Here is a 57,044-nt window from a genome sequence, read left to right as displayed (position 1 = left end):
AGCAGCGCGGCCACCGCGACGGCGGCGATGTCGGCCTCGTGGACGAGCATCGTCGGCTCGTCGGCGAACGGATAGCGCACCACCCGCTCAGCTCGGACGGAGGGCGCCCAGATCTGCAGCGTGTTCACCATGAACCCGCACGGCCGCACGTGCGTCCACTCCATCCCCGACTCCTCGACCGCCTCCTCCACCGGGTTGGTGTGCAGGCCCGCGGTCACCGACGCCGCCGACAGGTCCACCACCCGCCGTACTCCGGCCCGCTCGGCCATCGCCACGACCTCCCGTGCGGTCTCGTCCACCGGGAACAAGTACATCCGGTCGATCCCGTCGAACACGGGCGCGACGCTCCCGGGCTCGGCCAGGTCGCCCCGCACCACCTCCACCTGCGGCGGTAGTCCGGCGGCCGCCGGGTTCCTGGTCAGCGCCCGCACCTCGGTGCCCGCCCGGACCAACCGGTCCACCACGTTGCGGCCGACGAAGCCCGTCGCCCCGGTCACCAGGATCCTCATGTGCGTTCCTTTCGCCGTTCCGACCACGAGGGCAACGCTAGAGTCCATTCCGGCCACTTCCTGACCGGAATGGACGGGATCCTGAAGTCATGGCGAACACGAGTGCACGCACGCTGCGCCTGCTGTCCCTGCTGCAGACCCATCGCCACTGGCCGGGCGGAGAGCTGGCCGGCCGGCTCGGGGTGAGCGAGCGCACCCTGCGCCGTGACATCGACCGGCTGCGCGAACTGGGTTATCCCGTCCACTCGGGTCGCGGCCTGGCCGGCGGCTACCGGCTCCGCTCGGGTACGGCGATGCCGCCGCTGCTGCTCGACGACGACGAGGCCGTGGCGATCGCGGTGGGCCTGCGCACCGCCGCCGACGGTACCGTCGAGGGCATCGAGGAGACCTCGCTGCAGGCTCTGGCCAAGGTGATCCAGGTGATGCCGCCCCGCCTGCGCCGCCGGGTCGACGCGCTGCGCGCCTCCACCGTCGTCTCACCGCTGGACGGCCCCCGGACCGACGCGACCACGCTGACCGTGATCGCCCAGGCGTGCCGCGACGACGAACGGCTCACCTTCACCTACACACCCTCGTCGGGTGAGCCGGCCGGCCGACGGGTCGAGCCGTACCGGCTCGTCATGCTCCGGCGGCGCTGGTACCTGGTCGCCTGGGACCTCGATCGAGCCGACTGGCGCGTCTTCCGGCTGGACCGTCTCACCGGTGCCGCCGCCACCGGGGCCCGGTTCCGCCGGCGTGAACCACCGGCCGCCGACGCCGCGGTCTTCGTCCAGGACCGGATCGGCTCCCGTCCCGCGCGGTGGGACGTCACCGTGCGCGTGCACGCTGCGGCCGCCGTCGTCGAAGCGATCACAGCCGCCGCTGGAGGCCGGGTGGAGCCGGGCGACGACGGCTCGTGCCTGCTGCGGCTGCAGGTGGACGACTTCGACTGGCCGGTGCTGATCCTGGCCGCCACCAGGGCGGACTTCGACGTCGTCCATCCGCCGGAGTTCCACCGGTACCTGCGTGAACTGGGTGAACGCCTCCTCCGGGCCGGGAGTGCCTAGCCGGGCGGGTCCGGACCCGTCCGGAGGGCCGCTTCTGCGCCCCGGTTCGCGGACGACGTGCGGACGACCGATGACGGACCCCTCCGCGCGCGGAAATCCCGCGCCAGGCGGACGGAACCCGCGCTGAGCGGATGGCCCGGACCGCGGCGCCCGCCGTACCGTTCTTCTCAGGCGCCGATCGACCATCCACCGGAAAACCCTGGAGAAGGGACACCTCACCATGCGCAGGATCCTCATCGTCGGCGCCGGGCAGGCGGGCCTCCACCTCGCCCTCGGCCTGCTCCGCAACGGCTACGACGTCACCGTCGTCTCCAACCGGACCCCGGAGGAGATCCGGGACGGCCGGGTCATGTCCGGCCAGGCCATGTTCGGCACGGCCCTCGGCCACGAGCGCGACCTCGGGCTGGACCTGTGGGCGGGCGAGTGCCCGCCGATCGAAGGGATGCAGGTCACCGTGGCCGGCCCCGGCGGCGGCCGGGCGATCGACTGGGCGGCCCGGCTCGACACGCCCGCCCGCTCGGTCGACCAGCGGCTGAAGATGCCCGCCTGGATGGCCGAGGTCGAGCGGCTCGGCGGCAAGCTCGTCATCCACGACGCCGGGGTCGGCGACCTGGAGGAGTACGCCGCAGAGTACGACCTCGTCATGGTCGCCGCGGGCAAGGGGCCGATCGCCTCGCTGTTCGAGCGGGACGCCGCCCGCTCGCCGTACGACGTCCCGCAGCGGGCCCTGGCCGTGACCTACGTCACCGGGCTGACGCCGAGGCCGGAGCACTCCGCGGTCTGCTTCAACCTGATCCCGGGCGTCGGCGAGTACTTCGTCTTCCCGGCCCTCACCGCCACCGGTCCCTGCGAGATCATGGTCTTCGAGGGGGTGCCCGGCGGGCCGATGGACTGCTGGGGCGACGTGCGCACCCCCGCCGAGCACCTGGCCAGGAGCCGGCGGATCCTGGAGACCTTCCTGCCGTGGGAGGCCGAGCGCTGCGCCGGCGTCGAGCTCACCGACTCCGGCGGCGTGCTGACCGGCCGCTTCGCCCCGACCGTGCGCCGCCCGGTCGCGACGCTGCCCTCGGGCGCGCCGGTCCTGGGGGTCGCCGACGTCGTCGTGCTCAACGACCCGATCACCGGGCAGGGGTCCAACAACGCCGCCAAGTGCGCCGCCTCCTACCTGGCGGACATCCTGGAGCGCGGCGGGCGGCCGTTCGACGCGGCCTGGATGGAGGAGACCTTCGAGCGCTACTGGCGGGTCGCCCGGCACGTCACCGCCTGGACGAACGCGCTTCTCGCGCCCCCGCCGCCGCACGTCCTGGAGATCCTGCAGGCCGCGGGCCGGGTGCCGGAGGTGGCCTCGCGCTTCGTCAACGGCTTCGACGACCCGGCGGACTTCTCCGAGTGGTTCATGGACCCCGTCTCGGCGGGCGGCTACCTGGCGCGCACCGGCGCCCGAGGGGAGTGAGCGGCCGTGCGATCCCTGCGCGAGGCCCTCGGGCAGTACGCGACCGGGGTGGCGGTGGTCACCGCCGCCGCCCCGGGCGGGGACCGGGCCGGGGTCACCGTCAACTCCTTCACCTCGGTCTCGCTCGACCCGCCCCTGGTGCTGTGGTGCCTGACCCGGAACTCGCCCAGCGTGCCCGTCTTCCTGCGGGCCGGGCGGTTCGCGGTCAACGTCCTGGCCGAGGACCAGGACCACCTGTCCCGGCGGTTCGCCACCCCGCTGCCCGACAAGTTCGCCGGGGTAGAGACGCTGCCCGGCCCCGGCGGCGCGCCGCTGCTCGCCGGGACCCTGGCGTACTTCGCCTGCCGTACGGCGACCGTCCACGAGGCCGGCGACCACCTCATCCTCATCGGGGAGGTCGAGCGCTTCCACCGCGCGGAGGGCGAGCCGCTGGTCTTCCACGCCGGCCGCTACCGCTCCGCGGCGCCGCTCGGCGCCGTCCCGGTCCCGGCGCGCTGCGCTTGACGCGCTCCGCTCCCCGGCCCGAAGGCCGGAGCGGCGGCTCGCGGCCCGGCGGCGACCGGCGGTCGCCGCCGGTCCGTCCCGTCGACCGGACCCGTCGGCCCGCACCGGCGGGCGGTTCACCAGCCCGCTCCGGCGGCCCGTGCGGGGGCGCCGGAGCGGGGCCCCCAGATCGCGGGGTAGTCCGGATAGCCGTAACCGACGACCTCGCCCTTGGACCGGATGCGCCGCTCGACCCGGCCGTTGTCGGTGTTGCCCTCGATCGTGGTGATCGTGCCGTCGCCGTTGTCCTGCTTCACCAGGCCCATGTGGTCGATCCGGTAGACGCCCTCGCCGCCGTCCCCGTCGATGTCGAAGTAGACGACGGCGCCGGGGACGGCGGTGTTGCCCCAGCGCCCGTCGAGCTGGAACCGCCTGGCCCAGGTGACGACGTAGACGTCCGAGCCGACCGTGGACCGGAGCCCCGCCTGCTCGCCGACCCAGGAGACGAACATCGCGCACCAGGGGGCGTTGGCGTAGGCCCGGATGCTGTGGCCGTCGCGGGCCGCGGTCTCCCAGGCCCGGGAGGTCTCCATGTACCAGGAGTGGAACTTGGTGCCGCCCCCGTCGGCGTCCTCCCGGATCCCGACCTGCTGCTCGGCCACGCTCAGCATCCGCGCCACCGCCGCCTGCGGCGCCCGCCCCGCGGGCCAGTACGGCACGGCCTGGGCGGGCGGGCCGGTCCGGGAGCCAGGCGGGACGCCGGACATCAGGGCCGGGACGCCGACGAGGGCCGTCCCCACGACAAGAACCGCGCTGAGGGCCAGCCGGGGAAGGCTGGAGGGGGGGAGGGAACGGGGAACGCGATCATTGATCATCCCGGGTTCACTCCTTGTCTCCGAGCCGCCTGCCGGGCCGGCCGGCGGATGAGAGAATTCGTCGAGAACTCCGAGGTCAGTCTAACATCCGCCCGCTTCGATGATCATCGAGCGGCCCGGGGGCGGCTCGGCGTCGTGCGGAGGCCCGGCCCCGTTCGGAGGTTCAGCACGGCGAGGAGGCCCGGCTCTGTCCGATGGTTCAGCGCCGTGCGGAGACCCAGCCGCGTCCGGCGGCCAGGCAGCCGGCCTGGAACCGGCTCCGGGCGTCCAGGCGCTCCATCAGCTCGGCGGTGACGCGGCGCAGGGTCCGCACGGAGACGTCGAGCTTGCGGGCGACGGCCTCGTCGGTGAGGCCCATCGACAGCAGGCGCAGGACCTCGCGTTCCTGGCTGCTCAGTCCCCGCTCGTCGCGGTGGGGCTCGTCGCCGAACGCGTCGGCCCGCTCCCAGACCCCCTCGAACAGCGCGGTCAGCGCGGTGATGACGCCCGCGCCGCGGAGCAGGACCGCGCCGACGCTGCTGTCGTCCGGATCGATCGGGAGCAGCGCCGCCTCCCGATCGAAGATGATCATCCGGGTCGGCAGGGAGGGGATCGTGCGCACCCGTCCGCCGAGCTCGGCCAGCCAGGTCGCGTAGGCGGCGGTGTGCTGGTCGTTGCGGACGCTGTCGAGGTAGACGATGCGGATCCGCACGCCGTTCTCCAGCAGCGCCCGGTCGAGCGGCCTGCTGGCGTCGATGTTCGCCAGGGTCTGGGCGCCCTGGGGCTCGAACCCGCGCAGCTCGTGCCGGCAGCGCAGGGCCAGTTCCTCGATGCGCGTGCGGACGGTGTCGATGCCGAGCAGCGTCTCTGCGCCGTCGCTGGGCTGGGCGGGGTTCAGGTCCGCGTAGGCCGCGATCATCTGGGCGACGGCCGTCCGGCCCCGCTCGATCTCCTGCTGGCGGCTGAGCAGCGCCGCCTCCTCCCGGGCGAGCAGCGCGGACAGGCCGACCTCGGGACGCACCAGGCGCAGCACGCCCGGCTCCTCCCAGGAGGGCCGGAGCAGCGACAGCCGGGCCAGCTCGTCGAGCGCGTCACGGATCCGGGGGACCGGCCAGCCCAGTTTCTCGCTCAGTTCGGACACCCCGTGGGAGGGGTTCTCCAGGATGGCGCGGTAGACGGTCTCCTCGGCGGACCCGAGGCCAAGCAGTGAGAGCACGACCCCTCCCGGTGACGGACGCGAGCACGGCGCGACCGGTCGGGGACCGACCTTCCGGCGGTCGCAGTGTGAAACTAGGGCGAAGGGGTCATGCCAGGGTTATGCGCCACCGGATAACCCCGTGTTAACCACCCGCCCGGAAGGTCCTCGGCGGAGACGTCTCCCCTGGCAGCCTCCTGCACGGCAGGTGCCTGCCAGGCCGGATCCCTGGCGGATCCGGCGGCCGGTGGAGACCGTCGAGCCATGTACCTCATCAACGCCCGCCTGCGGGCCCCCGAGGAGGACGGCTCCCGCCCGCCGCCCCCGCCGCGGATGCCGGTCCGCGAGCTCCGCGACCTCGTCCTCGCCCTGGCCGATCCCGCCGACCGGATCGAGCACGTCTACGGCGCGGTGAGCGCCGCCGGCGCCGATCTCGGCCTCTTCGTCCTGCAGCCCACCCTCGAAGCCGCCGAGACCGCCGCGGAGCGGTTGTGCCGGCGCTGCCTCGCGACGTCCCCCCGGCTCGCCGGCTGGTCCCTGGACGGCTGCGCCGCGGGCCTGGTCCCCTGCCTGGCCGAGGCCCTGCTGCTCGGCGGCGGGCCTGGCAGCGTCCTGCCATTGCAGGGCGCTGACAGGCGCCGGGGCTTATCCCGGAACTGATTCGAGGCAAGAATCCGAAGGGCCGGAGAAAGCGCGGTTGATCTCCGGTGGAAATGCCAGCGGCCGCATCGGTGAATTCAGCCGGCACGACCGGCGGAAAGGAAGAGAAGACGATGAAGGAAATCGGCCGCCCCGCCGCCGCGCTCGGCGCCCTGTCCCTCGCGGCCGCGTTCGCCTTCGCGGTCCCGTCCCCGGTGCCCCCGGCGTCCGCGGTGCCCGCGGTGTCGCCGGCGGCCCCGGTCCACCTCGCGGCGGACGGTCCGGCGGGCTCCGCGCCCGGCGCCGGGCCGGCCCCCGCGCTCGGCGCCGGCTGGCAGTGACCGGCCGGCGAAGCACCTGGTCCGGGCGGCAGCCCGGCGAGTCGTCTGGGAGGCGACCACAGTGAACCATCAGGAAGTCGAAGTACTGGCGATCGGAGCAGGCCCCTCCAACCTCGCCCTCGCGGTGGCGCTGGAGGAGCTCTCGCCCGAGCTGGCGAGCAGGACCCTGCTCCTCGAACAGCACCAGGACGTGTCCTGGCAGCGCGGCATGCTGCTGCCCTGGGCGCAGAGTCAGGTGTCCTTTCTGAAAGACCTCGTGACGCTGCGGAATCCGCGGAGCAGATTCTCATTCGTCAATTATCTGCACTCGGCCGGAAGGCTCAATGAATTCGTCAACCTGGGCAGCTTCACCCCCTACCGGAGTGAGATATCGGAATATCTCCTGTGGGTGGCGCAGTCATTGTCCCGGGTGCGGATCGAGTACGGCCGGCGGTGCGTCAGGATCGAGCCGGTCCTGCTGCCCGGCGGCGAGGTGGAGGAGTGGCGCGCCGAGCTCGGCGACGGCTCCACCATCACCGCCCGCACCCTCGTGGTCGGCGCCGGCCGCGACCCGCACATCCCCGAGGTGTTCGGCGCGCTGCCGCGGGAGCGGATCATCCACAGCACCGAGTACACGCGGGGGATCAGCCGGTTCGACCACGGTGCGCCGCACCGGGTCGCGGTGATCGGCGGAGCGCAGAGCGCGGCCGAGATGCTCTGGGCCACCCACCAGAGCATGCCCGAGGCCCAGTGCACCATGATCATGCGTTCCATCGGCCTCAACGGCTACGAGAGCAGCAGGTTCACCAACGAGCTCTTCTACTCCTCGTTCATCGACGAGTTCTACGGCGCGAAGCCGGAGGCGCGCCGCCAGCTCCTGTCCGAGATGCACCGCAGCAACTACGCGGGCCTCTCGCCCGGCCTGCTGGACACCCTGTACCGGCAGATCTACCTCGAGCGGCTCAACGGCGCGGAACGGCTCAAGATGATCACAATGGCGGAGATCACCGCCGCCGGGCTCGACGGGGACGAGATCGTGCTGACCCTGACCGACCGCAAGAGCGGCGACCGCACCGAGCTGCCCTGCGACATCCTGCTGCTGGGCACCGGCTTCGACCGCCGGATGCCCTGGCTGGTCCGCGACCTGGCGGCCCGGGCGGGCCTGGGGGAGATCGCCGTCGACCGGGTCTACCGGCTCGGCCTGCCTCCGGGGTCCGGCGCCGCCTGCTACCTGCAGGGCGTCAACGAGGACACGCACGGCATCGCCGACTCGCTGCTCAGCGTGCTCGCCACCCGTGCCGAGGAGATCGTCGGGGACATCCAGGACCGCCTGGCCGCCACCGAGCTGCTCGCGCCGTTCGCCCTGCCCGTCGCCTCCTGACCGCACCCTCCGGCCCGCGGGCGCCCGGCCCTCGGCCCCCAACCCCGCCACCGCCTCCGGCCCCCGCCACCGCGCTCCGACCGCGCTCCCACCGCGCCTTCCGGCCCGTGCGGCGACCCCGCCGCGGCCCCCGTCCGATCCGAGGAGCCCTCCATGGACCTCAGTACCTTCGACCCCGACCAGCTCAGGCCCGACAACGGCCTGCTCGCCAAACGGCTGCTGCCCTGGACCACGCTGAACGCCCCCTTCGAGGGCGCCTGGTGCGTGGTCCGGCCCGGCACGGCCTCCACCCGGCACGCCCACCACGAGTACGAGATCTTCATCGCCGTGTCCGGCGAGGCGGTCCTGGAGAGCGAGGGCGAGCGAGCCGCCTTCGCCGCCGGGGACGTCGCCTACTTCCCGCCCGGCACCGACCACCGGGTCGTCAACGACGGCGCCGCCGACTTCGAGATGTACGGCATCTGGTGGGACGCCGACATGACCGGTGCCTTCACCGCCCGCCACGAGCAGAACCACGAGCGCGACGCCCAGGAGGAGAGATGACCCGGACGATCGTCATCGCCGCCACCCCCACGCCCAACGGGGACCTGCACGTCGGGCACATGGCGGGGCCGTACCTCGCCGGCGACGTGTACGCCCGCTACCTGCGCGCCGACGGCCGGCCGGTGACCTACGCGACCTGCACCGACGACAGCCAGTCCTACATGGTCTCGACCGCGCGGGCACGCGGCACGACCCCCGGAGAGCTCTGCCGGACCTCCACCGGGCAGATCGGCCGGTCGGTGGAGGCCATGGGCATCTCCCTGGCGCAGCTGCCGCCCGTCGACGACGTCTACCGCCGGACGGTGCTCGACTTCGTGACCGCCCTGCACCGGCAGGGGCGCTTCGAGACCCGGACCGTGCGCATGCCGTACGCGGAGAACGCCGGGACCTACCTGTTCGACGGCCTGGTCAAGGGCGAGTGCCCGTCCTGCCTGGCCGAGAGCTGCGGCGGGTCCTGCGAGGGCTGCGGCCGCCCCAACCACTTCGACGACCTGATCGGCCCCCGCTCGGTCCTCGACCCCGCGGACCCGGTGACCTCGCGGGAGGCGACCGTCCTGGTCCTGCCCATGGAGAACTACCGGGAGGAGCTCACCGCCTACTACGAGGCCCGCCGGGACGTCTGGCGGCGGCACGGCGCGCAGCTCGTCCGGGAGATCCTGGCCGGGCCGCTCCCCGAGATCCCGATCACGGTGCCGTCGCCGGGCTGGGGGATCGACGCCCCGTTCGCCGAGACCCCCGGCCAGATCCTCTACCCGTGGATCGAGGCCATGCCCGCCTCCGTCTACGCCACCTGGAGGGCGGCCGGCGAGCCGGAGGGCCCGGTCGACGCGCTCTGGCGGGCCGGGAGCGGCAACCGCCTCGTCTACTTCCACGGTTTCGACAACGTCTACTTCTGGGGGATGCTCGACCTGGTGATGCTGCTCGCCCACGGCGACCGCTACATCACCCCGGACGCCAACGTCTGCAACGAGTTCTACGAGCTGGAGAACGAGAAGTTCTCCACCAGCCGGGGCCACCTCATCCGCGGCGCCGACCTCGTCGCGGAGGTCCCGCGCGACCTGGTCCGGTTCTACCTCGCCCTGACCTGCCCCGAGGACCAGCGGGCCAACTTCACCAGGGAGGGACTCGACAAGGTGGCCGAGCGGCGCCTGCGCGCGCCGTGGAACGCGCTGGCCGACCGGATCGACGCCCTCGTCACCGACCCCGGCGAGGAGCTCCCCGTCACCGGCGAGGGCCGCCGCCGGGCGGCCGTCATGGTGGAGCGGTTCCGCCTCTGCTACGACCTGCCGTCCTTCAGCCTGACCCGGGCGGCGGACGGGATCGTCACCCAGCTCGGCCGGCTGCTGGAGGCCGAGCGCGCCGAGACCGGCGACCTGCTGCTGGAGGTGCGCACCCTGCTGGCCTGCGCGGCCCCCATCCTGATCGACGTCGCGGCCGAGGCCGAGACGCGCGGGGTGAAGCTCACCCTGGAGACCGGCGCCGAGACGGTCACCTCCTTCCTGCTGCCACGACTGCCCGGGAGCGCCCGATGAGACTGCTCGCCCTGGAGGCACGCCAGAACGCCTCCTACTACCAGTCCCGTTACCGCCAGGTCGCCGACCTCGGCGCCGAGCTGTACGTGCTGAACGGGATCGGCACGCCGGACTTCTGGCCGCAGGACCGCTACCGCGTCGCCGGCTCCCAGCGGATCGACGACCTCATCACCGAGGCGAAGGCCTGGCACGAGCAGGAGCGCTTCGACGGGGTCATCACCTTCTCCGAGTCGGCCGTGACCGCGGTCGCCGCGGTCGCCGAGGCGCTCGGCCTGCCGGGCGTCGGCGCGGAGGCGGCCAGGACCAGCCGGAACAAGCTGCTGATGCGCGAGGCGCACCGCAGGCACGGCGCCCCGCACCCCGGCTTCCGCCTGGTGGCCGACGTGGAGGAGGCGCGGCGGGCCGCAGAGGACTTCGGCTACCCGGTCATCCTCAAGCCGACGCTCGGCGCGGCCAGCAACTTCGTGTTCCGCATCGACGACGAGGAGGAGCTGCGGGAGACCTTTCCCCGGGCGGCCGAGGGCATCGCGGGCATGTCGTGGTACGCGATGGAGGCCGAGGGCCTCGACCTCGGCCCGCACGGACTGATGGTGGAGGCCTTCCTCGACGGGGAGGAGTTCCTGATCGAGGCCGTCGCCTGGGACGGCGAGGTCTACCTGGGCTCGATCGTGGACCGGATCACCGCCGAGGGCGGGACCTTCGACGACGACGTGCACCACGCGCCGACCTCGCTCGGCCCGGAGCAGGTGGCCGCGGTGCACCGGGTCGTCGCGGCGGGCGCCCGCGCCCAGGGGCTGGACCGCAGCGTGATGCACGCCGAGGTGCGCTTCCACCGCGGCGAGCCGTACCTGCTGGAGATCGCGATCCGCCCCGGCGGCGGAGGGCTGGACCTCATCGCCCGGATCACCGCCGACCACTGCCCGATCCGCGCCGTCATGGACGTGGCGCGCGGCGTGCGGCCCCGGGTCCGCCACTACGAGCCGACCGGCGTCCACGTCACCGCCATGTGCCTGCTCTGCGACGCGGGCCGGATCGAGCGGATCGACGTGCCCGCAGAGGTGAGCGAGTCCGACCGGGTCTTCTTCCTCAAGATCACCGCTCGGCCCGGGGACGTCGTCCGCCGCCCGCCGGAGGGCAACAGCATCCTCGGCTTCCTGGGCACCACCGGCGACTCGCTGGAGGACGCCCGGCAGACCATGAACGACCTCGCGGACCGGATCCGCGTCGAACTCTCCCCGATCGGAGACCGGTGATGACACAGCTGACCGTCGCCCCCGCCCAGACCTCCGCCCAGACCTCCGCCCCTGAGCGGCCGGCCGTCCCCGCGCAGGCCCCCGCGGCCCGCGCCGCGACCCCCGGCGGGCGGACCGCCCGGACCCGCCGCTACCTGATGTGCCCGCCCACCCACTTCGACGTCGTCTACTCCATCAACCCCTGGATGGACCCGGGCAAGCCGGTGGACGGCGCCCTGGCCCGGCTCCAGTGGGAGGGGCTGCTCCGCGCCTTCCAGGCCCTCGGCCACCGGGTGGAGCTCATCGAGCCGCTGCCCGGCTACCCCGACATGGTCTTCGCCGCCAACGGCGCCACGGTCATCGGCGGGAAGGTGCTCTCGGCGCGCTTCCGGCACGCCGAGCGGGCCGCGGAGGGCCCGGCCTACCTGGAGTGGTTCCGCGCCCGCGGCTACGAGACCCGCGAGGCCGTGCACGTCAACGAGGGGGAGGGCGACTACCTGGCGGCCGGCCGCTACCTGCTCGCCGGGACCGGCTTCCGCACCGACGTCCGCTCGCACCGCGAGGCCGAGAGGTTCTTCGGCCTCCCCGTCGCCGGGCTCCGGCTGGTGGACCCGCGCTTCTACCACCTCGACACGGCGCTGGCCGTACTCGACGACGAACTGATCATGTACTACCCGGGGGCGTTCTCCCGGGAGAGCCAGGGCGTGCTGCGCGTGCTCTACCCCGACGCGATCATCGCCACCGAGGCCGACGCCGAGGCCTTCGGCCTGAACGCCGTCTCCGACGGCCGCCACGTCCTGATGCCGCCCGCCGCCACCCACCTCATGGACGAGCTGCGCGAGCGCGGCTTCGAGCCGATCGGCGTGGAGCTGTCGGAGCTGCTCAAGTCGGGCGGCAGCGCCAAGTGCTGCACGCTGGAGCTGCGCGGGGGCCCCCGATGAGCATCCCGGAGAGGACCGCGGAGAACGGCTACGAGGGACGGCGCTTCACCTCCGGGGACGTGCCCGCCGGGGTGGAGTCGCCGACCGCGACCTACCGGCAGGACGGGGACCTGCTGTGGGGCGAGTTCGCCGGCGGCCACGCCCGGCGCGGCGCCCTCACCGGGGTCTGCGCCCCCGACGGCACCCTCGACTTCGCCTACTGCATGGTCCTGGACACCGGGGAGATCGTCTCGGGCCGCTGCCACAGCACCCCGGAGACGCTCGCCGACGGGCGCGTCCGGCTGCACGAGGAGTGGGAGCGGTACGGCGAGCACGCCGCCACCGGCGTCTCCCTGCTGGAGGAGCTCCCCACCGCCACCGCCACCGCCACCACTGCCACCGAGAACGAGCACGAGCACGAGGACGAGGACCGGACATGACCGCGACCATCGACACCGCGACCACCGACACGGCGGCCCCCGCGCGCCCGCGCGGCGAGACCCCCGCCAGGGGCGGGACCGTCACCTGGGCCTGCGCACCCGGCTTCCCGCCGTCGATCATCTTCCCGTTCACCCCGCCGGAGCGCTTCGGCACCCGCAACCTGCTGGAATTCCAGATCCTGATGTACCGGCCGCTGTACTTCTTCGGCACCCACGGCACACCCGAGGTCGACTACGACCTCAGCATCGGCGAGCCGCCGGAGTGGAGCGAGGACGGGCGGACGGTCACCGTCACGATCAAGCCCTGGAAGTGGTCCAACGGCGAGACCGTCTGCGCGGACAACGTCCTGTTCTGGGTCAACATGATGGCCGTCAAGGGCGAGCGCTACGGCGAGTACGTCCCCGGGTACTTCCCCGACAACCTGGTCTCCTACGGCAAGCTCGCCGAGGACAGGGTCTACTTCACCTTCGACAAGGCCTACTCCAAGCGCTGGGTGCTGATGAACCAGCTCAGCACCATCACCCCGATGCCCCGGGCCTGGGACCGCACCGCCGACGGGCCGGCCAACGCGTCGGAGGACCTCGCCGACGTCGAGGCCGTCTACGACTTCCTGATGGCCGAGAACGGCGGCGTGCTGGAGGAGGACAACTCCGACCGCGTGCACTGGGCCGACAGCCCCGTCTGGAGCGTGGTCAGCGGCCCGTGGCGGCTGAAGAGCTACACCATGGACGGTGTCGTCACCTTCGTGCCCAACGAGCACTACTCCGGCCCGAACAAGCCCCACCTCGACGAGTTCCGCCAGATCCCGTTCATGTCGGACGGCGAGGAGTACGAGCGGCTCCTGGCCGGACCGGACGGCCCGGACGGCGTCCAGGTCGGCTACCTGCCGCTCAGCTTCAGCACCGAGCCCACCGACGACCCCACCAAGGGCGGACCGAACCCGCTCGCCGAGAACTACACGCTGGTCCCGCAGGCCGCGTTCTGCATCCGCTACATCCCCCTCAACTACAACAACCCGACCGTGGCCGGGAAGATGCTCGCCCAGACCTACATCCGGCAGGCGATGCAGCACGCGCTCGACCAGGACCGGGCGGCCCGCGAGATCTACCACGGCTACGCCTACCGGCAGGACGGCCCGGTGCCCTGCCACCCCGCGAGCGACCTGGTCTCGCCCGCCCTGCGGGGCGCGCCGGTCCTGCCCTTCGACCCCGAGCGGGCCCGCGCGCTGCTGGCCGCCAACGGCTGGGATACGAGTGTCTTCCCCGCGGTGTGCACCGGCCCCGGCGAGGGCCCCGGCCAGGCCGGCGCGGGCATCCCGGCCGGCACGAAGCTCAGCTTCTCGCTCCGGTACGCCGAGGGACGCCCGGCGCTCACCCGGCTGATGGAGCAGTTCCGCGACGACGCGGCGCGCGCCGGCATCGAGCTGCGGCTGCAGGAGGTCTACGGCTCGGTCCTGGTCGCCGAGGACGCCCCGTGCGTCGCCGGGCCGGACAGCCCCTGCCTGTGGGAGCTGAGCACCTGGGGCGGCGGCTGGGTCTACCACTTCCCGAGCGGCGAGATCCTGTTCAAGACCGACGCCGGCGGAAACTTCGGCCACTACACCGACCCGAAGGCCGACGAGCTCATCGCGAAGTCGGTCACCACCGACGACCTGGGCGCGCTCTACGACTACCAGGACTACATCGCCGAGCAGGTCCCGGTCATCTTCATCCCGAACTTCTCGCTGCGGCTGTTCGAGGTCGCGAACGACCTGCGGGGCTTCGAGCCGATCAACCCCTTCGGCATGATCGCGCCGGAGAACTGGTACTACGTCGAGAGCGGGGAGTGACGCCGTGAGCTCCGCCGCGACCCTCGCCGCGTCCCTGAACACGTCCCTCAGCATGCCCCTCGCCGGGGCGCCCGTCGCCGTCATCCCCGCCCACCACCTGATGACCTTCCTCCTCCAGCTCGGCCTGCTCCTCGGCCTGGCGACCCTGCTCGGGCGGCTCTCCGCCCGGTTCGGACTGCCGGCGCTCCTCGGCGAGCTGTGCGCGGGCATCCTCATCGGGCCGTCGCTGCTGGCCAACGCCGCCCCGGACCTGTTCGCCTGGCTGCTGCCGCAGGACCCGGCCCGTTTCCACCTGATCGACGCCGTCGGCCAGCTCGGCGTCCTGCTTCTGGTCGGCATGACCGGCATGCACCTCGACACCGGCTTCCTGCGGCGCCAGGGCAGGTCGGCGGCCTGGATCAGCGGCACGGGGCTCCTGGTGCCCCTCGCCCTCGGCGTCGGGATCGGGTTCCTGGCCCCGCCGGAGATGATCGTCGGCGGCACCGACCCCATGGTGTTCGCCCTCTTCCTCGGCGTCGCGCTGTGCGTCAGCGCGATCCCCGTCATCGCCAAGATCCTCACCGAGATGCGCCTGCTCCACCGGGACATCGGCCAGCTCATCCTGAGCACCTCCGTGATCGACGACGTGGCAGGCTGGTTCCTGCTCTCCGTGGTCTCCGCGCTCGCCACCGCCGGAGCCCGCACCGGGCAGGCGGCGCTGACCGCGATCGCGCTGCTCGCGGTGTTCGTCCTGGCCTCCCTGCTGATCGGCCGCAGGGCGGTGGCGGCGGTGCTGCGGCTGGCCGACCGCGGCCAAGGGGACCGCACCCTGATCGCCGCGGTGACCGTGCTGTTCCTGCTCTTCGCGGCGGTGACCCACGCGCTGGGCTTCGAGGCCATCCTCGGCGCCTTCGTCTGCGGGGCGCTCATCGGCTCGTCCCCGGACCTGAAGGTCGCCCGGCTCGCCCCGCTGCAGACGTTCGTCGCCGCGGTGCTGGCGCCGATCTTCTTCGCCACGGCGGGCCTGCGGATGGACCTGACCGAGCTGGCGAACCCCGTCGTGCTCGGCGCGGGCCTGCTGGTCCTGGCCGTCGCCATCGCCGGCAAGTTCGCCGGGGCCTACCTCGGGGCGCGCATCGCGCGGCGCACCCGCTGGGAGGCGCTCGCCCTGGGCGCCGGCCTCAACTCCCGGGGCGTCATCGAGGTGATCGTCGCCATGGTCGGCCTCCGGCTCGGCGTGCTCACCACCGCGTCCTACACCGTGATCGTCCTCGTCGCGGTCGTGACCTCGATGATGGCGCCGCCCCTGCTCCGCTTCGCGGCCTCCCGCATCGCCCCCACCGAGGACGAGGTGGTCCGCGAGGAGTTCTTCGACGCCCTGGAGACCCCCGGGCAGACCCCCGACAAGCAGTTCGTGACGACCGCCAAGGAGGCGTGACATGACCGCAGACGACCGCCCGCTCGTCCTGCTGATCGCGACGGGGATGCGGCACTACCGCGAGTACCTGCTGCGCTCGATCGCGACCGGGTACCGGATCCACCTGTTCGCCACCGCCGAGCCCGGCTGGGAGCGCGAGTACGTCACCGGCTGGACCCTGGTGGACAGCACCGTGGACGGCCCCGGGATGGTCCCCGCCGCGCTCGACCTGGCCGCGCGCGAGCCCGTCCAGGGCGTGCTGTGCTGGGACGAGGCCAGGATCCTGGCCGCCGCCCACGTCGCGGAGGCCCTGGGCCTGCCCGGCGGCGACACCGCGATGGTGCGCCGCTGCCGCGACAAGCACCTCACCCGGGTCGCGCTCGACGCCCGCGGCGTGCCGCAGCCGCGCTCCCTGGCCGTCGGCACGCTGGAGGAGGCGCTGAAGGCCGCCGGCGAGACCGGCTACCCGGCCATCCTCAAACCGCGCGGCCTCGGCGGCAGCCTGGGCGTGATCCGGGTCGAGGACCCGGAGGAGCTCGCCGAGCGGTTCGCGTTCGTCCGCGACCTCACCGTCCCCGACGGCGCCACGTTCGACGTGCCCGTCCTGGTCGAGGAGTACGCCGACGGCCCCGAGGTGAGCGTGGACGCCGTCGTCCGGGACGGCGTGGTGACGCCGCTCTTCCTGGCCCGCAAGGTCCTCGGCTACGAGCCGTACTGCGAGGAGGTGGGCCACTACGTCGACGCCCGCGACGAGCTCCTGCACGACCCGGAGTTCCGCCGCGTCCTGCAGGACACCCACACCGCCCTCGGGTTCACCGACGGGTTCACCCACACGGAGATCAAGCTCTCCTCCCGGGGCCTGCGCGTCATCGAGGTCAACGGCCGCCTGGGTGGGGACATGATCCCCTACCTCGGGCTCCTCACCACCGGGATCGACCCCGGCCTGGCCGCGGCGGCGGTGGCCTGCGGGCGCGTGCCCGACGTGACGCCCCGGCACGAGCTGGCCGCCGGGGTCCGCTTCTTCTACGTCGCGGAGGACGACACGACGATCGGGTCGATCGCCTTCGACGAGGCGGGCCTGCCCGGGGCCGTCGACCGGGCGATCCCGGTCGTCGAACCCGGAGCGACCGTCTCACCCCCGCCCAAGGGCACCCTGTGGGGCCGCATCGCCTACGCGACCGCGGTCTCCGCCGACCTCGCCGAGTGCCGCGCCGCCCTGGACGCGGCCGAGGCCAACCTGGAAGTGAAGGCAGCAGCATGACCGCCGTCGTCGGGAACGAAGAGACCACCGGGCCCGAGAGGCCCGCAGACCCCACCGGAGCCGAGAGGCCCGCACAGCCCGGGACCGCCCCGCCGGCCCCGCCGGAAAAGGACGACGACGGAGTCATCGTCACCCTCCGGGAGACGTCCCGCGCGGCCAAGGCGCTGCTGCTCGGCGTGTTCGTCAACAAGCTGGCCGCGTTCATCCAGATCTACCTCGTGCTGTTCCTGACCAACCGCGGGTTCTCCCCGACCCAGGCGGGCCTCGCGCTCGGCGTCTACGGCGCGGGCGCGGTCGCGGGCTCGCTCATCGGCGGGTCGCTCTCCGACCGGATCGGGCCGCGCGCGGCCACGCTGGTCAGCATGACGGGATCGGCCGCACTGATCGTCTCCATCCTCTACCTGCCCACCTACCCGCTCCTGCTGGGCGCGATCTTCCTGGTCAGCACGGTCGGCCAGTTCTACCGGCCGGCGGCCCAGGTGCTGCTGACCGAGCTGACGCCCAAGCACCGCCTCGTGATGATCACCGCGGTGTACCGGCTCGGGCTCAACCTCGGCATGACCGCGGCCCCGCTGATCGGCGCGGCGCTGCTGTCGGTCTCCTACAACGCGCTCTTCTGGGGCGAGGCCGCCGCCGCGCTCACCTTCGCCGTCATCGCCTCGCTCGCGCTGCCCCGGCGCGTCTCCCGGCCCGCGGCCGGGCAGCGGGCCGCCGAGCCGGAGCCCGCGGGCCGGTCGGGCTACCGCGCGGTCCTCGCCGACCGGCGCTACAGCCTCTACCTGGTCGCGGTCCTGCTCACCTCCATCGTGTACTGCCAGTACACGGCCACGCTCCCGCTGGACGTCGCGGCGGCGGGGATCAGCCTGTGGTGGTACGGCGCCGCCGTCTCGCTCAACGGGTTCATCGTGATCACCTGCGAGCTGGCGATGACGAAGGTCGTGCAGCGGTGGCCGATCCGGCTCACCGCGCTGCTCGGGCTGGGCCTGGTCTCGGTCGGCTACGCGATCTACGCCATCTCCCCGCTCCCGGTCTGGTTCATGGTCGGCACCCTGGTCTGGACCCTCTCGGAGATCATCGGCGGGCCGACGGTCTTCGCCTACCCCGCCATGGCGGGCCCCGAACGGCTGCGCGGCCGCTACATCGGCGCCATGCAGAGCGTCTTCGGCCTCGGCACCGCACTCGGCCCGGTCCTCGGCACGCTGGTGTGGTTCCAGGTCGGCCGCTCGGTGTGGCTCTGGGCGGCCCTGGTCGCCGCCGTCGCGACCGTCGCCGGACTCCTCGGCATGCGCACCCCTGCGACCGGAGCCGAGGAGCCGCAGCCCGCGGCCGCCTCGGCCGGCTGAGCGGGGGTGCGGTGATGCCGAGGATCGCCGTCGTCGGAGGAGGGATCGCCGGAGTCACCCTGGCGTGGCGCCTGTGCGAGTCCATCCGGGGGACCGCCGTCCACCTCTACACCGGGGAGCCGTACCGCAGGGCCGACGCGAGCGCGGCCTCCGGCGGGCTGACCCGGGCCTTCGAACCCGACCCCGACCTGTGCATGGAGGCCGCCGCGAGCCTCGCCGAGCTCCAGTCGGACCCCGTGCTGCAGGCCTGGGCCTCCTACCGGGAGACCGGGTCGGTGTACCTGATGCCGGCCCTGGGCCGCGACACCGCCGAACTGGTGGACGCCGTACGGAGCCGCATCCCGGGCTCGGTCGAACTGCTCGACGCCGGGCGGCTCACCGCCCGGGGCGCCTTCCGCGACCTGCCGGAGGGGAGCGTCGCAGTGGTGGAGCGGCGGGCGGGCTACGTCTCGCCGAACGCGCTGCGCGACAAGCTCCTGGTGGAACTCGCCCGATCGGGGGTGTTCGTCGTCGACGGCCGGATCGAGACCGTCACCCGCGAGGGCGAGGTCCACCCCGTCGGCGGGCCCCCGGCGCGGTTCGACGTGGTCGTCGTGGCCGCGGGCGCGTGGACGCGGACGCTGCTGGCCCGCACGGGCCTGCCGGACGGCGGGCTGCGGACCAAGACCATCCAGTACGTGCTCACGCCGTCGGGCCCGGGAGGTCCGGGCGCGTTCGTCGACGAGACCACCGGCCTGTACGGCAGGCCGTACGCCGACGGGCGGATGCTGCTCGGCCTGCCCACCGACCGCTGGGACGTGCCGCCGGGCGCGGCGGTGGCCGACCCCGCGCTGACCACCCGGATCCTGGACACCGCTCGGGCCAGGATCGGCCACGGGCCGCCCGGCGGGAAGGGCGGCGGAGGCGCCGAGGTCACCGCGGTGGCCGCGGTCGAGTGCTATCACGCGACGGGCGCGCTCTCGCTCCGCCCGCTGGCACAGGGGATCTACACCTTCACCGGCGGGAGCGGCGGGGCGGGCAAGACGGTGCTGGCCGCCAGCAGGACGGCGGCGCGCAGCCTGGTCAGGACGCTGCGGTGACCGCGCCGGCCGGCCGCGCCGGCTCGCGGCGGGGCTCCGGCTCCGCCGCGGCCGGGGCGGGGGCCGGGGTCGCACGCGGAGTCTCCCGGGTGGGCGCCTCCCGCTCGGAGGACGCCTGCGCGGGGACGCCGTCCTCGATGCGCCGGACCATCCGCTCCAGCTCTTCGGCCGTGGCGGCCTCGGCGTGCGAGGCGCCGCTGCGCCCCTTGGCGCGGGAGAGGGCCCAGAAGCGGCGGGTGTGCTCGCCGTACCAGACCGTCCAGCCGGGCAGCCGCGCGGCCAGCGCCCGCGCCGCGGCGGCTCCTTCGGTGTGCTCTTTCGCCATCGTGACCCTCTTCCGTGGTGCGCTCCGTGATGCATCGGCCGGGACGGGTCCCTTACCCGGGAACACCCGTCCCATCCGCACCGGGGGTCGCCGCGGGCCGATTCTTTGCTGAAGCATTGCGCATCGGCGGGCGTCGGCGCGTCACAACACGCTGAAAGTCAGGTAGCAGTAGTCGTCGAGCATCTTCGTCAGCGGTCGGCCGGGCCGGCCGAGCTCCGCGGCCAGGGCCTCCTCGCCGAGTCCCGACTCCGCCAGCACGCCCAGTGCCCACTCCCGGCCCAGCCGCAGGTGGGCGGCGTAGGCCGCCGGGGTGCGGGCGCCGTGCAGGCGCTCGGCGATCGCCGCGTCCCAGGGCATCACGGCCCTGGGCCGCAGGGCGTGCAGGGCCTTGGAGGCGGCGGTGGAGCCGAGCGAGCGGGGGCGGGCCCCCGCGGTGGCGGGAGCCGCGGCGAGGTCGGCGTAGCACAGGCCGAGCCGGTCGATCCCGGCGTCCGTGAGCCGGGTCAGCGAGTCGTCCGGTCCGGGCAGGTGGGCGGCCCAGCGCGACCACCAGGCGGCCACCGACTCGCCGAAGACGTCCGGCTCGCCGGGGCGCGGGTTGCGCAGCCGGCAGCCCCAGGAGTTCAGCCAGGCCAGCAGCGCGCGCGGGTGGCCGGGGACCGAGAGGTCGAGCGCCGGAGCGGTCTCCCGGAGCAGGCGCTGCCAGGACCGTTCGGGGCCGGCGAAGCGGGCGAACTCCGTGACCGCCTCGCGCAGGGCCGCCAGGTCCGGGCCCGGCGCGTTCACAGCGGCACGCGGCCGGCGGCGCCGGACGCGGGGACGAGGGCGAGCGCGGGCCGGGTGCCGCGCCGTACGGCGAACCCGGCGACGGCCGCGACCAGGAACACCAGCACGCCGTACACCACGGCGGGGATCGCCATCCGGGGGTCGCCCAGCAGGGCGGGGCTCACGGCGACGGCGATGGCCAGGGTGCTGTTGTGGATGCCGATCTCCATGCACGAGGCGACGGCCTGCCGGGGGGCCACCCCCGCCAGGCGCGGCAGCCAGTAGCCGGCGGTCAGGCTCACGACGCTGAACAGCAGGCAGACCAGGCCGACGGCCCGGATGTCGGCGGCGAGCCCGTCCGCGGCGGAGACGACCGCGACCGCGATCACCGCCGCCAGCGTGACGACCGAGAGCACCTTGACCGGGCGGGCCATCCGGTCGGCGAACGCGGTCCTCGCGGCCCGGATCAGCATGCCGAGGGCGGCGGGGACCAGGACGACGGCGAAGACCTGGACGGTCTTGTCGAACTGCAGGCCCAGCGTGCCCGCGTCGGCGTAGAAGTACGCCAGGGAGAGGTTGGCGACGAGGGGGAGGGTGAAGACGGCGGTCAGGGAGTTGATCGCGGTCAGCGTGACGTTGAGCGCCACGTCCCCGCCGAACAGGTGGCTGTAGAGGTTGGCGGTCGGGCCCCCGGGCGAGGCGGCCAGCAGCATCATGCCGACCGCGAGGGAGGGCGGCAGGCCGAAGGCCAGGACGAGCCCGAAGCAGACTGCGGGCAGCAGGAGGGCCTGGCAGACGAGCGCGACGAGGACGGCCCGGGGGTGGACCGCGACGCGGCGGAAGTCGTCCGCGGTCAGGCTCAGGCCGAGACCGAACATGATCACGGCGAGGGCGGCGGGGAGCAGGACGCTGCTGACGGTGGGACTCATGGCGGTCCCTGCCTTTCGTGACGGGACATCATGGATCGTGACCGGACGCGGCCGCCGCACGTGACCGGACGCGACCGGGTACGGCGGGCGGGGTGGACCGAGCGGGGGTACGGCGGGCCGGCCGGGGGTGCGGCCGGCCCGCCGGCGAGCCGGGAGGAGCGGGGAGCGGTCAGGAGAGGTCGAGGCGGACGACCCAGCGGTGCCGGCGGTCGCTCTTGGCCTCGGTCTTGAGCAGCCGGCGGAACCCGGCCCGCTCGAACATGCCCATCGTCCCCACGTAGGCGAGGGAGGGGTTGACGCGTCCGCCCTCGGGATCGACGGGGTAGCCCTCGATGGCCGGCGCGCCGTACCCGCGGGCGTGCTCCACGGCGCCCAGCAGCAGGGCCTCGGCGACGCCGCGGCGGCGGTGGGAGGCCCGCACGACGAAGCACACCACCGACCACACCGGGACGTCGTCGACCGCGGGGATGGTGCGCGAGCCGGTCAGCCGGTCCATGTCCGCGCGGGGACCCACGTTGCACCAGCCCGCGACCTCTCCGTCCACGTAGGCCAGGAGGCCGGGCGGAGGATCGGCGTCGACCAGGGCGCGCATGACCTCCCCGCGTTCGTCGGCGGTCCTCCGGTTGTACTCGGCCGTGGTCAGACGCCAGGCCAGACACCAGCAGGTCTGCCTGTTCTCGGTGGGGCACAGGACGGCGCGGAGGTCGTCCCAGCGCCCGGCGTCGGCCGGATGAATTTCGACGGGCATACCGTGGATCCGTTTCTGGGGGAGGCCGGGCGCATGGGCCGCGCCGGTTCTCCCCACGGGCTTTCGAGTTTTACAGGGACTTGACTGAGAGGGGTGAAAAGGGCTCGGGAAGCGCGGTGGGAGGGTTCCTGAAAAAGGGGTGGAAGGGCGGGGTCAGGCCAGCGCGGGCGCGAGCGGCCGGCTCCCGCGGCGGGTCAGCGAGGCGAGGATCCGCTCGGTGCGCTCGGTGGGCTCGGTGTCGAGGTCGTTGCGGAGCCGGCGGCGGCACAGCTCGTACCAGTCCCTGACCCGGCCCAGCTCGCCCAGCTCGCCGTGCATCATCATCAGCGTCTGGTAGGTGTCCTCGTGGTAGGGGTCGAGGGAGATGATCCGGCGGCACCAGTGCATGGCGGCCGGCCAGTCCTCCCGCTCCAGGGAGTCGGCGCGCAGCACCGCCAGCGCGCGCAGTGCGACGCCCTGCGCCCACTGCCGCTGCTCGTTGATCCAGTCGCTGGCCTCGCCGGTCAGGAAGTCGCCGGTGTAGAGGTCGGCGGCGGTCTGGAAGCACTCCAGCGCCCGCTGGTGCTCCTTGGCGGCCCAGAGGTCGCGGCCCCGCTGGAAGGCCCGCTCGAACTCCTCCAGGTCCACCCACGCGCTCTGCGCCTGCAGCATGTATCCGTGGTCCTGGTGGACCAGCCGGAACCCGTCGTCCCCCTCGTGGGCCCCCAGCACGCGGCGGACGGCGTGGACCGCCACCTTCAGGGAGCTGGAGCTCCGGTCGTCGCTGTCGGGCCAGAGCACCTCGTGGAGCCTGTCCCGGTGGACCAGCCGGCCGCGGTTGACCAGGAGGTACTGGAAGAGCGCCCGGGCCTTGCCCGCACGCCAGTGGGCCACCGGCAGTCCGTTGATCTCCAGACGGAAGTTGCCCAGGCAGTGGACCGTCACCGCCGGCGTGGAATCCGTGAGCATGGGGGCCGCCCTTTCCATAGGACCCGGAGGGCCGGTGCGGCGCTCCGAACCCGGTCATCGGGTCTGACCGGAACGCTATGGAACCGCGGAGGCCCTGTTCAAGGGCGCTGCCCACAAGGTGCAAGGGGGACTACGACTTTAGTCGTAGGGGGGTGCACACCTCGCGCTATGTACGGCGGGCGACCACCCGTGAACGATGAGTGCGTCGCACCCCCCTAGCCAGAAGGCAGCGCGATGACGCATCCCGTGTACAAGATCGAAACAGCGGTCCGGCCGGCGGCCGTAATCAGCGGCCGGGCGGTGCGGCTGTCCTGGACCGAGGCGCGGCCCGCAGTCCAGGTGATCTTCCAGCTCCGGCTGTTCGCCGGCGCGCTCATCGGAGCCGGGACGCCGGCGGACGTCTCCTGGGGGGTGATGGCGGCGGGAGCGGCGGCTTGGCTCCTGCTGACCTGGTCCGCGTACCTGCTCAACGGCGCGGCCGACGTCGTCGAGGACCAGTCGAACGGCTCCACCCGGCCGATCGCCCGCGGCGACCTGTCCGCGCTCACCGGAGGGCGGCTGGCCCTCCTGCTCGGCGCCCTCGGCCTGTCGCTGGCCGCGGCGCTGTCGGAGCGGTTCTTCCTCCTCGCGCTCCTGCTCCTGGTGCTCAGCTGGGCCTACTCGACCGGCCCGGCCCCGCTGAAGAACACCGTCGCCGGGGTGCAGGTCGCCGTGGTGGGCGCGGGCCTGGTCACCTACCTGGCGGGCATCAGCGCGGCGGGCGTCCCCGTCACCGGCACCGTGCTGGTGTTCGCGGTGGCGATGTCGGCCTGGATGGGCATCGGGGGGCTCGCCAAGGACCTGTCCGACGTCGCCGGGGACCGGGCCGCGGGGCGCCACACCCTGCCGCTGCTGTGGGGCGAGCGCCGGGCCAAGCTCGCCATCGCGGCCGCGGCCGTGGCGGTGGGCGGCTCCTTCCTCGCCGCGGCCCTGGCCGTCGCGCCGGGCCTGGTGCCCGCCGCCGCGCTGGTCCTCGCCGGCAGCGCCGCCCTGGCCGCCGTCTCGCTCGGCCGGTGGAGCACCGGGGACCGCAGGGCCCAGCGCCGGCCGTACCGGCTCTTCATGCTGACCCAGTACTCGGCGCACCTGACCGTCCTGGCGGAGGTCGTGATCCGCTGACCGGAGTCGGCGCCGAACGATCGAGGCGGGTCCGGATGGTTCCGGACCCGCCTCGATCGTTTCCCCGCCCCGAGCGTTTCCCCGGCTCCGGCTCCGGTCCCGTCGTCCCCCGCTCGCGCGAGCGCCCGGAGACCCCAGGGTCTCCGGGCGCTCGCGGGATCCGCTAGGGCAGGGCCGGCTCCTCCTCCCGCTCGCTCAGCTCCGCGATGAGCTCGGCCGCCGCCACCGCCGCGGCCCCGTGCACCGGGACGGCGGCGATGGCGGCGGCGAGGTCGGCGGGGACGGGGTTGTCGAACACCTGGCGGAGCGGCACCTCGACGCCGAGCAGCTCCCGCAGCGCGTACGCCAGGCGGGTGCCGCTGAGCGAGTCGCCGCCGAGCCGCAGGAAGTTGCCGGTGCGCTCGACCGGCTCGGAACCCAGCACGTCGCCCATCAGCGCGCCGATGACGAGCTCCAGCGCGCTGCCGGGCCCGTCCGGGCCCGCCGGCGGCCCGGCCTGCGCCGCCGGGTCCTCCCGCCCGGCCAGCGGGGGGTGCCCGGCGGCCTGGGCGGGGTGTCCGGGGGCCTGGGCGCCGGTCGCGCCGCCGGCCCGCTCGGTGAGGGCCAGCCGGTCGGTCTTGCCGTTGCGGGTCAGCGGCAGCGCGTCGACGACCTCGACCTTGGCCGGCACCATGTACGAGGGCAGCAGTTCCCGGAGCCGGGCGCGCAGCGCGCGCGGGTCGGGCCGGTCCGGGCCGGCCTCCTGGCTCCCGGTGACGAAGGCGTGCAGGCGGCGCACCCCCCATCCGCTGCGCGGGGCCACGACGACCGCGGCCTCGACCGAGGGCTGGTCCCGCAGGACCGCCTCGATCTCGCCGAGCTCGATCCGGTAGCCCTGGATCTTCACCTGGTGGTCCTCGCGGCCCAGGATCTCGATGTTGCCGTCGGGCAGGTGGCGCCCGACGTCCCCGGTCAGGTAGGCGCGCTCCCCGCTCTCCGGGAGCGCCGTGAACTGGGCCGCGGTCCGCTCCGGGTCGTCGAAGTACCCGTGCGCCAGTCCGACGTCGCTCACCACCGCCATCTGCCCGACGGCCCACACCGGGCGGCGCCGCAGCTCGTCGTCCACGACGAGGTAGCGCTGGTTGGTGATCGGCTTGCCGTACGGGATGCTCGTCCAGGCCGGGTCCACCTCGCCGACGGGCGAGAACACCGACCAGCAGATCGTCTCCGTCGGCCCGCCGGAACCGACGAACAGCAGGTCCCCGGCCTGGGCGCGCAGGCGGCCGGGGAGGGTGAGCGGGATCCAGTCGCCGGACAGCACGGCCAGCCGCAGGGTGGACAGGGGACGGTCGTCGCGGATCTCGGCCTGGCCGACGAGCATCTCCATGATCGCCGGTACGGAGTTCCAGAGCGTGACGCGCTCCTCCTTCACCCGGTCGGTCCACCGGTCGGGCTGGGCGCGCTCGAAGGGGTCCGGCAGCACGACGGTGCCGCCGGCGGCGGGCACGCCGAACACGTCGTAGACCGACGCGTCGAAGTGCAGCCCCGAGATGCCGAACAGGCGGTCGTCCGGGCCGACGCCGAACCGGGCGTTGACGTCGGCGACGAGGTTCGCCACCCCGCGGTGGTCCACCATCACGCCCTTGGGCTCGCCCGTCGACCCGGAGGTGAAGATGACGTAGGCCAGGTCGCCGGGGCTCTGGACGGAGGGGAGCGGGCCGTCGTCCCCGGTCTCGAACTCCTCGTCGACCCGGTGCACGGTCACGCCCTCGGGCCAGGCCAGCCGTTCGGCCAGGTGCGACTGGGTGAGCACGTGCCGTACGCGCCCGCGCTCGATCAGCCGGGCCAGCCGCTCGGCGGGGGCGGCGGCGTCGACGGGGAGGTAGGCGGCGCCGGAGGCGAGCACGCCGTACACGGCGGCGTACTGCTCCCAGCCCTTCTCCATGACGACGGCGACCAGCTCGTTGGCCCGGACCCGGCCGCGCCGCAGGCGGCGGCCGATGCGGCGGGCGTAACAGGACAGCTCGCCGTAGGTGAGCCGGCGGCGGCCGTCGACGACGGCCTCGGCGTCCGGGTGCTCGGCGGCCCTGGCGAAGACGATCTCGTGCAGCAGCGCGTCGGGCACGGGCCCGGCGGTGGAGTTCACCTCGTCGACGAGCCTGCGGTCTGCGCCGGGAAGCACGTCGGGGCGGGTCCGCGTCCAGTCGGGCCCGCCGTCGGCCAGCCGCTCCAGCAGCGCCGTCAGGGCGCCGGACATCGACGCGCACAGGCCGGGCGGGAACACGCCGCCCCCGGCCTCCCAGCGCAGGTACAGCCCGCCGTCCTCCTGGCGGAAGCCCAGGTCGAGCAGGGGCCGCTCCACGCTCCCGGGCTCGCCGGCGGTGGCCGGCGCGAACTCCCGGCCGGCCTGCGGACGGGCGGGCGGACCGGCCTCCAGTGTGCCGACGACCACCGGCAGGCCGGCCGCCCCGGCACCGGTGCCGGTCGCGGTGCCGGTCTGGGCACCGGTCGGGGTGCCGGCCAGCGCACGGGCGATCGCCTGGTCGAGCTTGGCGGCCCTGACCCCGAACCGGTCCCCGGTGCGCGGGGCGGCCACCGGGACGGTGGTCCCCTCGGGCGAGCGGTAGGCCAGGTGGAAGTCCGGGCTCTTGGCCCACCCCCGCAGCACCTCGGCGAACGCGGCCACGATCAGGGCCTCCGGGCGGGCGCCGTGGGCACGGGCGGCCTCGGTCAGCGCCCGCCAGCGGCGGGGGGAGATCCGGTACTCGTGCCGTTCGGCCGGGGCGGGGGCGCTCGGGCCCGCCGCGACCGGGAGGTCGGGAGGGGCGAGGAGCGCCGGTCGGTCCGGCTCCTGGTGCAGAGCGGTCATGGATTCCTCCATTCGAATTACGTCGGCGCCGGGAACATAAGAAGGACCGGTTATGCCCAGGCAGATTTCCTGACAGAGAATATGACTGCAAGTCCGCGTCGTAACCGGTCGATAACCGGTCGTGGTTACGGTCGCCGGGACCGAGAAAAGAATTCCCGACCCGACCGGAAAAGAGGACGATGGCATGGCGAAGGCATCATTGGGCCGACACGCCGATTTCAACCGGCTGTGGGCCGGACAGACGGTCAGCAATTTCGGCGACAAGATCTCACTGCTGGCGCTGCCCACCATCGCGATCGTCACGCTCGGCGGCGGTCCGGTGGAGGTCGGCGTGCTGGGGACCCTGAGGTTCCTGCCCTTCTTCCTGCTGGCCCCACTGGCCGGACTGGTCGCCGACCGGGTCTCGCGGCGGTCGATCATGATCGCCGCGGACCTCGGGCGCTTCCTGGCGCTCGCGAGCATCCCGGTGGCGTTCGCGCTCGACGCGGTCACGCTGCCGCACCTCTACGTCGTGGCCGCGGTCGTCGGCGTGCTCACGACGTTCTTCGAGGTCTCCTACCAGTCCTGGCTGCCGCAGCTCATCGGCACCGAGAACCTGGTCGAGGGCAACACCAAGCTGCAGATCAGCCGGAGCCTCGCCGAGGCCCTCGGCGCGGGCGCGGGCGGTGCGCTCATGCAGGTCCTGGGCGCGGCCAGGGCCGTCACGGTGGACGCGTTCACCTTCCTCATCTCACTGGTGGCGCTGCTGTTCATCCGGCACCGCGAGGTCCGCGAGCGGGTGGAGGGGCGCAGGAACTCCGCGGCGGCCGACATGAAGGAGGGCATGCGCACGCTGTTCGGCACGCCGGTCCTGCGGAGCCTGTTCGTCTCCAACGTCGTGGTGAACTTCGGCGCGGCCATCGGTGACGCGCTGATCCTGGTGTACGCCTACAACGTGCTGGGCCTCAGCCCCGGCCAGGTCGGCATCGCCTGGGCCGTCATGGCCGTCTTCGTCATCGTCGGGGCGGTCCTGTCCGAGCAGGTCGCCAAGGCCCTCACCCTCGGCCGGACGCTCGTCCTCGTCGCGGTCGTGCTCGGCGCCGGCTACATCCTGGTCCCGTCCGCCGGTGCGGTCGGCGGCTTCGCGGGCCTGCTGGTCGTCCAGGCGGTCCTCGGGTTCGTCAGCCCGATCTTCGACATCCACGTGCTCAGCCTGGTGCAGGGGGTCACCCCCAACGACCAGATGGGCAGGGTCGGCGGCACCGCGCTCGCGGCGGTCTACGGCGCGCTCTCCGTCGGTTACGCGGCCGGCGGCGTGATCGGCGAGACCGTGGGCCTGACCCCGGGCCTCGTGCTGGCCGGCGTGATCATCGCCCTCGGCGGCCTCACGCTGCTCCTGGGACCGGTGGCGGCCATCCGGGAGCAGCCCGGCGGAGAGGAGCAGGACGTGCACGAGGAAGGGGAGCCGGAGGACGGGACCCCGGAGGACGACCCCGAGCGTCCGGTGGCGTCCGTCACCGGATGACGGACGCTGAAGGACGCTGAAGGACGCAGAGCGGCGCCGACCGGTGCCCACCGGCACTGACCGGCGCCGACCGGCACTGACCGGCACTGACCGGCACTGAGGGACGTCGGCGGACACGGAGGCGCAGGAGGACGCGAAGGGCGCGGAAAGCGCAGGGGCGGGCCCGCACGAGCGGGCCCGCCCCGCTCGGCGTTAGCCCCGCTCGGCCTCCGGACCGGGGCCCTCCGGCTGCGGTCTGCTCCGATCCGTCCCGCCCGGATTCCGGCTCAGCCCTCCGTCCCGCCCGGATTCCGGCTCAGCCCTCCGGCGCGGCGTGTACGGCGGGTTCCGGCTCAGACCGTCCCGGAGGCCAGGAAGCGCGCGACGTCCGCCGACTCCTCGGCGATCCCGGACTCGATCTCCGGCGGCAGGGGTCCGAACGGCGTGACGCCGACGGCCCGCTCCCGGCGCGTCCAGGTGGCGACCGCCAGCCCGTCCGCCAGGACGACCGGGCGGATCTGGCCGCCGCCGGGCCACACGCGCCCGGCGTGGGCGGCCGGCACCGAGAGGTCCCTCGTCCGGTAGCCCACGAGGTAGCCGTCGTAGGCGGGCAGCAGCCGTACGTCGGGCGGCCCCTCCCGCCCCGGTTCCTCCGCCTCCGCCAGCCGGGTCCGGGGCAGGACGTGCACCTCGCCGCCGATCCCGGCCTCGGCGACGTCCTCGAGGGCGTGCCACCCCTGCCGGGCCAGGCCCGCCGGCAGGCCCGACCAGGCGATGAAGTCCCCGGCCGAGGCGGGGGCGTACGCGGCGAGGTACCGGCGGGCCAGTTCGGCCGCGGCCTCGCGGGCCGGCGGCGGAGGGCCGCCGGGCGGGACCAGGTCGTCGAGGAGGGCGAACGTCGCCTCGCCCGCGCGCTCCGGGCCGTGGCAGATCCGCCCGCGCAGCGCCGTGCGGCGGATGAGGTGGAAGGCGGCCTGGCCGGTCGGGGGCACCCCGAGACCCGCCAGCCGGGCCGTGAGCTCGGCGCGGGTGAGCGGCCCGTCCGCGCCCACGGCCTCGGTGATCAGGCCCTCGGCGCGCTCCTGGAGCCGCTCGTCCAGGCCGAGCTCGGCGTACCGGCGGCGGCTCGCCGCCAGGAAGACCGGCCCGAGCAGTCCCAGCAGCCACCTGGCGTCGTGCGCCGCCACCGCGTGCAGCGTGCCGCGCATGAACCAGCCGCGGACGAGGGCGGAGCCGTACGCGGCTGAGACGTCCCTCCGGGTGATCCGCGCGCCGCGGGCCCGCAGGCCGAGGGCGGCGGCCTCGGCGTCCTGAGCCTGGATCGCGAAGGCGCGGCCGACGACCTCCGCCACGTCGCCGCCCCTGACGCCGCCGGCCAGCCCCTGCGCCCGGGCGCGCATCAGCCGGGCGCGCTGCGGGGTGATGATCGGCACGAGGCCCCACCCTAGTGGAGGTCCGCCGAAGTCGACCAGATGATTACGATCATGTACGGTTTTATCTCTCTTGCCGACAAGTGCCGATTTCGAAACACCTTCGAACATCCGGAGTGCTCGCTTGCCGGACTTCACGGAACTTCGTACTATCTGCGTTTTAAGCATGTTTTGTGATTAATGTAATGATCCCGGTAAACGGGCGGAACTGCTCCCTAGTGTCGAGGTGTGGGATGGCGCTGCGCGACGACGAGAGTTCCGATGGGGAGGAGCCCGGTTATGACAGGGAAGCCGTTCACGCCGAGGTCGTGGCCTCCTACCGGTCGCTGCTGAGCTCCGCGGGAAGCGTCGTGCTGAGCGACGAGACGGTGGTCGAGCAGCTCGTCCGGCAGGCGGGCCTGGTCGTCGACGACGTGCTGGCCCGCCGCAGCGGTGCCCCTCCGGAGGAGGACGCCCTGTCGCTCCCCCTCAGCATGGAGATCGGCGCCACCCGCGCGCAGCAGGGCGTGCACCCGACGCAGTCGCTCCTCGCGGCCGCCCTCATGTTCGAGGCCGCCTTCCCGGTCCTCGCCCGCAGGCTCGCCGCGCGGGACGGCCTGGACGCGCAGGAGCGGACGGTGACCATCGGCCTGGACCTGCAGCGGGCCATCATGGTGCGGCTCGCCGTCGGGTCGGTGCCCTACGTCAACTTCCTGCTCGCCAAGCTGCTCTCGGCCCACCAGGACGAGCGCCACCGGATCGCGCGTGACCTCCATGACCGGATCGCCCACGGGATGGGCGTGGCGCTGCAGCAGCTCGACCTCTACGAGGTCTACCAGGGCGACGACCCCGAGCGCGCGGCCGCCAACCTGGCGATGGCCCGGCAGGCGATCAACGAGGGGCTGCAGGGCACCCGGCGGCTCTCGGCGGACCTGTGGGAGCGGGTCGGCGACGACAGCCTGGAGGCCGCGCTCGGCAAGTACCTGCGCATCACGGTCCCGCGCTCCACCCGCACCACGCTGACCACGACCGGCGGCGAGCCGAGCCTCCCCTGGGAGGTCCGGGAGGAGATCTACATCCTGCTCAGGGAGGCGGTGCGCAACGCGCTGCTGCACTCGGGCACCGCGGAGATCCACGTGGAGGTCGAGGGGCGGGACGGCGTGCTGCGCGCGGCGGTCAGCGACCGCGGATGCGGGTTCGACGTGACGGCGACGCGGGCGGCGCGCAGCGGCGGAGGACTGACGTCGATGCGGGAGCGGGCCGCGCTGCTCGGCGGCACCGTCAACCTGTCGAGCCGGGTGGGGGAGGGGACGACCGTCGAGGTGCTGGTGCCGCTGGGGGAGGACCCGGCCCTGGGGCCGTGGAGCAGACCGGAGGCGGAGGACGCCGTCACCGGTGAGGAGAGGGCGGGAGACGTTGACCGATCCGGATGAGCGGCGGATCAGGGTGGTGCTGGCGGACGACCACACCCTGTTCCGGGACGGCCTGGCGGAGCTGATCCAGACCGACCCGGCCTTCCAGGTCGTGGGGCAGGCGGCCGACGGGGACAAGGTCCTCGCGTTGGTGCCGGTCCTGCGGCCGGACATCGTCATCGTGGACGTCGAGATGCCGGGGCCCGGGGCCCGGGCGGTCGTCAGCCGGCTCCGGCAGGTCTGCCCCGAGGCGACGGTCATCGTCCTGACGATGCACCAGAACTCCAGGATCGTGCAGGAGCTCCTCGACTGCGGGGCGGCCGCCTACCTCGTCAAGAACATCGCCCGCGACCAGCTGATCGCGGCCCTGCACGCCGTCCACCAGAGCCCGCGCAACGTGCTGCTGTCGGTGTCGCGCGAGACGCTGGGCCACGGGGAGCAGACCGAGGGGGGCGGCCGGCCGCTGTCGGCGCGGGAGATGGAGGTGCTGCGGCTGACCGCCGACGCCTACTCCAACTCCCAGATCGCCACCAGGCTCGGCATCACCGAGGCCACGGTGAAGCGCCACCTGTCCAACATCTACGCCAAGCTCGGCGCCGTCTCGCGGGTGGACTCGGTCCGCAAGGCGATGGCGGCCCGGCTCATCAACCCGGTCATCGACTCGGGGCGGAACGGCCGGCCGCCGGAGTGACCGCGCCGCGGAGGCACCCGGAGAACGCGGATGTCCGGGAAGAGTCCGGGGCCGGTGCAGAGGGCGACCGCGCCGCGGAGGCTCCCGGAGAGCCCCGCGGCACGGGCCCGGGCGCGGGGAGGCGCCGTCACCTGCCGTGCAGCAGCCGGAGGAACTCGCGGTTGCTCGGCAGCGTGGCCAGCAGTTCCCGCTGCTCCTGCTTGACGTCGGCGAACAGCGCCCGCGCCTGCTCGATCGAGCGCTCCTTGTAGGTGAGCGAGGGGAGGGGGTTGTCGGGTAGGCAGCCTAGCCCGGCGAAAATGCAGTAATAGCTACCATTTGTCCAGAAATTCCGAAACTCGGCCTCGAAGTTACCGTAATAGGTTCCCTCGTCCGTTACCGGCTGGTTGATGGGGAGGCCGGCCTTGTAGGCGGCCATCTTCCCCTTGATGTTGTCCGTCAGGTGCAGTTCCTTGTTCGCCTTCCAGAACGGCGTGTCGACGCGCGGCGAGTAGTAGAAGTGGGCCTGGAGGAAGTCCCGGGTGTCGTCGAACATCTCCTCGATCTCGCGGTTGAACCCGTCGACCAGGGCGGGATCGAACCGCCGGTCGGGGAAGTGCTTGGCGAGCTGGAAGATCGCGGCGTAGGTGAAGTAGATGCCGGTCGACTCCAGCGGTTCCAGGAAGCACGAGGCCAGGCCGATGCTGACCACGTTGTTCACCCAGGCGCGGCGGTTGCGGCCGACCCGGAAGCGGATGTGGTTGAAGGAGGTGGAGTCGGGGTCGAGGTTCCACAGGCGGGAGAAGTCGGCGGTCGCCTCGTCCCTGGAGGCGAACTGGCTGCTGTAGACGTAGCCGCTGCCGAACCGGCCCAGCATCGGGATCTTCCACGCCCAGCCCGAGGGCATCGCGATGGAGGAGGTGTACGGCTCGATCCCCTCCGCCTCGTCGTCGTGCGGGATGGAGGTGGCGACCGCGCTGTCGTTGATCAGGTGGTCGCCCATGTCGATGAACGGCTCGGCCATGGCCTTGTTGATGAGCAGGCCGCGGAAGCCGGAGCAGTCGACGAACAGGTCGCCCTCGAGCGTGAGGCCGCCCTTCGTCCGCAGGGCCGTGACGAAGCCCCGCTCGTCCACGACGGGCTCGGTCATCTCGTCCTGGACGTGCACGACCCCCTGCTTCCCGGTGGCGAAGCGCCGCAGGAAGTCGGCGACCAGGTGCGCGTCGAAGTGCCAGGCGTAGGCGGTCGAGCGGCGGCCGTCCAGCCAGCGCGGCGAGAGCCTGGCGTCCATGAGGGGCGGCTCGCGGAAGCACGCGTAGTCGAACGGTTCATCGGTGCGGCCCTCGTGGACCTCGTTGTACCAGTAGTGCGAGAGAGGTAACCCGTCGTGGGAGCGCAGGATCCCGAACGGGTGGTAGAACTGGTCCGGCCGGCCGTCCTCCAGCGTCCGGGGGGTGCTCTCGCCCGCGCCGGGCGTGCGCCAGTTGACGAACTTGACCGCCATCTTGAAGCTCGCGTTGCACTCGGGCATCCACTCCTCCTCGGGGATGCCCAGCACGTCGAAGAACGCACGCTGCAGGTTCGGCACGGTCGCCTCGCCCACACCGATCCTGGGGATGGCGGGCGCCTCCAGGACCGTGATCCGCACGCCGCCCTGCAGCACCTTGCCGAGGTAGCTGGCGGCCATCCAGCCCGCCGTGCCGCCACCGAGGATGACCACGTTCTTGATGCGATGATCCACTGCGCGTCCTCCGTTTCCTGGGACCGTGCCGGGCGTCACCGGCGCGGAACGTCGTCGTTCACGGTGGACCGTAGGCCGGGCGGGTCGGTCCGGGGTTACGCCTCCGCAGGGACCCCGGCCGTCGACGTAACCGGGCGCCGTCGACGTAATCGGGCGCCGTCGGCGTAACCGGGCACCGACCCGGCCGCGCCTAGGGTCCCGCCGAACCCGGCCGGACCCCGGCCCCGAGGACGCGAGGGAGCCGCGAGAGCCCGGAGGGTCCGCAAGCGAAGGAGCACGGCATGACCGAGACCCTGCCCGCGAGCCCGTCCGCGACCCTGCCCGCCAACCGGGCCGCGAGCCCGTCCGTGATCCCGTCCGTGGGCGGTCCGCCCGCGAGCCCGTCGGCGGGCCCGGCCGGTGACGGCGTGACGGCCCGCCCCGCGCCGCCCGTCCACCGGGGCGCCCTGTGGATCGGCGGCAGGTGGACCCCGCCGGACACCTGCGAGAGGTTCACCGTCCTCGACCCGGCGCGGGAGGAGGTCGTCGGCAGCGTGCCCGCCGGCACCGCGGACGAGGCGCGGCGGGCCGTGGAGGCGGCGGCCGCGGCCTTCCCCGGCTGGGCCGCCCTGCCGCTGGAGGCCCGGCTCCGCCCCCTGCGCAGGCTGCTGGAGCTCATGGAGGCCGACGCCGGGTTCCTGGCGGACACGATCGCCCGGGAGGTGGGCATGCCCCGCCACCTGGCCCGCGGCGTGCAGGTGGAGTTCGCCCTCGGGGTGCTCCGCTCCTACCTGGAGACGCTGCCCTCCCACCCCTTCGAGCAGCGGGTGGGGGGCTCGGTGGTCCTGCGCGAGCCCGTCGGCGTCGTCGCCTGCATCACCCCCTGGAACGTCCCGCTCCTGCTCGTCATGCAGAAGCTGGTGCCCGCGCTCGCGGTGGGCTGCACCGTCGTGCTCAAGCCGAGCGAGCTCGCCCCGCTCAACACCTTCCGCCTGGCCGACCTGCTCGCCGAGTGCGACCTGCCGCCGGGCGTGGTCAACCTGGTCAGCGGCGCCGGCCCGGTCGTCGGGTCGGCCCTGGCCGAGCACCCCGGCGTCGCCATGGTCTCCCTGACCGGCTCCCAGCGCGCCGGCCGGAGCGTCTCCACGCTCGCGGCCGACACGGTCAAGCGGGTGCACCTGGAGCTCGGCGGCAAGAGTGCGAACGTCGTCCTGGACGACGCCGACCTCGAGACGGCCGTCGGCGCGGGCATCCGGCAGGCCTGCTTCAACTCGGGCCAGGCCTGCCTGGCCTGGAGCCGCCTCCTCGTCCCGGAGGCCCGGTACGGCGAGGCGGTCGAGATCGCCGCCGCGACCGCCGCCTCCCTGCGCACGGGCGACCCCTTCGACCCGCGCACCGACCTGGGGCCGCTGATCTCGGGGGCCGCACGGGCCCGGGTGCGCGACCACATCCGGCTCGGGGAGCGGGAGGGGGCCCGGCTCGTCGCCGGCGGCGCGGCGGCCCCCGAAGGCCTGGACCGCGGCTTCTACGTCCGGCCCACGGTCTTCGCCGACGTGCACAACGGGATGAGGATCGCCAGGGAGGAGATCTTCGGCCCGGTGACGGTGCTGATCCCGTACGCCGGCGAGGACGACGCGGTGCGGATCGCCAACGACAGCGACTACGGCCTGCACGGCGCCGTGTGGTCGGCCTCGACGGAGCGGGCGCTGGCGGTCGCCCGCCGGATCCGCACCGGGAGGGTCGACGTGAACGGGGCGCCGTTCAACCTGCTCGCGCCGTTCGGCGGGTACAAGCGGTCGGGCAACGGGCGCGAGCTGGGCGACTGGGGCGTGGAGGCGTTCTGCGAGGTCAAAGCGGTGCAGATCGGCCCGGGTGAGGCGCAGGTGGAGATCGGCGCCCGCTGACGGCTCCGGCGGGGCCTCTGCCACCGGGGCTCCTCGGGGAGCGCCGGTTCACGGAGAGGCGGGCCCGGCGGGCGTCCGCCGGGCCGCCGCCGCCGCGCCGAGCAGGACGAGCAGGAGGACGACCGCCATGAACACCTGCCCGTGCAGGCCGAGGACGAAGACGGTCCGGTCGGCGAACTCCGGGTCGTATGCGGCGGTGCCGGGGAACAGCAGCGCGCCGATCATGCCGACCCACGGGACGGACAGGACGGCGGCGGCGTGCAGCAGCGCGTTCCGGCCCTGCCGCAGCGCGAGGGTCAGGCCGATGAGGCCGAGGAGCACGGTCATCACCATGTACTGGGCGTCGTGGAACTTGGCGTGGGGCGGCCAGCCCGGGTTGAAGGCGTGCTGCGCCGCCAGGTCGGGGATGACGAGGTCGGCGAGCACGGCGCTGACCGTCGTGGTCGCCGCGACGAAGGTGATCAGGAGACGGGGGAGGCGCATGGGAGGCCTTTCTGCCTGGGAGTCCAGGTGCGAGCGGGGTGAGCGGGTGTGTGGGGAGCGCGTCCGGTGGGTGCGGATGAGCGCCTCCCGGACGGGGCCGGCGGGTCCGGCCGGACTCCACCGGGAGGCGCTCACTTGCATCCTCACTGTCAGTGCAGGCCCCGCTTGCCCGGGGCCCAGAACGGCTTGGTCCTGACCGAGGCCCGCGGCCAGTTGCGCTCGCGCACCAGGAAGTCGCGCACCATCTGGCAGGTCCTGGCCTCGCCGGCCACGTAGGCGGCCCCCGCGTTGCCCGGCAGGTCGAGCTCGGCCACGGCTTCGAGCAGCACCCGGGAGGAGACGGCGGGGGCGCCGCGGCGGTGGACGCGGCGCAGCGGCCGCGCCCCGGGCAGGGGCAGGTCGTGCTCGGGGGACTCGCCCTCCAGGACGCCGTACACCTCGGCCGAGGCGCCCAGGGCCCGGATCATCGGCCCGAAGGCGGCGCCGGCGGTCTCCTCCCCGATGAACACGTGGTAAGCCGCCTCACGGGTGAAGAAGTCGCCCTGCGGCCACCAGAAGACCGTCCGGTCGCCGGGCCGGGCCGTCCGCGCCCACGTCAGGCCGATGCCGTCGCCGGCGTACAGGTGGACGCGCAACTCGATCGCCTTCCGGTCGGGACCGAGCTCCCAGATCGTGTAGGTGCGCAGCGTCTCGGCCGGGCGCAGGATGCCCGACACCGACAGCGGGTCCTTCAGCTGGATCCTGATGTGCTGGCCCGGGGTGTAGGGGAAGGCGACGGGCCGGTCGGTCTCCAGCCGGATCCGGCGCATGGCGGGGGTGACCTGCTCGGCGACGGTGACGGTCGCCTCCATGGCGTACTTGCCGAACAGGCGGTCGCGCATCGTGCGGGCCATGTCAGGTGTCCTTACGCCGCCGGACGTGGGCCGCCCTGGACAGCCCCCACCACACGGCCGCGACCAGCACCGTCACCGTCAACGTCACCGCGAGAACGGTCCACCACGGATGAGACTCCACACTCTCTCCTTAATGGCTCTAGATTATTTAGAGTCACTAAGGAAACATAGATGCCCTAAGATGTCAACGGCAGCCGAGGGATCGACAAGAGGAGTGACGATGTCCGCGAGCACCGGCAGACGGGAGAGGCTGCGCCAGGCCACCCTGGAGGAGATCCACGCGGCCGCGCGCAAGCTGCTGGTCGAGCAGGGCTCGGCCGCGGTGACCGTCAACGCGGTCGCCCGGCGGGTCGGCATGAGCGGCCCGGCCCTCTACCACTACTACGCCGGACACGACGAGCTGGTCGGCGCGGTGACCGCCGGCTTCTTCCGCGAACTGGCCGCCGCGATGGAACAGGCCCGCGACGCCCGCCCCGGCGCGCCGACCGGCGACCGCATGCTGGCCGCCTGCCGCGCCATGCGCGCCTGGGCCACCGCCCACCCGGCCGAGTTCGGCTGGATCTTCGCCAGCCCGATCGCCCCACCCGACCGGCGGCCGGACTCGGCGCGCCACCGGGCCGCCCTGCGGTTCGAGCAGGTCCTGCTGGATCTGACCGTCGAGCTGTGGCGGACGCGGCCGTTCCCCGTCCCCGACCCGGCCGGCCTGCCCGCGTCCCTGCGGGAGCAGCTGACCGCCTACTCCGCCGCCATCGGGGGGCGGCTGCCGCCCGAGGCCGCCCACGTCTTCCTGTCGTGCTGGATCCGGCTGTACGGCCTGCTGTGCATGGAGGTCCTGCACCAGCTGGACTTCGCCTACACCGACATGGAGCCCGTCTTCGAAGAATGCCTGCGCGACCTGGCCGCCGCCCTCGGCCTCGCCTACTCCGGCCCGCCGGACGCGTGACGGGGCCGGTTCATCCGCGTGACGTCAGCCGCCGCCCTCGGCCTCGACCACTCCGGCCCGCCGGACGCGTGACGGGCCGGTCCGTCCGCGTGACGTCAGCCGCCGCCCGCGGCGGTCTCCCAGAGCATCGTCGGCCGGCCGCCGCGCAGCGCCTCCCAGGCGACCCTCCGGTAGCACGACGCCACCACCGAGTCGCGGGCCAGCCCGGACGCGCCGTGCAGGTGCACGGCGTCGCGCGTGACGTCCAGGGCCGTCTCGGCGGTCAGGGCGAGCAGGCCGGCCGCGTCCGCGGATCCGAGCACCCCCCGGTCCAGGGACCTGGCGGCGTCGGCGACGGCCCAGCGCACGGCGTCGAGCCGGGCCAGCAGCCCTGCCACCCGCAGCCGCGGCGCCTGGTGCCTGGACAGCGGCTGGCCGAACTGCCGGCGGCCGCGGACGCGTTCCACCACCGCCGTGAGCGTGGCCGCGGCGAGTCCCATCAGGAGCGCCGCCTGGTAGACGGCGCCGCGCAGGCCCACGCGGGCCAGCGCCCGCTCCGCCTCGCGGCCGCGCAGCAGCACCGCCTCCGCGGGCACCCGGACGCCGGTGAGGGCCGCCGCCGCGGCCGGGCCGCCGCCCCGGTCGGCCAGCTCGCGCAGTTCCACACCCGTGCCGGGCAGGGTGACCAGGCTCACCTGGGGGCCGTCGGAGGTCTCGGCGAGCAGCAGCAGCGCGCCCGGCTCGACCCCCACCGAGAAGGGGCCCGCCGTGCCGGAGAGCAGGCCGCCGTCCCCGCCCGGGTCCGGCCGCCAGACCAGGCCGGTGGACAGGCAGCCCTCCAGCCCCGGCAGGCGGCCGGGGATCGGCACCGGGAGCCCGCCCGCCCTGATCCGGTCGAGCAGTCCGGCGCGGTCGGGCACGGCGGCGAGCAGGTCCAGGGTGACGAGCGTGCCGAGCAGGGGCAGCGGCTGCATCGAGCCGCCGACCTCCTCGCACAGCATGCTCACCACGGCGTGCCCCAGCTCCAGGCCGCCGCGCTCCAGCGGCACCCCGAACTCCCAGGCGCCGACGTCGGTCAGGGCCTCCCACGCCTGCTGCGGGCTCCCGCCGCCGTCCAGCAGCGCCTGCCGCACGGTCAGGCGGAGCTGGCGGAAGAGCGGGTCCTCCTCCTCCCACTCGGTCCACCACTCGCCGGTCATCGGCTCCATCGCGGTCATCGCGCCTCCCCGCGCAGATCGTCCCCCGGCCGCGGGCGCCCGCGGCCGGTCCCGTCCGAGGGCGCGGTCACGGCCGCACCTCCGCACCCGAGTCGAGGCGCAGGCGGGCCAGCGTCTCCAGCATCATCTCCGAGGTCCCGCCGGAGATCCGCATCCCCGGAGCCTCGCGCGCCGCCACGTCGAGCGGGTCGGCGACGCCGTCCTCCCCGGCGATCATCGCCTGGTCGGCGCCGCGCTCGGCCGCCCACCAGGCGATCTCGGCGGCCAGCTCGGTGGTGTACCACTTGGCGGCCGCCGCCTCGTCCTCGTTGAGCTCGCCCCGGTCCAGCCGGGTCAGCACCCGCCGGACCAGCGTGCCCGCCGCGACGAGGCGGGCGTTGAGCCGGGCCAGCCCGATCGCGTCGTGCTGGCCGATCCCGCCCCGCAGCCGCCCGGTGGCGGCGGTGGCGGCGCGATGCCAGCGCAGCGCCTTGACGTAGTAGTCCAGACCGGTCCGCTCGTAGGCCAGCGTCCGGACGACGATGGCCCAGCCCTGGCCGGGCTCGCCCACGACGTCGCCGGGCCCCACCTCGACGCCGTCCAGCGTCACCTCGTGGAAGTCGTCGTCCATAAGGGCCGGGATCGGTTCGATCCGGACCCCCTCGCCGGCGAGGGGGACCAGGAACAGGGTCAGTGCGTCGTCGTCGTCTCGGGCCAGGCAGAGGGCGTGGTCGGCGAGCCTGGCGAAGATGGAGTGCGTCTTGGTGCCGTGCAGCCGGTAGCCGTCGCCGTGCCGGACCGCCCGGGTGGACAGCACCGACAGGTCCGAGCCCGCGTGCGGCTCGCTGAACAGCACGCAGCCGAAGGACGTGCCCGCCGCGAAGCCCGGCAGGTGCCGGGCCCGCATCTCCGGGCCGGCGCAGTTGAGCAGCGTCGTGCCGACGATCGACACGGTCAGCGTGTGCAGCAGGTCCGGCACGTCGTGCATGGCCAGTTCCTCGACCAGCACCGCGGCGGTCACGTGGCTCACGCCCCGGCCGCCGTACTCCACCGGCCACTGCGGCGCGAGCAGTCCCGCCCGGCCGAGCGCCCGGTGGACGGGCCGCGGATCGCGCCGCCGCCGGGCCTCCGCGATCGGCGCGGAGGCGAGGATCTCGCGGATCTCGTCGCGCAGCGCCCGCACGGGCGCCTCGCTGTGCTCCCACAGGAGCTCGGACGTGAGCATGGCTTCCCTCCCTCAGGTGAGTACGGCTCAGGTGAGTACGGCCGACCCCGGCTCGTGGACGGCGGCGGACAGGACCCGCCCGACGCCGTCCACGAGGTCGCCGACCTCGGCGGCGGTGGCCGCGAAGCGGTTGTACTCGGCGGTTCCGGACACCCGCCCGTCCCGCTCGACGAGTCCCACGCAGGCCAGCGCCGTCGCCGGGACCGGGCTGTAGAGCTCCAGGTGCCGCGCCGGAGGGCCCGGCACCTGCTCCACCGAGATCCCGGGCAGGTCGAGCGGGACCGCGGGGTAGTTGTGCAGCGCGAACAGCACCGAGTACGGCGGCGCGGCCCCGCCCCCGGCCCCGATGCCGCCTCCGGCGCGGCCCCGGCCCTCGCCGAACAGCGCGTCCACCGGCAGCCGCTGGCGGGCCAGCGCGTCCGTCACGGCCCGGCGAGCCCGGCCCAGCAGCGACCGGAACGACGGCCGCCCCGAGCAGTCCACCCGGATGGGCACGACCGTGGTGAACTGCCCCACGGCGTCCTCCATCCCGGACAGGACCCGGCCGGCCGCGGGGGTCCCGACGACCACGTCGCGGCCGCGGCGGCCCGGGTCCTCGCGCTCCTGCCGGCGGGCGAGCACCACGGCCAGCGCGGCGAGCAGCGTCATGAACGGCGTCGCGCCCTCGGCGGCGCCCAGCGCGAACCCGGCGGAGGTCGCCGCCGGGTCCAGCCCGACGGGCAGGTGGCCGCGGGCGAACCCGCGCGCCGCCCGGGCCGGGGGCAGCCCGGCCAGGGCGTCCCGCCAGTGGCCGAGCTCCGCGGCCCCACCGGGGCCCTCGAGCCAGCGGCGCTGCCAGGCGGCGAAGTCGGGGAACTGGAGCGCGGGCGGGGCGCAGGCGCGCCCCCGGTAGGCGTCGGACAGGTCCTTGAGGAACACCGCCGACGACCACCCGTCGAAGAACGCCAGGTGCGCGGCGAGGACGAGCACGTGGTCGTCCTCGCCGAGCCGCAGCAGCCGGAACCGGGTGCTCTCGCCCGAGGCGAGGTCCAGGGGGCGCCGCGCGCTCCCCGCCACCTGGCGCGCCACCTCGGCCGCGCGCCGCCCCGGCGGGGCGTCGGCCAGGTCCAGCACCTGCAGCCGCAGGTACGGCTCGGCGGTGACGTGCTGCACCGGCCCGCCGGGGCCGCCGTGGCCCCCGGAGCCACCGTCCAGCCGGGTGCGCAGCGCCTCGTGCCGGCCCAGCACGGAGGTGAGCGCGGCGGCCAGGGTCCCGGGGTCGAGCGGGCCGCGCAGCCGTACGGCGTGCGAACCCGTGCCCGCGCCGGGATCGGCGGCCTCCTGCAGGAACAGCCGCGCCTGCGCCGGGGTGGCCGGCACCGGCCCGCCCCCGGCGCGGGGGGCGGGGCGGGACGGCACGGGCGCCTGCGCCTGGAGCAGGAGCCTGGCGAGCTCCCGCTTGTGCGCCGGGAGCGCGTCCAGGACGTCCGGCGTGTCCTGGAGGCCCGGGAGATCCGGGAGATCCCGGAGGTCCGGGCTCCCCTGGCGCTCCGCCGGGGCGGCCGTCACGACGCGCCCCCGCCCGCGCGCAGCGAGCGGAGCATCTCCGCCGCCTCCTCGTCGCTCATCTGCTCGATCCGGTCGAAGACCGACAGCAGCCGGTCCTGCTGGGCGGCGGCGTCGCGCTGGGCGTCGCGGACCAGCGCGGCCAGGCCCGCCACGGTCGGCCGGGAGAAGAAGTCCGCCAGCGCGATGTCGACGCCGAAGTGGCCGCGCACCCGGGAGACCACCGTGGTGGCCTGCAGCGAGCTGCCGCCCAGGGCGAAGAAGTCGCCCTCCACGTCCACCTGCTCGCGCCCCAGCAGCGGCGCGACGATGCCGCGCGCGATCTTCTCCTCGACCGCGTCGCGCGGCGCCGTCCCCTCCGGCCCGGCCTGGTCGGCGGGGACCGGCAGCGCGGTGAGGTCCACCTTCCCGTGCGGGGTGAGCGGCAGCTCGTCGAGCGTCACGACGACCGGGACCATGTAGCCGGGCAGCAGCGCGGCGGCGCCCCGCCGTACCGCCTCGGCGTCCGCGGTCCCGACGGCGTAGCCGACGAGCACGCGCTCGCCGTCGGCTCCGGCGACCACGGTGACCACCGCCTGCTCCACGCCGGGCTGGCGGGTGAGCACCGCCTCGACCTCGCCCGGTTCGATCCGGAACCCGCGCAGTTTCAGCTGCCGGTCGGTGCGGCCCAGGAAGTCGAGGTTGCCGCCGGGCAGCCAGCGGGCCAGGTCGCCCGTCCGGTACAGCCGCGCGGTCGCCTCCCCGTCGGCGTAGGGGTTGTCGACGAACCGCTCCGCGGTCGTCTCCGGCCGCCCCAGGTAGCCGCGCGCGACGCCCGGACCGGCCACGCACAGCTCACCGGGGACGCCGGGCGGCACCGGCCGCAGCCGCTCGTCCAGTACGAACGCCTGGTGACCGGCCATCGGGCGGCCGATCGGCGGGTTGCGGTCGTAGGAGCCGACGCAGTTCATGAGCGTCACCGCGACGGTGGCCTCGGTCGGCCCGTACCCGTTGACGAAGCGGCGCTCCCCGGCGGTCCACTCGGCCACCAGCCCGCCGGGGAAGGCCTCGCCGCCGACCGACACCAGGCGCAGGTCGGGCAGGCGCCGCTGGTCCAGCAGGGGCATCAGCGCGGGCGGCAGCTCCGCCACCGTCACCCCGGTGCGGCGCATGAGCGCCGTCAGCAGCTCGGGGTCGCGCCGCTCCTCGTCCCCGGCGACGACCAGCTCGGCGCCGGCCAGCAGGGTGGTGAAGATCTCGAACACCGACACGTCGAACGTCAGGGGGGCGAAGTGCAGGACCCGGTCGGACTCGGTGATCTCGTAGTCCGCCGCGATGGCCCGGGAGAAGTGCGCGACCGAGCGGTGCTCGACCATGACTCCCTTGGGGACGCCGCTGCTGCCCGAGGTGTAGAGCACGTAGGCCAGATCCCCCGGCTCGCAGACCGGGGACGCCGGGGACGCGGAGGGCGCCCCGCCCGCCGGCGGCCCCGGGATCGGGACGGCCGCCACGTGCCCCGGCAGCACTCCCGCGGCGTCCGGGCCCGCACCGCCCGTACCGTCGCCGGGACCGCCGGGACCGCCGGGACCGCCGGGACCGCCGGGACCGCCGGGACCGCCGGGACCGCCGGGACCGCCCGGCACGAGGGCGAGGCGCACCGAGGCGTCGGCGAGGATCGTGGCCACCCGCTCCGCCGGGGCGGCCGGGTCGACCGGCAGGTAGGCGGCGCCGGCCTTGAGCACCCCGAGCACCCCGGCGACGGCCGCGGGGCCCCGGCCGAGGAGGACCGCCACCGGCTCGTCCCGGCGGGCGCCGCGGGCGCGCAGCCCGTCCGCGACGGCGTCCGACCAGCGGTCCAGCGTCCCGTAGTCGACCACCGCGTCCCCGGAGCGGACCGCGACCGCCCCGGGCCGGGCCCGGGCCCGCTCGCGGAACAACCGGTCCAGCGTCGCGGTCCAGGCCGCCTCGTCGACGGGCCCGCCGCGGGAGAGCTCACGCGCGTGCCGGGAGGCGCCGGGTTCCTCGACGAGGCTGAGGTCGCCCACCCGGACCTGCGGATCCTCCGCGACCTGCCGCAGCACCCGCTGGAACGCCTCCAGCAGCCCGGCCGCGGTGCCGTACCGGTACAGGGAGGTGTTGTACTCCAGCGACAGCTCCAGACCGTCGGACTCGCCGGCCAGGAAGCTCATGTCGAACTTCGCGGCGCCGTCGTGCTTCTGCTCGATGCAGAACTCCACCCCACCGGCCTCGGCGCGGTGCGCGCCCCAGCGGCCCAGGGAGGTGAACTCGATCTGGAACAGCGGGTGGCGCAGCGGGTCGCGCGGCGGCCGTACGGCCTCCACCACCTGCTCGAACGGGAGCTCGCTGTGCGCGAACGCGTCCATCACCGTCGAGGAGGTGCGGCCGACCAGCTCCAGGAAGGTCAGGTCGTCGGTCACCTCCGTGCGCAACGTGATCATGCTGACGAAGCAGCCGATGAGCCGCTCCAGGTCGGGGTGGGGGCGCGAGGCGCTGGCCGTGCCGACCACGACGTCCTCGGACCGGGTCCAGTGGCGCAGCAGCGCGTTGAACGCGGCCAGCAGGGTGGTGAACACCGTCGTGCCCGCCGCCTCCGCAGTGGCCGACAGCCTGCCGAGCGTCTCGGCGTCCAGGGACAGGGAGAGCCCTTTGCCCTCGCCGCGGGTCTCCGGCGTCCGGGGGAAGTCCGACATGACCTCCGTCGCCCGGGAGCCCGCCAGGATGCGGCGCCAGGACTCGGCCAGGGCCGCGGACCGCTCGGCGTCGAGCCTCTCCCGCTGCCAGGCCGCGAAGTCGGCGTACTCCACCGGCAGGCCCGGCAGGTCGTGCTCGCGCCCGGCCACCGCCGCCTCGTAGCCGGAGGTCAGCTCCTCGGCGAACACCCGGGTCGACCCCGGGTCCCAGACGACGTGGTGGACCACCCACAGCAGGACGTGCTCGTCGTCGGAGAGACGGACCAGCCGGGCCCTGATCGGCGGGCCGGCGGCCAGGTCGAACGGGGCCGCCGCGTCGGCGGCGGTGAGCTCGGCCAGCTCCCGCTCGGGGTCGTCCCCGCCGGACAGGTCGGTCTGCCGGACGCCGACCACGTAACCGGGGACCGGCTCCTGCCAGGGCAGCCCGTCCACCTCGATCAGCCTGCTGTGCAGGACCTGGTGGCGGCGGACCACCGCGTCCACCGACTCGCGGAGTGCGGCCGGGTCGAGCGGGCCGCGCAGCCGTACCGACAGCGCGATGTTGTTGCGGGTGCGGCCGCCGCCCAGCCGGTCGACGAACCACATCTGCTCCTGCTGGAACGAGGTCCTGGCGCGGGAGCCGTGGTCGAGGCGGGTCAGCGCGGTACGGCCGCCGCCGCCCGCCGACATCTGGCCGCGCATCTGCCGCAGGAGCCGTGACCGCTGCCCCTGGGGCAGCCGGCCGAGCCGTTCGGCGAGGTCGCTCATGTCAATCCTCCGTCAGCGGTGGTCACCGGGTCGGCCGGTGGAACTCGGTCAGCAGCTCGGCGAGCTGCCGGGGCAGGTGTTTGGCGAAGTAGTGGCGGCCGCCGGGGACGACGGCCAGCCCCACCTCGGAGGCGTACAGGCCCCAGGCCAGGTGGCCCTCCCCGTACCCCTCGGTCGCCTCGTCGGCGTCGCCGATGATGCAGGTGAGCGGGGTGGACAGGCGGGGCGTGAAGCCGGCGGACGTGCGGCCGAAGAAGCGGGCGGCCTCCGTCATGTCGTGCCGGACCATGCGGATCACCGTGGTCAGGTCGCGTTCGTCGAGCACCCCGTCGAAGCCGTCCATGGAGCGCAGGTGCGCGACGAGGTCGTCGTCGCTGGAGATCCGCTCCATCTCCAGCGAGTACTCGGGGTCGTCCTCCGGCAGGGCGGCGGCGAGGTACAGCGCGCGGGGGCGCAGGCCGTACCCCTCCAGGACGCGGGTGGTCTCCAGCGCCGCGACGACGCCGGCGCAGTGGCCGTAGACCGCGAACGGGCCGCGCACGGTGCGGGCGATCTCGGTGGCGGCGAGCTCGGCGAGCTCGGCGACGGGGACCATCGGGCCGGGGCGCACCGGGTCGTGTCCGGGTGGGGACACCGCCACCAGGGCGATCTCCGGCGGGAGCTCGGCGGCGAGCGGCCGGTAGGCGATGGCGTCGCCGCCGCCGTGCGGGAAGCACACCAGGGTCAGCTCCGGCTCGCGCCCGGTCTCGGGGGTGAGCCGGTACAGCAGCCGGTGCGGGGCGCCGGGTGCGGCCTGCTCCCCGCCGGGCCCGCTGAGCCCGGTGAGCTCAGTCAGGCGGGCGGCCAGCCGACGCGGCGTCGGATGGGTGAACAGCTCCACCACCCGCAGGTCCTCGCGGACCGCCCGCACGGCGCGCACCGCGGCGAAGGAGTCGCCGCCGAGGGCGAAGAAGTCGTCGTCGGGGCCGACGCCGCCGACGCCCAGGACCTCGCCCCAGGCGGCGGCGACCGCGGCGGCGAGGGGCCCGCCGTCCGCCGGAGCGGTCGCGCCGGGCCCGTTGTGCGCGGTGGGCGCGGTGGGCGCGGTGAGCACGGTGCCGGACCCGGCGGACGCGATGGATCCGGGGGAAGCGGCGGACCCGGGGGAAGCGGCGGACCCGGGGGCGGGCGCGGGCAGCGCGGCGCGGTCCACCTTGCCGTTCGGGCTCAGCGGCAGGCGGTCGAGCACCACCAGGGCGGACGGTACGGCGTGCGGCGGCAGCACGCGGGCCAGCGCGGCCCGCACGGCCGCCGGGTCCACCCCCGCGACCTCCTCCGTGCGTTCCCCTGGGCCTTCCTCCGTGCCCTCCTCCGCGCCTGATTCCGGGACCAGGTAGCCGACGAGCCGTGCCGGGCCCCCGCCGATCCCGCCGCCGCGCGCCACCACGACGGCGTCGCGCACGCCCGGCTGCCCGCGCAGCGCGGCCTCCACCTCGCCCGGCTCGATGCGCAGCCCGTTGAGCTTGATCCTGAAGTCGGTGCGGCCCAGCAGCTCGATGACGCCGTCGGGGCGGTGGCGCGCGACGTCGCCCGTGCGGTAGAGGCGCTCGGTGAGCCCCGGCTCCAGCTCGGCGGTCACGAACCGCTCCGCGGTCAGCTCCGGCCGGTTGAGGTAGCCCCGGGCCAGGCCCGCCCCGCCCAGGTGGAGTTCGCCCGGGACGCCGACCGGCACCGGGCGCAGCCGCTCGTCGAGGATGTAGGCCCGCTGGTTGGCCATCGGCCTGCCGTAGGGGATGCGCGCCCAGGAGGGGTCGACGCGGTGCACGGGGAACTCGATCGAGTGGATCGACGCCTCGGTGGCCCCGCCCAGGGCCGCGAACGCCAGGCCGGGGGCGAAGGCGCGGATCCGGTCCGGCTGGGCGACCGGGATCCAGTCCCCGCCGAGGAAGGCGACCCGCAGGCCCGGCAGGGCCGGGCCGCCGGCGTGCTCCAGCTGGTCCAGGAGCAGGTCCAGCAGGGCGGGCGCGGAGTTCCACACCGTCACCCCGTGCCGGACCATCAGGTCGGCCCAGTGGGCGGGGTCGCGCGCGGCGGCCGGATCGGGCAGGACCAGGGTCCCGCCCGCGCCCAGCATGCCGAGGACCTCGTAGACGCTCATGTCGAAGCTGGGGGACGACAGCGCCAGGACCGCGTCCCCGGGGCGCACGCCGTACGACCGGTTGAGGTCGAGCAGGTTGTTGACGACCCCGCGGTGCTCCAGCGCGATCCCCTTGGGGGTCCCGGTGGAGCCCGAGGTGTAGATGACGTACGCCAGGTCGCGGGCGGTGACCCGGGTGACGGGGCGGTGGGCGGGGCGGGCGGCGATCTCCGCGGCGTCGGCGTCCAGCAGCACCCGCACGGCGCCCCCGGAACCCTCAGCGCCTCCGGAACCCTCAGCGCCTCCGGAACCCTCAGCGCCTCCGGAGCCCTGAGCGCCTCCGGAGCCCTCAGCGCTCCCGGGGTCTCCGGCGGCTCCGGAGGGTCCTTCCCCGGCCGGGATCCGGGCCGCCGTCTCCGCGGTGGCGACCAGGACCGGGGCCGCGGCGTCGCCGACCATGAAGGCCAGCCGGTCCGGCGGGTAGTCCGGGTCCAGCGGCACGTACGCGCCGCCGGCCTTGAGCACGGCGAGGATCGCCGTCACCAGGGCGGGCCCGCGGCGCAGGCACAGCGCCACCGCGGTGCCCGGCCGCACGCCCAGCCCGATCAGGTGGTGGGCCAGCCGGTTGGCGCGCTCCTCCAGCTCGCGGTAGGTGACCGTCCAGCCGTCCAGGCCGCCGCAGACCAGCGCGGGCGCGCCGGGGCGGCGGTCGGCGTGCTCCTCGAACAGCCGGTGCAGGCAGGTCCGGTCCGGGAACGGCGACCCGGTGGCGTTCCAGTCGTGCAGTACGGCCCGCCGCTCGGCCTCCGACAGCAGCGGCAGGTCCCCCAGCGGCACCTCCGGCTGCTCGACCGCGGCCCGCAGGAGGGTCAGGAAGCGCTGGAGCAGCCGGTCGACCGTCTCCGGGTCGAACAGGACGGTGGGGTACTCCACCAGGGCCCGGACGGCGGTGCCGCTGTCGTGCACGCTGACCATCAGGTCGTACTTGGTCACGCCCGACTCGAAGTCGACCGGCTCGGTCCGCAGGCCCGCCAGCTCCGGCGCGGTGTCCGGCGTCTCGTCGAGCAGGAACATCACGGACGTGAGCGGCGGCCGGCTCGGGTCACGCGGGATCTTCAGCGCGTCGACGATGAGGTCGAACGGCATCTCCTGGTGGGCGTAGGCCTGCAGGGTGGTGGTCCGGACGGAGCGGACCAGCTCGTTGAACGTGGGGTCGCCGCCCGTCCTGACCCGCAGGGGCAGCGTGTTGACGAAGAAGCCGATCAGGTCGGCGACGGCCGGGTGGTCGCGGCCGGAGACCGACGTGCCGACCACCACGTCGTCCTGGCCGGTGTGGCGGGCCAGGGTGGCGGCGAAGCCGGCCAGCAGCGTCATGAAGAGCGTCGCGCCCTCCGCCCTGCCGTGCTCGCGCAGCGCCGCGACCAGCGGGGCGGGCAGTTCGACGTAGCGGGAGCCCCCCTCGTGCCCGAACAGCGGCGGCCGGGGCCGGTCGGTGGGCAGGTCCACCGGGGCGGCGCCCGCCAGCTCGCCGGTCCAGTAGTCCCTGAGCTTCTCCAGCCGCTCACCGCCGATCCGCCCGCGCTGCCAGGCGGCGAAGTCGGCGTACTGGATGGGGAGCGGGGCCAGGCCGGGGTCGCGGCCCGCCGCGCGGGCCGCGTAGCAGCGCTCCAGCTCGGTGGAGAGCAGCCGCATGGACCAGCCGTCGGTGACGATGTGGTGGACGTTCAGCAGCAGGACGTGGTCCTCGGGGCCCAGCCGCCCCAGGGCCGCGCGGACGGGCGCCTCGCGGGCGAGGTCGAACGGGGCGGCCGCGTCGGCGGCGTGGAACGGGCCGATCGCGGCCTCGTCCGGCAGGTCGACGAGCGGCAGGGCCAGCCGGTGGTCCGGCAGGAGCTCGGGCACCGCCTCCTCGCCCCGCCCGGGGTAGACGGTGCGCAGGACCTCGTGCCGGTCCACCACGTCCTGCAGGGCGCCGTGCAGCGCCCCGACGTCCAGCGGACCGCGGATGCGGGTGGCCACCGGCACGTTGTAGGCCGGCGAGCCCGGCTGCAGCTGGTCGACGAACCAGAGCCGCCGCTGGGCGAACGACATCACCGCGGGCTCGCCGCCGGTCCGGGGCTCCGGGTCGTCCTGCCTGGCGGGCCCTGCGCCCGCGCCCGCCAGCGCTTCGAACAGGGCCCGGCGGGAGGCGGGCAGACCGGCGATACGTTCGGCGAGGGTGTCGCTCACCGGGAACCTCCATGCGTTTTCGGGGGAGTCTTCGGGGCGTCTTCGGGGTGCTCGCGGCGGCGGCCGACCGCGGGCTCGGAGGGGCCGGTCCTCCCCGGCCGGCCCCTCCGAGCCGGACGGAGCCGGGCCGGATGGAGCCGAGCCGAATCGACGGAGCCGGAGGGCACCGGACGGGGCCGGGTCAGGCGGGGTAGCCGGGCAGCGGGAAGTCCCGGCACAGGCGGGCCACGGCGGCGCGGACGCCGTCGCGGGCGGGCGCGGGGAGTCGGTAGTCGGTGTCGCCGAGCTGCTCCACCGCCTCGACGGCCCGGCAGAAGAGGTCGGCGCAGGCGGCCATGTCGGCGGGCCCCATGCCGCGCAGCGCGAGCGTGTTGGTGCCCAGGCGGATCCCGGAGGTGACGTGGGCGGGCCTGGTGTCGCCGACGATGCGGTTCTTGTTGACGATGATCCCGCACTCCTCCAGCGCCCTCTCGACGACGACGCCGGTGTAGCCCTTGGCGCCCACGTCGATGAGGACGAGGTGGTTGTCGGTCCCGCCGGTGACCAGGCCCTGCCCGCGGTCCACCAGCTCCACCGCGAGCTGCCGGGCGTCCAGCCGCAGGCGCAGGGCGAGCTCGCGGAAGGCGCCGGTGGAGGCGGCGGCGAACGCCCGGGCCTTGGCCGCCACCCCGGCCAGGTCCGGGGTGCCCTGGGCGCGGGGGAAGACCGCCCGCTGCAGCGCCCCCGCCAGCGTCCCCCTCCCGCCGGGACCCGGCCGGGCGGCGTCGGGACCGGACAGGATGAGCCCGCCGCGCGGGCCGTAGAGCTGCTTGTAGGTGCTGGTGGTGGTCACGTGGGCGTACGGGACCGGGCCGGGGTGCTCGCCGGCCGCGACCAGCCCGGCGATGTGGGAGATGTCCGCCAGCAGCCAGGCGCCGCACCCGTCGGCGATCTCCCGGAAGCGGGCGAAGTCGATGGTGCGGGGGTAGGAGCTCGCGCCGCATACGATCAGCTTGGGCCGGACGCGCCGGGCCAGCTCGGCGACCTCGTGGTAGTCGATGAAGCCGTCGGGGCCCACGCCGTAGCCCACGGTCCGGAAGTACCTGCCGGTGACCGAGGCGGGGGAGCCGTGGGTGAGGTGCCCGCCGGCGTCCAGGTCCATGCCGAGCACGGTGTCGCCGGGCTCCAGCAGGGAGAACAGCACCGCGAGGTTGGCCGAGCTGCCCGAGTGGGGCTGCACGTTGGCGTAGTCGGCTCCGAAGAGCTCGCGGGCCCGGGCCACGGCCAGCCGCTCGACGTCGTCGGCCACCTCGCAGCCCGCGTGGAAGCGGGCGCCCGGGTAGCCCTCGGCGGTCACGTTCCCCAGTGCGCTGCCGGCGCAGGCCAGCACCGACGGCGGCGCGGTGCTGCACGCGGCCACCATGGCCAGCGTCTCCGCCTGGCGGCGCATCTCGCGCTCCAGCAGGTGGAAGATCTCGGGGTCCTCGGCGGCGAGGTTCTCCGTCGCGCGCCGGTGGAATTCGGCCAACCGGACCATGCGGGCCTCCAGTCGTCAGAGCCGCCGGGAAAAGGCTCCCGGAAGGGCGGTGAATTCGATCCGCGGACGGCAGATTAGGCACCCCCAGTTAAGCGCTGGTTATGACGCTTTATTAGGATTCGTGAGAAATTGCAGCGCTGAATTCCCCGTCTCCTTCCCCCCGCCGGCGGGTGGGGCGCCGCGGGCCCTGGAGTGCGACGTAACCGCGCGGCAACCGGTTGCCGGGAGGGTGAACGGCGATACCGGTTTGACGGCGACCACGACGGCGGCTTTGACGGGACGACACTGGAGGGCCAATGGCCACGGGACCACCGCATCGGTACTTCCAGGTTCTGGTGAACCACCGGGCGCAGTACGGCATATGGCCCCTGGACGACGCCGTACCCGGCGGCTGGTCGCCGATCGGGTTCGTCAGCACGCGCGAGGAGTGCCTGGTCCAGGTGGCCGAGCTGTGGCGGGACATGCGGCCGGCCGGGAAACCGGACGAGGACGGGGGCGGGGCGGCCGGCTGGACCGGCCGGGTCGCCGCCGCCGCGGCCGCCCGCCCGGACGCCGTCGCGCTGAGCGGCGGCGCCCGCCTCACCTACGGTGAGCTGCTGGAGGGCGCGCGCCGGCTCGCCGGGCGGCTGATCGCCCTCGGCATCGGCGCCGAGGACCGGGTCGCGCTGTACCTCCCGCTCGGGGCCGCGGCGCTCACGGCGCTGCTCGGCATCGCCCTCACCGGAGCCGCCTACCTCCCGATCGACAGCCTCGACGACGCCGGCTGGCGAGATCTGGTGATCGCCGACGGCGGTGTCCGGGCGGTCGTCACGGACCGCGCCGACACCCTGGTGCACGTCGACGCGCACGTCCTGACCTGGCCGGACGAAACCGAGACGGATACCGGCACCGGGATCGCCGGCACCGACGCCGGTGCCGGTGCCGCGATCACCGCCGGTGACGAGGTCGTCGGCGCCGCCGCCGCCACGACGGCCGCCGCCGCCACGACGGCCGGACCCGCCGCGACCGGGCGGTCCGCCGCCCCGGTGCGCGGCCCGCGTGCACTCCCGTTCGACGCGGCCTGCGTGCTCTACCACCCGGCGGAGCGCGGATCGCGGGGCGTCGTCCTGGAGCACCGCCAGCTGGACGCCCTGCTGGGCGAGGTGCTCCCGGTCCGCCCGGGTGACCGCGTCGCGGTGTCGGGGCGCCTGTCCTCCGAGTTCGTCAACGCGGACCTGCTGCGCGTCCTGCACGGCGGGGCCGAGGCGGTCCTGCCGCCGGGCGCCGCCGATGCCACGGGCGCCGCCAGGGACACGGGCGGCACCGGGGACACGGGCGCCGCCGGAGACACCGGCGGCACCGGCGGCACCGGGGACGACCACGCCCGCCCGCCCGCCCCGACGTGCTCCTCGCGCTTCTACGGATCCCTGGAGACCGGTGTCGTGTGCGCCGGGCGCAGGGCGCTCCGCGCCGGGCCGGGCCCGGCGCGGACGCTGATCGGCCCGCCGTTCGCCGGCTGCCGGTTGTACGCCCTGGACGACGACCTCCGGCCGCTCGCCGTGGGCGGCACCGGCTCCCTCTACGTCGGAGGCCCGGTGGTCGCCCGCGGCTACCTGGACGATCCGGCGGCGACGGTCGACCGCTTCCTCCCCGACCCCTTCGCCGCGGACGGCAGCCGCATGTTCGCCACGGGACACCGCGTGCGGCTGCTGGAGGAGGGAGTGCCGGAACGCCTCGACGGATAGGCCGCAGGCGTCCGGAGAGCACGCATCCGCAGCCCGGGGCTCCTGCCGTCCGACCGAGCGCGACCCGTCCCGCCAACCGAACAGACAGGAGCGGAAATGTCCGTCACTCCTCATGTCACCGTGCTGAGCGGCGCGCTGGGCGCCGGCTCGCGCACCGAGCGCCTGGCCCGCTGGTGCGCGCGGGAATGCCTCTCCCGGGGGGCGACCGCCACCCTCTTCGGGGGCGCCGAGCTGGACTTCCCGTTCTACGGGGAGCCCGGCCGCCACGGCCCCCGGGTGGCCCGGTTCCTGGACGACCTGGCACGCGCCGACGGCGTCGTGCTGGTGACGCCCGCCTACCACGGCAGCGTGTCCGGCCTGCTCAAGAACGCCCTCGACTACGTCAACGAACTGGCCGCGGACGTACGCCCCTTCTTCGACGCCAGGGCGGTGGGCTGCGTCGCCCTGGCCGGGGGGGAGCAGGGCGCGGCCGCGACCCTCGCCACCATGCGTGCCATCGTGCACGCCCTGCGCGGCTGGCCGACACCGCTCGGCGTCGGCGTGACCGGAGGCTCCCTGCCGGACGGCGACGCCTCGCCGGCGAGCGAGCGCACGCGCCGGCAACTCGGCCTCATGCTCGACCAGGTCCTGTTCCGCGGCTCCGTGCCCGGGGCGGGACGGCCGCAGGAGGCCGCCCTGTCCTCTCTCGCGCTGACTGCGCTCGACGCCGGATATTTCGACGCCGGAAAGAGCGGATCGCCCCGCGGTGGAACGTCTCCCGAGATTTCCGCCGAGCCGGTGCTTTACCGCCACGCGGATAGATAACCGCCATTTAACCGGCTTTATCTATTTTCTCCATATGTCGGATATCGAGGTCGGCTCCCGTCCGGGTGGACCAGGCGCGACCCACGTCACGAAGCAGGAGCTCCGATGACCCACAGTTCGGCTCCAGACACCCCGGGCGGGTACGCACCCGCGCACCGCGTCCTCGACGCGGTGACGCGGTGGGCCCGGCGGGCACCCGCGGCCACGGCGGTCCGCGCACCGGACGGCGAGTTCGGCTTCGCGGAGCTCGCCCGCCACGTGGACGCCCTCGCCGCCGCGCTCGTCGACGCCGGCGCCGGCCCGCAGACGCCCGTCGGCCTGTGCACCGGCAGATCACGCTGGCTGGTGGCCGGCCTGCTCGCGGTCTGGCGGGCGGGCGCCACCGCCGTCCCGGTCGACGACGGCCATCCCGCCGACCGGATCAACTTCGCGCTCCGCGACGCCGGGGTGAAGATCCTGCTCGGCGACCGGCTCCCGCCCGGCGCCGCGCCCCCGAAGACGCGCACCCTCCTCCCGGAGGAGGCGGCCGGGCGGCGGGTGAGCGCGTGGGCCGCGCTCCCGGACCCGGACGACTGCGCCTACGTCATCTACACCTCCGGGACCACCGGCTGGCCCAAGGGCGTGGAGGTCACCTACCGGGGCCTCGACACCCTGCTCGACGCCCTCGCCTGCCTGGGGCTGCCCGCCGGCGGGCTCGGGGTCAACGCCGTCTCCCCGGCGTTCGACGGCTGGCTGTGGTGCACCCTGCTCTACCTGTGCCACGGACAGGGCGTCGCCCTCGTCGACCTGGAGGAGGGGCTCGACGCGGCGCTGGAGGCGGTGCGCCCGCGCACCGTCTGCCTCACGCCGTCGCTGCTCGCCTCCTGTGCCGGGGACATCCCCAGCGCCCGGGTCCTGGTCGTGGCCGGCGAGCCCTGCCCGCCGGAGCTGGTGCGCAGGTTCGGCGACGGCCGCAGGATCCTCAACGTCTACGGCCCCACCGAGACGACGATCGCCGCCACCTGGGCCGACAGCCACCGCGGCGACGACGTCCGGACGATCGGGCGGCCGCTCCCCGGCTACCGCGCCCACGTGCTGGACGACCGGCGCCGCCCGGTACCGCCCGGCGTCCCCGGGGAGCTGTACCTGGCCGGCGCGGCCGTCGCCCGGGGCTACCGCAACCGGCCGGGCCTGACCGCCTCGCGGTTCGTCCCCGACCCCTTCGGCGGAGCCGGTGACCGGATGTACCGGACCGGCGACGTGGTGGTCGAGCGGCCCGACGGCCAGCTGGAGTACCACGGCCGGCTGGACGACCAGGTCAAGGTGCGGGGCCTGCGGGTGGAGCTCGGCGAGATCGAGCGCGTGGCGCTGCGCGCCCCCGGCGTCCGCGCCGCGGCGGCCTTCGTCACGGAGACCGGTGACGCGGTCGGCCTCGCCGTGGTGCCCTCGGTCGCCCCCGGTACCCCGGAGGACTCCCCGGCCGGGGCTCCGGACTCGCCCGCGGCCCTGGACGCGACTCCGGCCCCGGACCCGCGTTCGGTCCCGGCCCCGGCCCTGGCCTTGGACGCGACTCCGGCCCCGGCCCCGGCCCCGGCCCCGCGCTCGGCCCCGGCCTCCCCTCCGGAACCGGACGGGGAGGCCCGGCTCGCGGCCGAGGTGCGGGCCCGTTGCGCGGCGGGCCTGCCGGAGGCGATGGTGCCCGCCGCGGTCGCCGTCGTGGCGGCCCTGCCGACCCTCCCCACGGGCAAGGTCGACCGTACGGCGCTCGCCCGGCTCTCCCCGCGCGGGCCGGTGGCCGGCCGGCCTCCGGAGGGCGAGCGCGAGCTCCTGGTCTGCGAGGTGCTGGGCGAACTGCTCGCCCGCCCCGTCGAGGACGCCGGAGCCGACTTCTTCGAGCTCGGCGGGCACTCGCTGCTGGCCGCCCGGGCGGTCTCGGCGCTGCGCCGCCGTACCGGGCTGCGCCTGACGATGGCGCACCTGCTGGCCGCCCCCACCGCCGAAGGCCTGGCCGCCGCGCTGGACCGGCTCGCCGAGGACTCCCTCGTGGGGACGCTGTGAGCCGCCCCTGGCTGGTGTCGTGGCCCGCCGGCCCCGCCCGGCCCGCCCGCCCGACGCTGCTCTGCCTGCCGCAGGCCGGAGCCGGCTGCGGCCAGTTCCGCCCCTGGCAGGACGCGCTCGGGCCGGAGGTGTCCGTGGTCGGCGTGCAGCTGCCCGGCCGGGAGAACCGCTTCACCGACCCGCCGGCCCGCAGCGTCGAGGAGGTCGTCGGCGCGGTCGTCGCCGAGCTCGCCGGCGACCCCGCCGGACCGCTCGCCTCGGGGCTGCCGTTCGTCGTCTTCGGCAACAGCTTCGGCGGGCTGCTCGGCTACGAGATCGCCCGCGCCCTCGGCGGCCGCCACGGCCGGTGGCCGGACGCGCTGATCGTCGCCGCCTGCCGTCCCCCCGGCATGTGGACCGGCGCGGGCCGGGGCCTGGTGGAGGGGGAGGAGGAGCTCGAGCGGCTGCTGGCGGGCCGCGGGCTCGGCGAGGACGACCTCGACGAGGACAGCCGCGAGCTGGCGCTGGAGGTCCTGCGGCACGACGCCCGGCTGTCCCTGACGTACGTCCACGACGACGGCGCGGGGGGCGCGCTGTGCCCGGTCGAGGCCTGGGGCGGCGAGGCCGACGAGACCGTGCCCCCCGGCCAGCTCGCGGGCTGGCGCGACCACGCCGCCGCCGGATTCCGCCGCCGGCTCTTCCCCGGCGGCCACCACTTCTGCCTGGAGCGTCCCGGCGCGGTCCTGCCGCTGCTGAGCGAGCGGCTCCGGCAGCCCGCCGGAAACCTTGAGAGGAGCCGTAGTTGACTTCCTCCCCTGCCTAAAGGCGGGGGATTCCAGCGGTCGCCCGCTGGGGTTCCTGCTTCACCGACGACCGCCCCGTCCGGGAGGACTCCCGTTGAGGTCTCACACCGTCTCCACAGGCAGACGCCGCCAGCCCGGCGGCCAGGATGTTGCGTGCCGCGTTCACGTCGCGGTCATGCACGGCGCCGCAGTCGCACGTCCACTCGCGGACGTTCAGCGGCAGCTTCCCGCGGATCGTGCCGCAGGCTCCGCACAGCTTGGAGCTGGGGAACCAGCGGTCGATCACGACGAGTTCGCGCCCGTACCAGGCGCACTTGTACTCCAGCATGGAGCGCAGTTCCGTCCACGACGCGTCCGAGAT

General features: G+C 74.5%; 46 protein-coding genes (1 of these 46 running past the window's edge). 26 read left to right on the top strand and 20 right to left on the bottom strand.

Translation table 11 applies throughout. The annotated features are described in order from the left end of the window. On the bottom strand, window positions 1–509 hold the 5' portion of the coding sequence (locus IEZ07_RS29675; RefSeq protein WP_191897804.1) for an SDR family oxidoreductase. Its footprint begins 352 nt before the window's first position; only the first 509 of its 861 coding nucleotides appear in the window; its start codon is at window positions 507–509; its stop codon lies beyond the left edge, outside the window. A gap of 89 nt (window positions 510–598) precedes the next feature. Between IEZ07_RS29675 and IEZ07_RS29670 the strand changes: the two genes are divergently transcribed. The 3 genes from IEZ07_RS29670 to IEZ07_RS29660 all read left to right on the top strand — a co-directional run bounded on the left by IEZ07_RS29670 (window position 599) and on the right by IEZ07_RS29660 (window position 3,512). Next, the gene (locus IEZ07_RS29670; protein WP_191897803.1) at window positions 599–1,555 is read left to right on the top strand and encodes a helix-turn-helix transcriptional regulator; all 957 of its coding nucleotides are present in this window, start codon (window positions 599–601) and stop codon (window positions 1,553–1,555) included. Window positions 1,556–1,775: 220 nt separating this feature from the next. Beyond that, complete coding sequence (locus tag IEZ07_RS29665) at window positions 1,776–3,008, top strand: styrene monooxygenase/indole monooxygenase family protein (RefSeq protein ID WP_191897802.1); 1,233 nt, start codon at window positions 1,776–1,778, stop codon at window positions 3,006–3,008. A 6-nt stretch (window positions 3,009–3,014) separates the two neighbouring features. Then, entirely contained in the window at window positions 3,015–3,512 is a 498-nt protein-coding gene (locus IEZ07_RS29660) for a flavin reductase family protein (protein ID WP_191897801.1), read from the top strand. Between the two features lie 116 nt (window positions 3,513–3,628). Here the strand turns inward: IEZ07_RS29660 and IEZ07_RS29655 are convergent, their stop codons facing one another. Then, window positions 3,629–4,366, bottom strand: a complete 738-nt coding sequence (locus IEZ07_RS29655) for a CHAP domain-containing protein (protein ID WP_191897800.1) — start codon at window positions 4,364–4,366, stop codon at window positions 3,629–3,631. A gap of 199 nt (window positions 4,367–4,565) precedes the next feature. Further along, on the bottom strand, window positions 4,566–5,561 hold the full coding sequence (locus tag IEZ07_RS29650; protein WP_191897799.1) for a helix-turn-helix transcriptional regulator: 996 nt from the start codon (window positions 5,559–5,561) through the stop codon (window positions 4,566–4,568). Window positions 5,562–5,804: 243 nt separating this feature from the next. Between IEZ07_RS29650 and IEZ07_RS29645 the strand changes: the two genes are divergently transcribed. The 13 genes from IEZ07_RS29645 (at window position 5,805) to IEZ07_RS29585 (ending at window position 19,455) form a co-directional block, all read left to right on the top strand. After that, the gene (locus IEZ07_RS29645; RefSeq protein ID WP_068903180.1) at window positions 5,805–6,200 is read left to right on the top strand and encodes a hypothetical protein; all 396 of its coding nucleotides are present in this window, start codon (window positions 5,805–5,807) and stop codon (window positions 6,198–6,200) included. A gap of 113 nt (window positions 6,201–6,313) precedes the next feature. Then, a complete protein-coding gene (locus tag IEZ07_RS29640) occupies window positions 6,314–6,520 on the top strand; it encodes a hypothetical protein (protein ID WP_191897798.1) in 207 nt (68 codons plus the stop codon). Window positions 6,521–6,581: 61 nt separating this feature from the next. Next, entirely contained in the window at window positions 6,582–7,880 is a 1,299-nt protein-coding gene (locus tag IEZ07_RS29635; protein ID WP_191897797.1) for a lysine N(6)-hydroxylase/L-ornithine N(5)-oxygenase family protein, read from the top strand. 153 nt (window positions 7,881–8,033) lie between these two features. Continuing rightward, window positions 8,034–8,423, top strand: coding sequence for a cupin domain-containing protein (locus IEZ07_RS29630; RefSeq protein ID WP_068903173.1), 390 nt, complete (start codon window positions 8,034–8,036; stop codon window positions 8,421–8,423). Next, window positions 8,420–9,955, top strand: a complete 1,536-nt coding sequence (locus tag IEZ07_RS29625) for a class I tRNA ligase family protein (protein ID WP_191897796.1) — start codon at window positions 8,420–8,422, stop codon at window positions 9,953–9,955. Before IEZ07_RS29630 ends, IEZ07_RS29625 begins: the two co-directional genes overlap by 4 nt. After that, on the top strand, window positions 9,952–11,208 hold the full coding sequence (locus IEZ07_RS29620) for an ATP-grasp domain-containing protein (protein WP_191897795.1): 1,257 nt from the start codon (window positions 9,952–9,954) through the stop codon (window positions 11,206–11,208). Before IEZ07_RS29625 ends, IEZ07_RS29620 begins: the two co-directional genes overlap by 4 nt. Beyond that, on the top strand, window positions 11,208–12,128 hold the full coding sequence (ddaH, locus tag IEZ07_RS29615; RefSeq protein ID WP_191897794.1) for a dimethylargininase: 921 nt from the start codon (window positions 11,208–11,210) through the stop codon (window positions 12,126–12,128). The genes IEZ07_RS29620 and ddaH overlap by 1 nt, the downstream gene beginning before the upstream one ends. Beyond that, window positions 12,125–12,547 (top strand): avidin-fold protein, encoded by a 423-nt coding sequence (locus IEZ07_RS29610; RefSeq protein ID WP_204054678.1) that lies wholly within the window; start codon window positions 12,125–12,127, stop codon window positions 12,545–12,547. The genes ddaH and IEZ07_RS29610 overlap by 4 nt, the downstream gene beginning before the upstream one ends. Then, a complete protein-coding gene (locus IEZ07_RS29605) occupies window positions 12,544–14,376 on the top strand; it encodes an ABC transporter substrate-binding protein (protein ID WP_191897793.1) in 1,833 nt (610 codons plus the stop codon). The genes IEZ07_RS29610 and IEZ07_RS29605 overlap by 4 nt, the downstream gene beginning before the upstream one ends. A gap of 4 nt (window positions 14,377–14,380) precedes the next feature. Next, on the top strand, window positions 14,381–15,793 hold the full coding sequence (locus IEZ07_RS29600) for a cation:proton antiporter (RefSeq protein WP_239320876.1): 1,413 nt from the start codon (window positions 14,381–14,383) through the stop codon (window positions 15,791–15,793). 1 nt (window position 15,794) lies between these two features. Next, on the top strand, window positions 15,795–17,033 hold the full coding sequence (locus IEZ07_RS29595) for an ATP-grasp domain-containing protein (RefSeq protein WP_191897792.1): 1,239 nt from the start codon (window positions 15,795–15,797) through the stop codon (window positions 17,031–17,033). Next, entirely contained in the window at window positions 17,030–18,376 is a 1,347-nt protein-coding gene (locus IEZ07_RS29590; RefSeq protein WP_191897791.1) for an MFS transporter, read from the top strand. Before IEZ07_RS29595 ends, IEZ07_RS29590 begins: the two co-directional genes overlap by 4 nt. 14 nt (window positions 18,377–18,390) lie before the next feature. Next, entirely contained in the window at window positions 18,391–19,455 is a 1,065-nt protein-coding gene (locus IEZ07_RS29585; protein ID WP_191897790.1) for an FAD-dependent oxidoreductase, read from the top strand. On the opposite strand, the gene IEZ07_RS29580 is transcribed toward IEZ07_RS29585, so the two are convergent. The 5 genes from IEZ07_RS29580 to IEZ07_RS29560 form a co-directional block, all read right to left on the bottom strand. Next, entirely contained in the window at window positions 19,439–19,780 is a 342-nt protein-coding gene (locus IEZ07_RS29580) for a hypothetical protein (protein ID WP_191897789.1), read from the bottom strand. The two genes, IEZ07_RS29585 and IEZ07_RS29580, sit on opposite strands and share 17 nt — an antisense overlap. Before the next feature lie 141 nt (window positions 19,781–19,921). Further along, entirely contained in the window at window positions 19,922–20,566 is a 645-nt protein-coding gene (locus tag IEZ07_RS29575) for a hypothetical protein (RefSeq protein WP_191897788.1), read from the bottom strand. Further along, window positions 20,563–21,474 carry a bile acid:sodium symporter family protein gene (locus IEZ07_RS29570; RefSeq protein WP_068903155.1) on the bottom strand — a complete coding sequence of 304 codons (912 nt, stop codon included), beginning with the start codon at window positions 21,472–21,474 and terminating at the stop codon, window positions 20,563–20,565. Before IEZ07_RS29570 ends, IEZ07_RS29575 begins: the two co-directional genes overlap by 4 nt. Window positions 21,475–21,643: 169 nt before the next feature. After that, a complete protein-coding gene (locus IEZ07_RS29565) occupies window positions 21,644–22,222 on the bottom strand; it encodes a GNAT family N-acetyltransferase (protein WP_068903152.1) in 579 nt (192 codons plus the stop codon). Between the two features lie 153 nt (window positions 22,223–22,375). After that, entirely contained in the window at window positions 22,376–23,170 is a 795-nt protein-coding gene (locus tag IEZ07_RS29560) for an AfsR/SARP family transcriptional regulator (RefSeq protein ID WP_191897787.1), read from the bottom strand. A 234-nt stretch (window positions 23,171–23,404) separates the two neighbouring features. Between IEZ07_RS29560 and IEZ07_RS29555 the strand changes: the two genes are divergently transcribed. After that, entirely contained in the window at window positions 23,405–24,328 is a 924-nt protein-coding gene (locus IEZ07_RS29555) for a UbiA family prenyltransferase (RefSeq protein ID WP_204054677.1), read from the top strand. Between the two features lie 163 nt (window positions 24,329–24,491). On the opposite strand, the gene IEZ07_RS29550 is transcribed toward IEZ07_RS29555, so the two are convergent. Continuing rightward, window positions 24,492–27,176, bottom strand: coding sequence for an amino acid adenylation domain-containing protein (locus tag IEZ07_RS29550; RefSeq protein ID WP_191897786.1), 2,685 nt, complete (start codon window positions 27,174–27,176; stop codon window positions 24,492–24,494). A 184-nt stretch (window positions 27,177–27,360) separates the two neighbouring features. On the opposite strand from IEZ07_RS29550, the gene IEZ07_RS29545 reads away from it, so the two are divergent. Then, on the top strand, window positions 27,361–28,680 hold the full coding sequence (locus tag IEZ07_RS29545; RefSeq protein WP_191897785.1) for an MFS transporter: 1,320 nt from the start codon (window positions 27,361–27,363) through the stop codon (window positions 28,678–28,680). A 332-nt stretch (window positions 28,681–29,012) separates the two neighbouring features. Here IEZ07_RS29545 and IEZ07_RS29540 read toward each other — a convergent pair whose 3' ends face one another. Then, the gene (locus tag IEZ07_RS29540) at window positions 29,013–30,092 is read right to left on the bottom strand and encodes a winged helix DNA-binding domain-containing protein (protein ID WP_204054676.1); all 1,080 of its coding nucleotides are present in this window, start codon (window positions 30,090–30,092) and stop codon (window positions 29,013–29,015) included. 230 nt (window positions 30,093–30,322) lie between these two features. On the opposite strand from IEZ07_RS29540, the gene IEZ07_RS29535 reads away from it, so the two are divergent. After that, entirely contained in the window at window positions 30,323–31,501 is a 1,179-nt protein-coding gene (locus IEZ07_RS29535) for a sensor histidine kinase (protein ID WP_191897783.1), read from the top strand. Further along, window positions 31,485–32,171, top strand: coding sequence for a response regulator transcription factor (locus IEZ07_RS29530; protein ID WP_191897782.1), 687 nt, complete (start codon window positions 31,485–31,487; stop codon window positions 32,169–32,171). Before IEZ07_RS29535 ends, IEZ07_RS29530 begins: the two co-directional genes overlap by 17 nt. A gap of 127 nt (window positions 32,172–32,298) precedes the next feature. On the opposite strand, the gene IEZ07_RS29525 is transcribed toward IEZ07_RS29530, so the two are convergent. Next, complete coding sequence (locus IEZ07_RS29525) at window positions 32,299–33,891, bottom strand: tryptophan halogenase family protein (RefSeq protein ID WP_191897781.1); 1,593 nt, start codon at window positions 33,889–33,891, stop codon at window positions 32,299–32,301. Between the two features lie 281 nt (window positions 33,892–34,172). On the opposite strand from IEZ07_RS29525, the gene IEZ07_RS29520 reads away from it, so the two are divergent. Then, window positions 34,173–35,774 (top strand): aldehyde dehydrogenase family protein, encoded by a 1,602-nt coding sequence (locus IEZ07_RS29520; RefSeq protein ID WP_191897780.1) that lies wholly within the window; start codon window positions 34,173–34,175, stop codon window positions 35,772–35,774. 48 nt (window positions 35,775–35,822) lie between these two features. Here IEZ07_RS29520 and IEZ07_RS29515 read toward each other — a convergent pair whose 3' ends face one another. Together IEZ07_RS29515 and IEZ07_RS29510 are read right to left on the bottom strand one after the other, a co-directional pair. Further along, on the bottom strand, window positions 35,823–36,257 hold the full coding sequence (locus tag IEZ07_RS29515; RefSeq protein WP_191897779.1) for a DUF6640 family protein: 435 nt from the start codon (window positions 36,255–36,257) through the stop codon (window positions 35,823–35,825). Window positions 36,258–36,406: 149 nt separating this feature from the next. Beyond that, on the bottom strand, window positions 36,407–37,150 hold the full coding sequence (locus tag IEZ07_RS29510; protein ID WP_191897778.1) for a siderophore-interacting protein: 744 nt from the start codon (window positions 37,148–37,150) through the stop codon (window positions 36,407–36,409). Between the two features lie 220 nt (window positions 37,151–37,370). Between IEZ07_RS29510 and IEZ07_RS29505 the strand changes: the two genes are divergently transcribed. Next, window positions 37,371–38,093: a TetR/AcrR family transcriptional regulator gene (locus IEZ07_RS29505; protein WP_191897777.1), complete on the top strand. Its 723-nt coding sequence runs from the start codon at window positions 37,371–37,373 to the stop codon at window positions 38,091–38,093. 95 nt (window positions 38,094–38,188) lie between these two features. On the opposite strand, the gene IEZ07_RS29500 is transcribed toward IEZ07_RS29505, so the two are convergent. The 6 genes from IEZ07_RS29500 to glyA all read right to left on the bottom strand — a co-directional run bounded on the left by IEZ07_RS29500 (window position 38,189) and on the right by glyA (window position 51,336). After that, the gene (locus IEZ07_RS29500; RefSeq protein ID WP_191897776.1) at window positions 38,189–39,289 is read right to left on the bottom strand and encodes an acyl-CoA dehydrogenase family protein; all 1,101 of its coding nucleotides are present in this window, start codon (window positions 39,287–39,289) and stop codon (window positions 38,189–38,191) included. A 67-nt stretch (window positions 39,290–39,356) separates the two neighbouring features. Next, window positions 39,357–40,493 (bottom strand): acyl-CoA dehydrogenase family protein, encoded by a 1,137-nt coding sequence (locus IEZ07_RS29495; protein WP_084008975.1) that lies wholly within the window; start codon window positions 40,491–40,493, stop codon window positions 39,357–39,359. 27 nt (window positions 40,494–40,520) lie between these two features. Beyond that, on the bottom strand, window positions 40,521–42,041 hold the full coding sequence (locus IEZ07_RS29490; RefSeq protein ID WP_191897775.1) for a condensation domain-containing protein: 1,521 nt from the start codon (window positions 42,039–42,041) through the stop codon (window positions 40,521–40,523). Continuing rightward, the gene (locus tag IEZ07_RS29485; RefSeq protein ID WP_191897774.1) at window positions 42,038–45,475 is read right to left on the bottom strand and encodes a non-ribosomal peptide synthetase; all 3,438 of its coding nucleotides are present in this window, start codon (window positions 45,473–45,475) and stop codon (window positions 42,038–42,040) included. Before IEZ07_RS29485 ends, IEZ07_RS29490 begins: the two co-directional genes overlap by 4 nt. A 22-nt stretch (window positions 45,476–45,497) precedes the next feature. Next, on the bottom strand, window positions 45,498–49,820 hold the full coding sequence (locus IEZ07_RS29480; protein ID WP_191897773.1) for a non-ribosomal peptide synthetase: 4,323 nt from the start codon (window positions 49,818–49,820) through the stop codon (window positions 45,498–45,500). Window positions 49,821–50,001: 181 nt separating this feature from the next. Next, complete coding sequence (gene glyA, locus IEZ07_RS29475; protein WP_191897772.1) at window positions 50,002–51,336, bottom strand: serine hydroxymethyltransferase; 1,335 nt, start codon at window positions 51,334–51,336, stop codon at window positions 50,002–50,004. Between the two features lie 296 nt (window positions 51,337–51,632). Here glyA and IEZ07_RS29470 point away from each other — a divergent pair, with 296 nt between their 5' ends. From IEZ07_RS29470 to IEZ07_RS29455, 4 genes are all read left to right on the top strand, one after another. After that, entirely contained in the window at window positions 51,633–53,060 is a 1,428-nt protein-coding gene (locus IEZ07_RS29470; RefSeq protein ID WP_191897771.1) for an AMP-binding protein, read from the top strand. A gap of 96 nt (window positions 53,061–53,156) precedes the next feature. Beyond that, entirely contained in the window at window positions 53,157–53,864 is a 708-nt protein-coding gene (locus IEZ07_RS29465) for an NADPH-dependent FMN reductase (protein WP_191897770.1), read from the top strand. Window positions 53,865–53,969: 105 nt separating this feature from the next. Further along, window positions 53,970–55,901, top strand: a complete 1,932-nt coding sequence (locus IEZ07_RS29460) for an amino acid adenylation domain-containing protein (protein ID WP_191897769.1) — start codon at window positions 53,970–53,972, stop codon at window positions 55,899–55,901. Continuing rightward, window positions 55,898–56,686 (top strand): thioesterase II family protein, encoded by a 789-nt coding sequence (locus IEZ07_RS29455; RefSeq protein ID WP_191897768.1) that lies wholly within the window; start codon window positions 55,898–55,900, stop codon window positions 56,684–56,686. The genes IEZ07_RS29460 and IEZ07_RS29455 overlap by 4 nt, the downstream gene beginning before the upstream one ends. A gap of 13 nt (window positions 56,687–56,699) precedes the next feature. Here the strand turns inward: IEZ07_RS29455 and IEZ07_RS29450 are convergent. Beyond that, window positions 56,700–57,044 (bottom strand): zinc ribbon domain-containing protein (locus IEZ07_RS29450; RefSeq protein ID WP_191897767.1); only part of this gene is annotated, 345 nt, incomplete at its 5' end.

This window comes from Planomonospora parontospora, from assembly GCA_014647935.1.
Classification (GTDB): Bacteria; Actinomycetota; Actinomycetes; order Streptosporangiales; family Streptosporangiaceae; genus Planomonospora; species Planomonospora parontospora.
This window is presented reverse-complemented; position numbering and strand designations above follow the sequence as displayed.

Bases quoted from the DNA above. Each gene is read 5' to 3' on its own strand.
- IEZ07_RS29505 (WP_191897777.1), top strand. From the start codon at position 37,371: ATGTCCGCGAGCACCGGCAGACGGGAGAGGCTGCGCCAGGCCACCCTG.
- glyA (WP_191897772.1), bottom strand. From the start codon at position 51,336: ATGGTCCGGTTGGCCGAATTCCACCGGCGCGCGACGGAGAACCTCGCC.
- IEZ07_RS29670 (WP_191897803.1), top strand. From the start codon at position 599: ATGGCGAACACGAGTGCACGCACGCTGCGCCTGCTGTCCCTGCTGCAG.
- IEZ07_RS29515 (WP_191897779.1), bottom strand. From the start codon at position 36,257: ATGCGCCTCCCCCGTCTCCTGATCACCTTCGTCGCGGCGACCACGACG.
- IEZ07_RS29645 (WP_068903180.1), top strand. From the start codon at position 5,805: ATGTACCTCATCAACGCCCGCCTGCGGGCCCCCGAGGAGGACGGCTCC.
- IEZ07_RS29520 (WP_191897780.1), top strand. From the start codon at position 34,173: ATGACCGAGACCCTGCCCGCGAGCCCGTCCGCGACCCTGCCCGCCAAC.
- IEZ07_RS29550 (WP_191897786.1), bottom strand. From the start codon at position 27,176: ATGACCGCTCTGCACCAGGAGCCGGACCGACCGGCGCTCCTCGCCCCT.
- IEZ07_RS29560 (WP_191897787.1), bottom strand. From the start codon at position 23,170: ATGCTCACGGATTCCACGCCGGCGGTGACGGTCCACTGCCTGGGCAAC.
- IEZ07_RS29580 (WP_191897789.1), bottom strand. From the start codon at position 19,780: ATGGCGAAAGAGCACACCGAAGGAGCCGCCGCGGCGCGGGCGCTGGCC.
- IEZ07_RS29640 (WP_191897798.1), top strand. From the start codon at position 6,314: ATGAAGGAAATCGGCCGCCCCGCCGCCGCGCTCGGCGCCCTGTCCCTC.
- IEZ07_RS29605 (WP_191897793.1), top strand. From the start codon at position 12,544: ATGACCGCGACCATCGACACCGCGACCACCGACACGGCGGCCCCCGCG.
- IEZ07_RS29655 (WP_191897800.1), bottom strand. From the start codon at position 4,366: ATGATCAATGATCGCGTTCCCCGTTCCCTCCCCCCCTCCAGCCTTCCC.
- IEZ07_RS29565 (WP_068903152.1), bottom strand. From the start codon at position 22,222: ATGCCCGTCGAAATTCATCCGGCCGACGCCGGGCGCTGGGACGACCTC.
- IEZ07_RS29620 (WP_191897795.1), top strand. From the start codon at position 9,952: ATGAGACTGCTCGCCCTGGAGGCACGCCAGAACGCCTCCTACTACCAG.
- IEZ07_RS29545 (WP_191897785.1), top strand. From the start codon at position 27,361: ATGGCGAAGGCATCATTGGGCCGACACGCCGATTTCAACCGGCTGTGG.
- IEZ07_RS29485 (WP_191897774.1), bottom strand. From the start codon at position 45,475: ATGAGCGACCTCGCCGAACGGCTCGGCCGGCTGCCCCAGGGGCAGCGG.
- IEZ07_RS29570 (WP_068903155.1), bottom strand. From the start codon at position 21,474: ATGAGTCCCACCGTCAGCAGCGTCCTGCTCCCCGCCGCCCTCGCCGTG.
- IEZ07_RS29555 (WP_204054677.1), top strand. From the start codon at position 23,405: ATGACGCATCCCGTGTACAAGATCGAAACAGCGGTCCGGCCGGCGGCC.
- IEZ07_RS29460 (WP_191897769.1), top strand. From the start codon at position 53,970: ATGACCCACAGTTCGGCTCCAGACACCCCGGGCGGGTACGCACCCGCG.
- IEZ07_RS29510 (WP_191897778.1), bottom strand. From the start codon at position 37,150: ATGGCCCGCACGATGCGCGACCGCCTGTTCGGCAAGTACGCCATGGAG.
- IEZ07_RS29465 (WP_191897770.1), top strand. From the start codon at position 53,157: ATGTCCGTCACTCCTCATGTCACCGTGCTGAGCGGCGCGCTGGGCGCC.
- IEZ07_RS29500 (WP_191897776.1), bottom strand. From the start codon at position 39,289: ATGACCGCGATGGAGCCGATGACCGGCGAGTGGTGGACCGAGTGGGAG.
- IEZ07_RS29625 (WP_191897796.1), top strand. From the start codon at position 8,420: ATGACCCGGACGATCGTCATCGCCGCCACCCCCACGCCCAACGGGGAC.
- IEZ07_RS29610 (WP_204054678.1), top strand. From the start codon at position 12,125: ATGAGCATCCCGGAGAGGACCGCGGAGAACGGCTACGAGGGACGGCGC.
- IEZ07_RS29590 (WP_191897791.1), top strand. From the start codon at position 17,030: ATGACCGCCGTCGTCGGGAACGAAGAGACCACCGGGCCCGAGAGGCCC.
- IEZ07_RS29585 (WP_191897790.1), top strand. From the start codon at position 18,391: ATGCCGAGGATCGCCGTCGTCGGAGGAGGGATCGCCGGAGTCACCCTG.
- IEZ07_RS29495 (WP_084008975.1), bottom strand. From the start codon at position 40,493: ATGCTCACGTCCGAGCTCCTGTGGGAGCACAGCGAGGCGCCCGTGCGG.
- IEZ07_RS29665 (WP_191897802.1), top strand. From the start codon at position 1,776: ATGCGCAGGATCCTCATCGTCGGCGCCGGGCAGGCGGGCCTCCACCTC.
- IEZ07_RS29630 (WP_068903173.1), top strand. From the start codon at position 8,034: ATGGACCTCAGTACCTTCGACCCCGACCAGCTCAGGCCCGACAACGGC.
- ddaH (WP_191897794.1), top strand. From the start codon at position 11,208: ATGACACAGCTGACCGTCGCCCCCGCCCAGACCTCCGCCCAGACCTCC.
- IEZ07_RS29595 (WP_191897792.1), top strand. From the start codon at position 15,795: ATGACCGCAGACGACCGCCCGCTCGTCCTGCTGATCGCGACGGGGATG.
- IEZ07_RS29535 (WP_191897783.1), top strand. From the start codon at position 30,323: ATGGCGCTGCGCGACGACGAGAGTTCCGATGGGGAGGAGCCCGGTTAT.
- IEZ07_RS29470 (WP_191897771.1), top strand. From the start codon at position 51,633: ATGGCCACGGGACCACCGCATCGGTACTTCCAGGTTCTGGTGAACCAC.